We start from the raw sequence: 40,708 nt of genomic DNA on the forward strand, positions 1-40,708 counted from the left end.
AAGTCGGCTTGAAGCCCCCCGGCGCAGCTGACGCCCTGGGCTTAGCTCACATGGCGATGAGCGCACATGCAAGTCTGCGGCCCTGGGCGGTGAGGACATTGTACATGCGCGAGGCCGCGGCGGTGTCCATGTACTCCAGACCGATGCCGCCCTTCTGGAGCAGGTCCCGCAGCGGTCTTGGCGGCAGGCTGTTGACCGCGCCGGTCCCCAGAAGCAGGAACTCCACCTCTCGCGCCCCTGCGGCGAACACCGGATAGAGGGAGTCCGGGGTGGCCTCGGCCAGCTGGCGCACCGGCCACGGGGCGACCACATCGGAGACGATCAGCAGGGAGCCTGGACGCCAGACTCCGGACACGCGGAAGCCCCCGGGCCCGAAGCTGTCCAGGCTGGGTGCGTCCCGCGCCACGCGTCTAGGTGCGCACCGGCAGAGGCTCGGCCTCTTCCTCGCCCCGCTTGACGCCCCACAGCAAGATCACCGGAGCCGCCACATAGATGGAGGAATAGGTGCCGATCACCACGCCGAAGATCATGATCACCGAGAAGGCGAACAGGGTCGGGCCGCCGAAAATCGCCAGGCCCGTCAGGGCCAGGACCGCCGTCAGACCGGTGATGATGGTCCGCGACAGGGTCTCATTGATCGTCAGATCAATGACTTCGGCCAGCGGCATCTTCTTGAACTTGCGCAGGTTCTCCCGCAGGCGGTCGAACACCACGACGGTGTCGTTCATCGAATAGCCGATGATGGTCAGGATCGCTGCGATGGTGGTCAGCGAGAATTCCAGGTCGAACAGGGCGATGAAGCCGAAGGCCAGGATGACGTCGTGGAACAGGCCCACCACAGCCCCCACCCCGAACTGCAATTCGAAGCGGAACCAGATGTAGAGCATCATCAGGCCGATCGCGACGCCAAGCGCAAGCAGGCCGCTTTGGAAGAGCTCGCCTGACACCTTCGGGCCGACCACCTCGGTCTTGGCGAACACCACCTCGCCCAGGGCTCCGGTCAGGGCGGTCTTCACCTCGGCGATGGCCTGTTCGGAGCTTTCACCCTCGGGCGTCTGGAAGCGAACCAGGGCCGATGTGGGCGCGCCGAAGGCCTGAACCTGGACATCCCCCAGGTCCATATCGCCCAGTTCGCTTCGCACCGCGGCCAGGTCCACCGCCTTAGGCGCTGTGGAGATTTCCAGCAAGGTGCCGCCGGTGAAGTCGATGCCGCAGTTCAGACCGCCGCAGGGCGGGGTCAGCGGATAGAGGGCGAGAAACAGGGACGCCACGACCGCCAGCACTGAGGCGAGGCCGGCATACCTGGCGAAAGCCACGAACCGGAAGTTGGTCTTGACGGGCAGAATTTTGATCAGGGGCCACATGGTTCGCAACCTCAAACGATCGGCAGGGTCTTGGGCCGGGTCGCCCGGAACCACAGGGCCAGCAGGACCTGGGTGACGAGAACCGCGGTGAAGACCGAGGTGACGACGCCAATCGACAGCGTCCAGGCGAAGCCACGGACCGGGCCCGAGCCGAACTGGAACATGATCAGGGCGGCCAGGATGGTGGTGACGTTGGCGTCGATGATGCTGCTCATCGCCTTGGAGAAGCCGGCGTCCATGGCCGCTATAGCGGTTCGCCCGGCCCTGATCTCGTCGCGCATGCGCTCATAGATCAGCACATTGGCGTCGACGGCGACGGCGAGGGTCAAGATCAGGCCCGCAATGCCCGGCAGGGTCAGGGTCGCCTGGGTGAGCGACATGATGGCGAAGATCAGCAGGGCGTTGACCAGCAGGGCGACCACGGAGATGCCGCCGAACAGGCCGCCATAGGCCACGACCATGAAGACCAGAATGGTGACGAAGGCGATGCCGGTGGAAATCTGGCCCGCGCGCACGGCGTCGGCGCCGAGCTCGGCGCCCACAGTGCGCTGTTCTTCCACGGTCAGCGGCGCCGGCAGGGCGCCGGCCCGCAGCAGGACCGCCAGGTCGTTGGCGCTCTCAGGCGTGAAGCTGCCGCTGATCTGGCCACTGCCGCCGGTGATGGCGCCGCGGATAACCGGCGCGGAGATCACCTTGCCGTCCAGGACGATGGCGAACCGCTGGCCGATGTTCTGGGCGGTCGCCTCGCCGAAGCGACGGGCGCCGATGCTGTTGAAACGGAAATTGACCACCGCCTCGCCCGTCTGGGCGTCGAAGCCCTGGCTGGCGTCGGTCAGCATTTCGCCGGACACCAGGGCGCGGCGACGCACTACGACGAAGGGACTGAAGCCGTCCTCGCTGGGCAGCACTTCCGACCCTGGAGGCGCCCGGCCCTCGGCGGCGGCGGCCATGTCGGCGCCCTCGTCGACCATCTGGAAGGTCAGCTTGGCGGTCTGACCGATGACGTTCTTCAGCCGCTCAGGGTCGCTCTCGCCCGGGGCCTGGACGACAATCCGGTCAATGCCCTGGCGAATGATTGTGGGTTCGCGAGTGCCGAGTTCGTCGATCCGGCGGCGGATGATCTCGATGGACTGCTCGACGGCCTTGGCCGCCTCGGCGTTCATCGCCTCCTCGACAAAGGCGATGCGGATACCGGTCGCGCCATCATTTCGCACGGTGATGTCCCGCCCGCCGGTCGTGCCGGCCAACACCACGCCCAGGGTGTTGCGCAGGACCTGGACGGCGGCGTCGCGCTGCGCCGGGTCGGTGGTCCGAAGGGTGATCTCGCCGCCCTGCTGGCGCAGTTCGGAGAAGGCGATGCCCTCCCCGTTCAGGGTCACGCGGGTGTCTTCCAGCGTGTTGACCAGTCGCTCGGCGCGCAGGGCCTCGGTGTCCACCTCCAACAGGAGGTGGGAACCGCCCTGGAGGTCGAGACCCAGGTTCAGCTGCTGCCGCGGGAAGAAGCCTGGCATGGAATCCAGGGTCTGCTGCGACAGCATGTTCGGAACGGAGAACAGAACGCCGAAAATCGCCGCCACAACGACGGCGATAATCTTCCAGCGCGACAGGGTCATCATGAGGCGAGACCGCCCTTATATTGGCGCAGGATCAATCAGGACTTGGAGTCGTTAGCCGGCGCCGGCTCGCCCCGGACCCGGACCTCAGCGATCATGGTCCGGACGACCTTAACGGTCACGCCGGTGGCGATTTCAAGGCCGACTTCCTTGTCCTCGACCCGCACCACCTTGCCCAGCAGGCCGCTGGACAGGACGACGGAGTCGCCGCGCTTCAGTTCGGCGACCATCTGCTGGTGCGCCTTCATCCGGCGCTGCTGCGGACGGATCATCAGGAAGTAGAACAGCACCACCAGCAGGATCAGCGGCAGGAACTGAAGGATCATATCCATTGGGCCTGCCGCGGCGGCGGCGCCGGCGGTCTGGGCGTAGGCGGGGGTGGCGAACATGGCCTCTCCGGCAGTAGGGCAAGGACCGGTGCGTCGGCCCCTCTCTCAGGTCGGCGGAAGCTATGCGCTGGCGCCCCCTTTTGCAATGCGAGCCCGGAGGCTAAGCAGCCAATCCATGGATCAAGACCTGCGCCCGCTCCTCGTCCGCATCGCCGAAGCGCTGGAAAGGCTGGCGCCGCAGGCGCCCCCCCCCGCCGACTTCACCGGCGCCCGGCTGTTCCGCCACGACCCGGAGACCGGCGGTTTCCATCCCGCGCCAGACTATCCGCTGGGTCTGGACGCCCTCGTGGGCATCGAACGCCAGAAGGCCCGGTTCCTGGAGAACCTGCAGCGCTTCGCCTCAGGCCTGCCCGCCAACCACGTCCTGTTGTGGGGCGTGCGCGGCACGGGCAAGAGCTCCATCGCCAAGGCGGCCTTCATGGCGGTCGCCACCGCCCAGGAGGATCTCAAGCTGGTGGAGGTGGACCGCGATCAGGTCACTGCCCTGCCCGCCCTGTTTGACCTCTTGCGCGGCCGGGACGAGCGTTTCGTGGTCCTTTGCGACGACCTGTCGTTCGAGGAGGGCGCGGCCGCCGCCAAGGCCTTGAAGTCAGCGCTGGAGGGCGGCGTCTCTGGCCCGCCGGCCAATGCGCTGTTCGTCGCCACTTCGAACCGCCGCCACCTGATGCCGCGTGGCCACCAGGAAGACCGCGGCCTGATCGCCACCGCCGAGGACGCCGAGGAGGAGGTCAGCGTGTCGGATCGGTTTGGCCTGTGGATCGGCTTCCCGCCCATGGACCAGCCCACCTATCTGCAGGCCGTCCGCGCCTATGCCGAGCGCCACGGGCTGAGCGACCCGGACCTCGACCGCCACGCCCTGCAATGGGCGCAGTTGCGGGGCGCGCGCTCTGGCCGAGTAGCCTGGCAGTTCATCCGCGACCTGGCGGGAGCGCAGGGCAAGAGCCTGCCCCTCTAGCGAGGCAGGCTCCGCCGCAGCTTGCGAAGGCCCTACTGAGGCAGGACCAGCATCGGGTCGATGGGCCGGGCGCGATCCTGCGGGGTCGGGGCGAAACGGACCTCGAAGTGGAGTTGCGGCTCGCCCACCTCGCCCGTGGCGCCGGCCTGGCCGATCTGCTGACCCTGGGTGATCTTGTCCTGCATCTTCACGTCGATGCGGGCGAGATGGCCATAGGCCGTGACCCAGCCGTCAGCGTGCTTGATTAGCACCAGATTGCCGAACCCGGGAACCTGGTCGCCGGCATAGACCACGTCGCCAGCCGCCGAGGCGCGAACAGCCTCCCCTGACCGGGCGCGGATATTCACCCCGTCATTACGCTGGCCCGTGCCCTTGGGGCCGAAGGTCGACAGGATGTCTCCGCGCAGGGGCCAGATGAAACGGCCACGACCGAGCTGGGCGACCTGGGCGTCGGCCGGCGTGCGGGTGCTGGGGACGATAGGCGCGGGCGTCGTCGGCGCAGGGGCTGGCGTCGGCCGCGGCGCAGGCGCAGGCGCAGGCGTACGCGTAGGCGCAGGCGGCCGGGCGGCCGGCGGCGGGGTCGCCACAGGCGGAGCGGCCGGGACGGGCGCGCTTGGGGCCGGGGCCGCAGGCGCCGAACGGGTCACCGGCACCCGGACGGTGCTGGTCACTGGGCCGGTGTCGCGGAAGCCGTCGGGCAGCAGCAGCCGCTGGCCCGGACGGATCACATCGTTCAGCTCCATGTCATTGGCGTCGGCGATGGCCAGGCCATTGACGCTGAAGCGCCGGGCGATGGCGAACAGGGTGTCGCCGCTGGCCACCACATAGGCCTTGGTGGTGCTGGAGGGCCCTTTGAGAACCTGGCCCGGACGGATCACGTAGTTGGGGGCGGTCAGATTGTTGTCGGCGGCGAGCTGGTCGCGGGTCGTGGAGAGCTTGCGGGCGATGCCATAGACCGTGTCGCCGGCCTCAACCGTATAGGTCTGCGGCGGACCGTCAGCGTCCACCACCTGGCCCGTGGCTGTGGTGCGGGTGACGGTCTCGTATTCCTGGGCCGGCGGCGGGGGCGGCGGCGGATAGGAGTCGCCGGGGCGCGGCTGGGCCTGGGGCAAGGGTTCCAGCGGCCGCGATTCGATCGGGCTGGTGGGCCGGGCGCTGGGCGGCGGCGTCGTTTCCCCGGACGGCTGGGTCGCCGGCGGCGCCCCCTGCTGGTCGGGGCCCTGGCGAACCGGGAAGTTGGGCCGAACCTGCTCGACCCCCTCGCTCTGGTAGGTGGTACAGGCCGCCAGCACGCTGCCGGCAAGCAGGACCAGAGCCGTACGGGAAAGGAAGTGCGTCATGGCCGCTCCATGGGACAGGTTCTGACTCAGTCGGGGTCTTGAGGTTAACGGTGGGTTAAGGCCGACACCCAGGCCATCCCACAACAGGCGCAAAAGCGCGTCGCTCAGAGTTCCCGGGCGACGCCGTCAAGCAGGGGCACAAAGCGAACCTCGCCCAGATCTTCCACGACGAAACCGCCCTTTCCATCGCCGCAATAGCGTCTCAGGATCTGGACAGGGCCACGCCCGATGGGCGCGACCAGAATGCCGTTGGGCTTGAGCTGGGCCAACAGGGCCGCAGGCTCATCTGGGGCTGCAGCTGTGACCATAATGCGGTCGAAGGGCGCCTGCTCGGGCCATCCCAGGCCCCCGTCGCCAAACCGGGTGATGACATTGGTCAGGCCGAGCGCCTTGAACCGCGCCTCGGCCTCGGCCAGCAGGGTGCGGTAGCGCTCCACCGTATAGACCAGCCGAGCCATCCGCGAGAGGATCGCGGTCTGGTAGCCCGACCCCGTGCCGATCTCCAGCACCCTGGCCCGAGGCTCAATCTTTAGGGCCTGGGTCATCAGGCCCACGATGAAGGGCTGGCTGATGGTCTGGCCGCAGGCGATGGGCAGGGCCGAATCCTCGAAGGCCCGCTCCTGGAACAGGTCCGGCGTGAACATCTGCCGCGGGGTGGCTTCGAGCGCCTGCAACACCTTGGGGTCGCTGACGCCCTGCGAGCGGAGGGCCAGCACCAGGCGGGCCAGGCGGGTCTCGGGGCTGTCGTCAGGGACCTGCGCCATCTCAGGCCTTCGGAGGAGCGCCGCCCAGCACCCCACGCATCTTGAAGACGGTTTCGGCGTGGGTCAGGTCGATGTGCAGGGGCGTCACCGAGATCTTGCCCTGATAGATGGCCCGCAGGTCGGTGCCGTCTGCCGGCTCGGAGCGTTCCTGCCGGAAGCCCATCCAGTAGTAGTCCCGGCCCCGAAGATCGCTGCGGCGCTCGGCGTGACGGACCTGCACGTCGCGGAAACCCTGGCGGGTCACTTCCACCTCGGTGATCTCACTGATCGGCCGATTGGGGAAGTTGAGGTTCATAACCACGTCCTTGGGCCAGCCGATCTCCAGCAACCGCTTGATGATCCCCGGGGCGAAGACCTCGGCGGCCTCGAAGAAGGGTTCATGGGGCTTGGGCCCGCCGGTCTGGGAGAGCGCGATGGCCGGAACGCCCATCGCCATGCCCTCGATGGCGCCCGCCACCGTGCCGGACATGGTCACGTCCTCGGCGATATTGGCGCCGCGATTGACGCCCGACAGGACGAGGTCGGGCTTGGCACCCTTGATCAGCTCGCTCATGCCCAGCATCACGCAGTCGGTGGGCGTGCCGCTGACGGCGAAGCGCCGGTCATCCAGCTTCCGCACTCGAACTGGCTCCGACAGGGTCAGGGCCCGGGAGGCGCCGGACTGCTCGTATTCCGGAGCCACGATCCAGATGTCGTCCGACAGCTGCCGGGCGATCCGCTCAAGGGCCTCCAGACCCTCGGCATGGATGCCGTCGTCATTGGTCAGCAGAAGTCTCATGCGTCGCCGCCAATCCGGTTCAGCCCGCCCATATAGGGATGCAGGGCCTGGGGAATGGCGATGGCGCCGTTCTCGTCCTGATAGTTTTCCAGGATGGCCACCAGGGTGCGGCCGACCGCCAGGCCCGAGCCGTTCAGGGTGTGAACGATACGGGTCGCCTTCTCGCCGGCCGCCTTGGTCCGGGCATTCATGCGCCGCCCCTGGAAGTCGCCGCAGTTGGAGCAGGAGCTGATCTCGCGATAGCGCCCCTCCGACGGGATCCAGACCTCCAGGTCATAGGTCTTGCGGGCCGAGAAACCCATGTCGCCCGAACAGAGCAGCATGGTGCGGAAGGGCAGCTCCAGGGCCTTCAGCACGGCTTCTGCGCAACCCACCATCCGCTCGTGCTCCTCGTCCGACTGGTCGGGCGTGGTGATGGAGACCAGCTCCACCTTCTGGAACTGATGCTGACGAATCATGCCGCGGGTGTCGCGTCCCGATGCGCCGGCCTCGGACCGGAAGCAGTGGGTGAGCGCCGTCAGCCGCAGGGGCAGCTCTTCGGTGGGTGTGATCTGGTCGCGCACCAGGTTGGTCAGCGAAACCTCGGCGGTGGGGATCAGCCAGCGGCCGTCCTCGGTGTGGAACAGGTCCTCGGCGAACTTCGGTAGCTGTCCTGTCCCGAAAACCGCCTCGTCGCGCACCAGCAGGGGCGGCGAGACCTCTAGATAGCCATGCTCGCGGGTCTGCAGGTCGAGCATGAACTGGCCGAGCGCCCGTTCCAGCCGGGCGAGCTGGCCCTTCAGCACCACAAACCGCGACCCGCTCATGCGGGCGGCGGCTTCGAAGTCCATCAGGCCGAGCGTCTCGCCGAGATCCACATGATCCTTGGGTGAGGCGATGGCGAAGGGCTCACCCCAGCGGCGGACCTCCTGGTTATCGTTCTCGTCGGCGCCCGCGGGCACGTCGGCAGCCGGCAGGTTGGGCAGGCCCGCCAGCAGGTCGCGCAGGGCCTCGCCCGTCTCGCGCTCGATCGCCCCTTGGGTCTCCAGGACTCCTTTAAGCGTCTCGACCTCGGCCATCAGACGCGCGGCTTCGGCCTCGTCCTTGCGGCCCTTGGCCTGGCCGATCTGCTTGGACAGGTCGTTGCGGCGGCTCTGGGCCTTCTGCAGGGCGGTCTGGGCGGCCCTCAGGGTGGCGTCGAGGGCCAGGGCCTCGGCGGTGACTCCGGACCGGCCCTTCGCACTCCAGGCCTGCTCATAGAGGTCAGGATTGTCGCGAATGGCCTTGATGTCGTGCATGGGCGCGCCGGCGGTCTTTGGGGATTGAGCGGCCTTCTCTAGAGCGCGTCGGCCATGGGGCCAAGCCCCGCGCCGGGCCTGATCTCACCTCAAGGGATCATATCTCGCCTAGACGGGAATGACGTCCTTGCCCTGGGCCTCGTCGTCCCGCTGGCGGCGGCGCTCCATCAGCCGGACGCACCAGATGGAAATCTCGTAGAGCAGGATGATCGGGATGGCCAAGGACAGCTGGCTGATGGGGTCCGGGGGCGTGACGATGGCCGCCACGATGAAGACCCCGAGGATGGCGTAGCGCCGCCCGGTGCGCAGCATCTGCGCATTCACGATGCCGGTGAGCGCCAGCAGAGTCAGCACCACCGGGAGCTGGAAGCAGAGCCCGAAGGCCAGCAACAGGGTGGTGACCAGGGTCAGATAGTCCGAGACCTTGGGCAAAAGCTCCACGGTCACCGCGGCATCGCCAACGATCTGCTGGGACAGGGAGAACCACAGCACGAACGGCAGGATCATGTAGTAGACCAGCGCCGCGCCGAGCAGGAACAGCCCCGGCGCTGCGGCCAGGAACGGCAGGAAGGCCCGGCGTTCGCGCTTGTAGAGACCCGGCGCCACGAAGGCGTAGACCTGCCAGGCCAGGACCGGGAAGGTGACGATCACCGCCCCGAAGGCCGCCAGCTTCAACTTGGTGAAGAAGAACTCCAGCGGCGCGGTGAACACCAGCCGCAGCCCCTCCCCGCCCTCGGGGACCTCGCTGAGGCCGGCCATGGCCGACATCATGGAGAACGGGCCGTGGCCGCCGCCGGCGTTTTCGGCCGCCATCAGCCTTGCCGCCACCTCGAAGGGGTGCAGCAGGAAGATGTAGATCGGTTCGGAAAAGGCGAAGCAGAGGGCGAAGCCCGCCGCAAAACCGACGATGCAGATGATCAGGCGCTTGCGCAGCTCCACCAGGTGGTCGAGCAGTGGGGCGCGGGAGGATTCGATCTCCCGCTCGTCATCGTCCTCGATCGTGCTCACGCCTTGTCTCCGGCCGGCTTGGCGGCGGCCTTGGCCCGGCTCGCCCGGGGTTTGGGCGAGGCCGTCTCGGCGGCGGGTCCCGCGGCCTTGGAGGCGGCCCTGGCGCGCGGGGCCTTGGGCGCAGCCGGGGCCTCGGTCGGGCTGGCCGCGGGCTCGGCGGGCGTCGCCTTCGGCTCAGCCACGGGAGATGGCTCGGCCAGGGACTGGCTGCCGGCATAGGGCGAGCCCATCGGCGGGTGCATCTGGATGTCGCCCTGCGACAGGCCGGTTTCGATCTCGCGCATCACCGCCTGGGCGTCAGTCCGGCCCATCTCGTCGTCCAGCATCCGGCCGCTGCGCAGGGCCTCGACCTCCTTGCGCAGTTCGTCCAGCTCGGACTGGCGGCCCATCTCTTCGAAGCTGGCCCGGAACTCCGCGGCCATGCCCCGCAGGCGGGCGGTGAACTGGCCCAGCCGTCGCAGCAGCATCGGCAGGTCCTTGGGGCCCACCACCACCAGGGCGACAATGGCGATCAGCAGGAGTTCTCCTGCGCCGATATCGGGAAGCATGACGGTTCTGGCCTAGAGCGCGTTGGGCGAAGGGGTGAGCGGCTGGCGGTGGGACGCGCTCATCACCTGGAATCTAGAGCACGATGGTCGGAGCCGGTCGCGCCGGCCCCGCGCGCGATCAGCTGCGGACTTCGTCCTTTTCCCGTTCGGGGATGGTCTTGACCACCTCCGGCTTGGCCTCTTCGGCCTCTTCATTCTTCAGGCCGTCGCGGAAGGCGCGAATGCCCTTGGCCGCGTCGCCCATGACCGACGAAATCTTGCCGCGGCCCCCGAACAGGAGCGCGAAAACGACGAGAACGATCAGCCAATGCCAGATCGAGAACGAGCCCATAAGGCGAAACTCCTTTGTTGAGCGGCCGCTGGCGACCGCGTCGCCACCCCTCAATGTCAGATCAATATAACGAGTAAGCCCCCTAAGCGCCAAGGCGAGGGCCAAGGCTTTTGAACAGGTGGGCTCACTTTCCGGTCAGGAGCGCGGCGATTCCTCGTCGCCGCCCAGGAAATCGGTGTGGAATTCCGGCGCCTCGCCGGCCAGGTCCAGGGGATCTTCATCGTCGCGGACGGCGGTGGGATCGGGGACGGCGAAGTCTGGCGGCAGATCGAGGCTGAGCAGGCCCGCGGCCTTCATCTCCGCCATCCCGGGCAGGTCAGCCAGGCTCGCCAGGCCATAGTGCTCCAGGAAGGCCTCGGTGGTGCCGTAAGTGACCGGTCGGCCTGGCGTCCGTCTGCGCCCGCGCATGCGCACCAGTCCCAGCTCCAGCAGCACATCGAGCGTTCCCTTGCTGGCCTGCACCCCGCGCACCGCTTCGATCTCGGCCCGGGTCACCGGCTGATGATAGGCGATGATGGCCAGGGTCTCCTGAGCGGCCTTGGAGAGCCGCCGCGGCTCCGCCCGCTCCTCGGTCATCAGGTGGGCAAGATCGGCCGCAGTCTGGAAGCGCCAGCGGTCGGCCACGCAGGCCAGCTCCACGCCGCGCCCGGCATAGCGCGCCTTCAGCGCCATCAGGGCCGCCCCCACATCGGTCTGTGGCGGCAGGCGCTGCGCTAGATCGGCGGCGCTCAACGGGCCGGCGGCGGCGAACAGCAGGGCCTCGATGGCGCGCTCGGCAGCCTCGCTCATGGGGCGGCCTCCCCGTGGCGGGCCCGCAGATAGAGATCGGCGAAGGCTTCCAGCTGCCGCGCCTCAAGCGCGCCCTCCTTCACGAGCTCCAGGCTCGCCGAGAGGGTCGAGGCAAGATAGGAGGCCCGCGAAGGTCCCTCGCCTCCCCCGACGCGCAGGGGCGCGACCCCTGCCAGCGGCGTCCAGCGCTCCAGCTCAGGCAGCAGACCCCGCAGGCGTTCGCGGGCGGCCTCCAGGGGATAGGCCCGGGGCGGACGCGGCGCATAGCGGCGGCTTTCGTCCCGGCGTCGCTGGTCCAGATAGGCGTCCATCAGGCTGTAGAGGTCGCCCTCGATGCGCATGGAGGGGATGATGCGGATGGCCTCAGGGTCGCCCCGGCCGAACACCTCGCGGCCCAGCTGCGGCCGGTCCTTGAGCGCGTCTGCGGCCAGGCGCATGGCGTCCAGCTTGGCCAGGCGAAAGGCAAGTTGGGCGGCCATTTCCTCGGCCGGCGGCTCCTCGGCCTGAGGACGCTCGGGCTTGGGCAGCAGCAGGCGGGATTTCAGATAGGTCAGCCAGGCGGCCATGACGAGATAGTCCGCCGCCAGGGAGAACCGCAGGCGCCGCGCCTGATGGACGAAGGCCAGATACTGCTCGGCGAGCTTCAGCACCGACAGCTTGAGCAGATCCACCTTCTGGGTGCGGGCCAGGGCCAGGAGGACATGCAGCGGCCCCTCATAGCCGTCCACATCGATGATCAGGGCCTCGCCATCCTCGGCCGCCGTGGCCGCGGCCTCGAAGTCGAGATTGGGCTGGAAGCCTTGCCCGCTCATCAGCCGCCGTCGAAGGCCGATTGGAACCGGGCGCGGGCCTCGGCGAGGTCGATGGGCTCGGGCCGCTTGGCCAGCCGGGCGAGCGCGGCCTCGGCGCGGCGCCTAGCCTTGCCCGACAGCTTCCCGCAGGCGTCGGCGATCGGGGTCATCTCGGCCATGTCGCCATTGCAGTGGAGGACCACGTCGCAGCCGGCGGCCAGGGAGTCCTTGGTGCGGGCCTTGAAGTCGCCGGACAGGGCCTTCATCGACAGGTCATCGCTCATCAGCAGGCCCTGGAAGCCGATAGAGTCGCGGATGACGTGCTTGATCGCCTTGCGCGAGGTCGTCGCCGGGCGCTTGGGGTCGATGGCCGAATAGACCACGTGGGCGGTCATCGCCATGGGCATGTCCGACAGCACCCGGAACGGTGCGAAGTCCACAGCGTCCAGGTCTTCGAGCGTCGCGTCCACCACCGGCAGGTCCAGATGACTGTCGGCCATGGACCGGCCGTGGCCAGGGATATGCTTGATGATCGGCAAGACCCCGCCGGCGATCAGCCCCTCGGCCGCAGCCCGGCCCAGCAGGGCGACCTCCCCGGGCGTATCCCCATAGGCGCGGTCGCCGATGACGTCGTGGGCGCCGGCCTGGGGCACGTCCAGCACCGGCACGCAGTCGGCATTGATCCCCAGTTCAGCCAGATCATGGGCCATCAGCCGGGCGCCCAGACGGGTGATCTCCCGACGCAGGAGCGGGTCATTGCCTGGCAGCCGCCCATAGGCGCGGCCGGGGGGATAGACGGGCCAGTGCGGCGGCCCCAGGCGCTGCACCCGACCGCCCTCCTGATCGATCAGAACGGGTGCGTCGTCGCGGCCCACCGTGCCGCGCAGGGCGTCTACCAGGCGCCTGACCTGATCGGGGCTCTCCACATTGCGCTTGAAGAGGATGAAGCCCCACGGCTTCACGTCCGCGAAGAAGGCCGCCTCTTCGCGGGTCAGCTCCAGACCCGCGCAGCCGAGGATGCAGGCGCGGACGCTCACCGGACGAAACAGCTGCGGCCGGCCGCCTTCAGGCGGTCGCAATAGGCGCTCGCCTCGGCCCGGGACGAGAAGCCGGTGACATAGCCGCGATAGAGGGTCTTGCCGTTGCTCTCGACGGGCTCGACCCGCTTGCCCTTGCCGGCGGCGGAGTCCGGCAGGGCCCGCATGGCGTCGTTCCAGCCGGCGTCGGCCAAAGCCTCGGAGGAGAAGGCGCCCACCTGCACCATGGCGCCGCCGCTGGCCACGGCGGCCGGCGTCGGCGTCGAGGCCTTGGGTTCAGGCGCCTTGGCGACCGGCGCAGGCGCGGGGGCCTTGGCAGCTGGCGCCGGCGTCGGCGCAGGCTGGGCGGGCGGCGCGGGCTGGCTGGTCACCGGCGCCGTGGGCCGCAGCTGCGGCTCTGGGCGCGCCTGCGGTTCTTCGGGCGGGGGGACGAAGTTGGGTTGGGCCGGGGCAGGCGCGCCGTCCTCGGAGCGATAGATCTGCAGACCCGTGGCCGGATCGACGGGCTGATCTTCCGGCGCCGGCGCCGTCTTCATCTCGCCGACGGGGCTTCCCACGGTCTGGGGCGGATCGCCGGCCTCCCGGGCTCCGGAGCGATAGATCAGGACAATGGCCACCACCAGCACCACCAGGACGATGGCGCTGATCACCAGCATCATCGGCGCGGGGCGCGAGCCGCGCACCGGCTGGCGCGCGTCGAAGGACAGCGGCGCGTCGGTGGGAGGCGTGTAGGCGCCGCGATCATGGTCGGACATCGCGTAGGCTCCGCGGGCAAAAAGGTATCTGGTCCCGTCGCGAATCAGGCGGGACGTGGCGCCAGTCTATCGAAGGCGCACCGCCCATGCGGCCTTCAAAGCGGGCTAGTTCCAGACATCGAGATGGAAAAGCCGGCGATGCTCCTCGATGGCGTAACGGTCGGTCATGCCGGCGATGTAGTCGCACACCACCCGCGCCCGGCCGGCCTCTCCCCGGTCCTTGACCTGGGCGAACCACTCGGTCGGCAGGACGTCGGGCTCCTGCATGAACAAGCCGAACATCTCGGCCAGAATGCGGCGCGCCTGGCTGCGAGTCCGGTTGACCCGCCAGTGACGATACATCCGCTCCATCAGGAAGGCGCGCAGCTGGGCCAGATCCTCGACCATGTCCGGCGAGAAGGCCACCAGGGCGCCCGACATCATCCGCACGTCTTCAGGGCTGGTCAGCCCGTTGACCTCGGCCCGGCGGCGGGTCTCCGCCATGACGTCCCCGACCATGGCCCCGATCATGCGGCGCACGGCCTCCAGTCGGGTGATGCCGGCGTCGAGGCCGGGATGATCCTGATAGACCTGATGCAGGATCGGGCCGATCAGCGGCACGTCCAGCAGCTCCTTCAGATGGAACAGGCCCGCCTGCACCCCGTCGTCCACGTCGTGGTTGTTGTAGGCGATGTCGTCGGCGAGCGCCGCCACCTGGGCCTCGGCGGACGCCCAGGTCGACAGGCGCAGGCCATATTCGCCGTCGAACTCGGCGATGGCGCGCCAGGACGGACGATCCAGCTTCGAGGCCACCGGCCCATTGTGCTTGATCACCCCCTCCAGGGTCTCCCAGGTCAGGTTCAGGCCGTCCCAACCGGGGTAGCGGCGCTCCAGCTTGGTCACCACCCGGAAGGTCTGGACGTTGTGGTCGAAGCCCCCATAGGCCTCCATCAGCACCTGGAGTTCGTCCTCGCCGGCATGGCCAAACGGCGGATGGCCAAGGTCGTGGGCCAGCGCGATGGTCTCGGCGAGGTCGGCGTCCAGGCCCAGCGCTGCGGCCAGGGACCGGGCGATCTGCGCCACCTCCAGGGAATGGGTCAGGCGGGTGCGGAAGTGATCGCCCTCATGGGCCACGAAGACCTGGGTCTTTTCCTTCAGGCGCCGGAAGGCCGTGCAGTGGATGATGCGGTCCCGGTCCCGGGCAAACGGGGTGCGGGTGGCGCTTTCGGCCTCTGCGACCTTGCGCCCGAGGGAGGCTGTGGGATCTTCGGCATAGGCGACGCGGAGAGGCAGGGAGGCGGCCATTGAACCCTTCATTCGGACGAGCCCCTTGGTCGAGGCCGCATAAGTCCTCATATAGTCCAGGCCACAGGTTGATTTAACAGGCCATGACCACACGCGATCTCACCCTCTCCGCTTCGGCGGCCGAACGGCTCAAGGCGATCAGCCAGGCCCAGGGCAAGCCGATCATGCTCCGCATCGCCGTCGAGGGCGGTGGCTGCTCGGGATTCCAGTACCAGCTGAACCTGGTGGACGCGGCCGAGCCGGATGATCTGCGCATCGAGCGGGATGGCGCCGCGGCCCTGGTGGACGAGATGTCGCTCGTGATGCTGAAGGGCTCGGAAATCGACTTCGTCGACGAGCTGGTCGGCGCGGAGTTCAAGATCCGCAACCCCAACGCCAAATCCAGCTGCGGCTGCGGCGTCAGCTTCTCGATCTGAGGTCAGGCAGGCGCTTCAAGGCCCATTGAGCCGGACAGCCTGCCCCTCTAGCTTCGCGCTTCGCTAAGACCTGGAGACCGCGATGCGTCTGGCCACCTGGAACGTCAATTCCGTCAACGCCCGGCTGGAGACGGTGGTCCGCTGGTTTGAAGAGGCCGCCCCAGACGTCGCCTGCCTGCAGGAAATCAAGTGCGTCGAGGAGAAGTTTCCGGCCGAAGCCTTTGAACGGCTTGGCTATAATGTCGAGGTTCTCGGCCAGAAGACCTATAATGGCGTCGCCCTCCTGTCGAAGACCCCGCTGGAGGACGTGACCCGCGGCCTGCCCGGCGACGAGAGCGACGAGCAGGCCCGCTACATCGAAGCTGTCGTCTCTGGTCCGCGCCCGGTTCGGGTCGCCTCGATCTATCTGCCCAACGGCAATCCGGTGACCACCGAGAAGTTCGACTACAAGCTCGGATGGATGGCGCGTCTGCACCGCCACGCCCAGGGCCTGCTGGCGCTGGAAGAGCCCCTGGCCCTGATGGGCGACTACAATGTCATTCCCGAGCCCCGGGACGCGGAAAACCCCGAGAAGTGGCTCGACGACGCCCTCTTCCAGCCCCGCTCTCGCGAGGCCTTCCGGGCCCTGAAGTGGCTTGGTCTGTCCGACGCTTACATGCAGGCCGACGGGGCGCCCGGGGCCTACACCTTCTGGGACTATCAGGCCGGCGCCTGGCAGCGGAACCATGGCATCCGCATCGACCACGCCCTGCTGTCGCCCCAGGCCGCCGACCGGCTGCGCGGCTGCGAGATTCATCGGGATGTCCGCGGCTGGGAAAAGCCGTCGGACCATGTGCCGCTGGTGGTTGAACTCGACCTCTGAGCCGCTTTCCGGGCGCGACGAACAAGGGTAGATTTCCGCCTCATGGATGAGACGGCGCGACTGCTCCTTTGGCTGGCCCTGGCGGGCACGGCGGTGACCTTCGCCGGCAGCGCAGCCATCTGGTTCATGGACGAGGACCGCCGTATCCGGCGGGCCTTTCGCAATGTGCTGAAGCTGCCCGCCGACGCGGTGCTGATCGCCAATGGTCGGGGCGTGGGGTTCAACTTCGCCCGCAGCCTCGCCGCCGTCGCCTGGGACCAGGGCGCCTGGTGCCTGGTCTATCGCATCGACGAACTGGTGGGCGCCGAGCTGATCGTCGATGGCGAGGTGCGCGCCCGCGCCTATCGCGGCGAGGGCCGGCGGGCTCTGGAACGCACCACGCCCGGGAGCGGCCAGGTGACGCTCCGCTTCGTCTTCGACGACGCCCGCTATCCGGATTTTGAAGTCACCCTGTGGGCGCCCGGCGACGAGGCCAAACGCAACGCCCCCTCACCTGCCGAAGCCATCCAGGAAGCCAATCGCTGGATCGCCCGGGTCGAGGCCATCCTGCGTCGCGCCAGTCCGCCGCGACCGGCCGCTGCGCCGCCCCCCGCCCCCCCGCCACAGATGGTCGCCCGGCCAGAGCCGGCTCCGCGATCGCCGCAGCCGGAAACCGAGACGCCGCCGTGGGACGAGTCGCCGCCCGTACGCTCCCGATCGGCTGCCCCGCGCCGGGAAGGGCCGCGCACCCGCGACCTCTTCGAAGACGACGAGCCAGACGAAGCCTTCTCTTGACGCTGTAAATTTATCGCGGGATGGTCCGGCGGTTTTCGGGGGACGACCACATGATCCAGCTGACCGCCGCTGCAGCCTTCTTCGTCCTGATTCACCTGCTCATCTCCGGCACCCGGGTCCGCGACGCGCTGGTGAGCCGTATCGGCGAAGGCGCCTATATGGGGCTCTTCTCCCTCGCCTCCATCGCCGGCCTTGCCTGGATGATCATGGCCTATGGTCAGGTGCGCGGGGACGCCACCAACGATGTCTACTGGGGCGTGGGCGAGGCCACCCGACACATCCAGCTGCTGCTGCAGTTCATCGCCATCTTCTTTGTGGTCATCGGCCTGACCACGCCCAATCCGACCAGCGTCAAGCAGGAAGGCGTTCTGCAGCGTGACGACGCGGTGAAGGGCGTCCTTCGCATCACCCGCCACCCGTTTCTCTGGGGCGTGGCGATCTGGGCGATCGGCCACCTCATCGTCAATGGCGACCAGGCTGGCATGACCCTGTTCGGCACCCTGCTCGTGCTCGCCATCACCGGGACCACCAGTATCGACGCCAAGCGACGCCGGGTCCTGGGCGCGGCCTGGGAGCCCTTCGCCAGCCAGACCTCGAACATTCCCTTCGCCGCCATCCTGGCCGGTCGTCAGTCCCTGAGGCTGGGCGAGCTTGGTCTGTGGCGTCCGCTGGCGGCGATCATCGTCTACGCCGTCCTGCTGGTCGGCCACCCGCACCTGTTCGGCGTCGTCGCCCTGCCCTGAGGTCTTGTCCGGGCTGACCGCAGCGCCGATGATCGGGGGACTTCCAGTAAGAGGGACGCCCGTCATGCGAGGTCTTTGGCCCCTGCCCCTGATCGCCCTGCTCGTCGCCGGCGGCGCCCAGGCCCAGACGCTGCGGCTGCACAATCCAGCCGACGCCAATCGCGATGGGGTGGTCAGCGACGCCGAGCGGGCTGACTATGAAGCCCGAAAGGGCGGTCCCGCGCCCTGGGATCAGCCCAGTCCCTACGGCGTCAATGCGCCGCCGGCCGCCCCAGGGCCTGGGGTGACCTTCGCCCCGAACGAGCCGCCGTCAGGGGCGCCAGGGCCAGCGCGGCTGGAAGACCGGGCGGTGAAGGCCAGCGGCTTCGAGGAATACATCAACGCCGAGGCTGACAAGGGCCGCCGGCGAGACTGATCAGGCGACCGCCAGGGCGAAGTCGAGCGCCGCGGTGACGTGGGCCAGGGCCGAATCCACCACAGGCAGCCCTACCGAGTCGGGCTCCAGCAATAAGCCAAGCTCGGTGCAGCCGAAGATGACGCTGTCGGCGCCATCGGCCCGGCCCCGCTCGATCATGGCCATGACCGCCGTCCGAGACACCACATCGATCACCCCCTGGCACAGCTCGTCATAGATGATGGCGTGCAGTCGCTCGCGCGCGGCATCCCCCGGGATCATGGGCTGAAGCCCATAAGCCTCCAGGCGCTCGCGGTAGAAGCTCTCTTCCATGGTGAAGCGGGTGGCCAGCAACAGGGGTCGCTTCACCCCCTGCTCGACCAGGGCGCCGGCGGTGGCGTCGCCGATATGGATCAGGGGCACGGAGATGGCGGCGGCGACCTCATCCGCCACCAGATGCATGGTGTTGGCGCAGATCAGCACGGCTTCCGCTCCGGCCCGCTCCAGCACGTGGGCGGCCTGGGCCAGTTGCGCCCCGGCGCGGCCCCACTCGCCGGCCGCCTGCATCTGGGCGATGGGCGCGAAGTCCACCGACCACAGGAGAAGCTCGGCCGAATGCAGGCCGCCCAGCCGGGCGCGAACCCCCTGATTGAGCAGCTGATAGTAGGTGGTGGTGCTCTCGGCGCTCATGCCGCCGATCAGGCCCAGACGCCGCATGTCGCCTCGAAGTTCTTCAATCCCAGGGGCCCTGCCTATCCCTCGCCCAGGGAGTCGCCAAGGGCCGCGCGCCGCTTCAGGCGCCGCCCAACTCCAGAAGAGCCTGGGCCAGACGATCAACCTCGGCCGGGCGGGTGAACAGGCTGACCGTGGCCCGCACGCAGGACCCGCTGGCCAGGCCGTGCCGGGCGACGGTGAAGATGCCGAAGCGCTCCAGCAGCGCGCGTGCAAGGTCGGCGTTCTCCGCCGGGGTCATCCGGCCGGTCAGCCGAAAGGCCCCCAGCGCAGAGCCCAGGCGGTCATCGTCCGGCGTCAGGATCTGCACGCCTGGAACCCCGCGCAGGGGTTCGGTCCACCGGCGGCGAAGATAGGTCAGGCGTGCGGCCTTGGCCGACGTCCCGATGGCCTCGTGGAAGTTGAGCGCGTCCTCCATGGCCAGGTAGGCGGCCATGTTCGCGGTGCCTGTATGGACCCGCAGCCGCACGTCGCCGGCGGCGTAGTCGTCTGCGCCCATGAAGGGGTCGATATCCGGAATACGGGCCTTGGCGATGTAGAGGACACCGACCCCGATGGGGGCCCCGATCCATTTGTGGCCGTTCAGCCCGACGAAGTCCGCGCCGAGGTCACGCAGGTTGGTCCCCACCTGCCCCCAGGCGTGGGCGGAATCGAGTATGACATCCACGTTCCGCGCTCTGGCCAGGGCGGTGATCTGGGCCACCGGCAGATGCAGGCCATTGCGGTGGCTCACCTGGGTCAGCAACATCAGCCGCACCCGGGGATGGGCCTCCAGCGCCTGGGCATAGGCTTCCACCAGACCCGCTTCCGTGGCCGGCTCGGGCAGGCTGACCCGGATCAGATCCGCCCCGCGGCGATCCTTCAGCCAGGCCATGGCGCTTTGCATGGAGTCGTAGTCGAGATCGGCGATCAGCACCTGGTCGCCGGCCCTGAGCCGGTTGTAGCCGCCGATCAGGGCCTGCAAGGCCTCGGTGGCTCCGCGGGTGAAGGCGATCTCGTCTGGCTCCACGCCCAGATTGGCGGCCACCCGGGCGCGGATCCTAGCCAGGTCGCCCCCGTAGTCCCGGCGCGAATAGTAGGAGTTGCGGCGATTGACCATCGCCTGGTGGCGCTCATAGGCGGCCAGGACGGGCCGCGCCATGATCCCCCAGTTTCCGTTTTCCAGCTGGATGACGTCGTCGGCGAGATCGTACTGGGCGGCGATGCCGGCCCAGTACGTCTCGTCAGCGGCCATGACGATCCCCCCCGCAGGCGACGCGGCGGCCAAGGCCTGTGAACCTGCGCCCAGAGCCAGACCTGCGGCGACCACGCCCCGGCGGGTGAGTTTCGTCATGGCTGAACGCCCCTAGAAGCTGGTGTCGAGGCGCAGATAATACATCGCCCCATTGGTGTCGTAGGGCGAGTTCCGCGAGTAGACGAGCCCGCGGCTGGCCTGGAAGACCGCCTCATCCGGATAGGAGTCGAGGACGTTCTCCGCCCCGAGCCGGATGGAGACGTGCTCCGACGGGGCGTAGCTGAGCGCCAGGTCGAAGAAGGTCATCGCCCCGAAGTCCTGGAAGATATCGCCGGTGGCGTTGCCGGTGGAGTCCGTCCAGGAGCCGTAGTAGCGCATGCGGCCCAGGACCTCGAAGGGCCCGACGCCGTAGGTGGCCGAGGCGGTCGCATTGTGCTGTGGCCGGGATTCCTCGAACAGACGCTGCTGGGTCGGATTGGCGGCGATGGAGCCGGCCGTGACCTCGGTCTGATTGTAGTTGTAGGCCGCCGTCAGATTGAGCCGGCCAGGACCCAGGTCGCGGTCATAGGCGCCCACCACATCGACGCCGCGGGTGCGAGTGTCGAAGTCGTTGGCGAACCAGTTGATGCGGGTGAAGGCCGAGGCGCCAGGCACGCCGGCGGCCACCAGCTGGGCGCGAATGGCGGGGGTGACGGTGATCCCGGCCGAGGTCGAGAAGCGGTCGCTCACATCGATCTGATAGGCGTCGATGGAGCCGGAGAAGCCATAGTCCGTGCGCCAGGTCAGGCCCGCGGTGATGGTCTCGGAGGTTTCCGGCTCCAGGGGCTCTGCGCCCAGGAAGGCCGCCACCGGATTGGTCGGCGACAGGCGGCCCGAGGTGAAGAGCTGCAGGGTCACGGTGTCCAAGCCTTGCGAGGTGCTGGTGGAGTTCAGCTGGCCAGGCGTGGGCGCGCGGAAGCCGCTGGACCAGGCGCCGCGGACGGCGAGGTTGTCAGTGATGGCGTAGCGGCTGGCGATCTTGCCGTTCACCGTGTCGCCGAACTCCGAGAAGTCCTCGTAGCGAAGCGCGCCGCCGAGGCTCCAGGCCTCCGTCAGCTGGGCCTCAATGTCCACATAGGCGGCGTAGCTCTCCTGGTCCCACTCGCCGGCCTGGATGTCGCTGAAGCCCGGGAAGCCGTTGGAAGCCGGCGCCAGGCCAAAGGCCGCGCCAGGGCCCACGGCGTAGGACTCGGGATCGCCTGCGCGGATGGCGTAGGTCTCGACCCGACGCTCGGCGCCGAACGCGATGTTCAGCGGGGCGGCCAGGGCGGCCACGTCCATCCGATAGACGGCGTCGGCGTTCAGGTTGAACTCCGACTGCACCAGCCGGCCAAGATCGAAATCGGTGGGGCTATTGGGGCCGAGCGAAGCGTTGATGGTGTTGTTGAGGAAGAAGGCCGTGTCGTTGCGCCCGTAGGAGGCGCTCAGGTCCCAGGTGAAGTCGCCCGCCACGTCACGGAAGCCGGCCAGGGTCTGATAGTCCTTGGACTCGACGCCCTCGATCGGGGTGAAGCCGGCCGGATAGATGCTGCGCAGGTCAAAGCCCGGGAAGACGGTCGTCGTGCGATAGATGCCCGGATTGGTCGCCGGGTTGCGCCAGTTGATGTCGTTGACGCCCTCGGTCTCGGTATAGGTGACGAAGCCGTAGAGCTCGCCGGCCTCGCCGGTGTCGACCACCGTGTTCAGGCCGAGCGCCCGGGTCTCCAGGTCGGGATTGCCCCAACGCTGCACGGGATTGGGGACCTTCAGGGTCGGGTTGGCCGCCTGGAAATCGATGGCGTCCTGCCGCTGACGGGTGCGCGAGGTGGCCTCGGCGTCCGACCATTCGGCGGTCAGGTTGAAGTTGGCCGAACCGATCTCGACGCCGGCCTGCACGCCGGCGCGATAGGTAACGCCGTCGCCTTCGGCGAACTGGCCGGCCTGGGCGAAGCCACGCACGCCCGGCTGGTCATTGAGGATGACGTTGATCACGCCAGCGATGGCGTCGGAGCCGTACTGGGCCGAGGCGCCGTCCCGCAGCACCTCGATCCGCTTCACCGCATAGGAGGGGATCTGCGCCAGGTCAGCCGACTGGGCCCCGCGCGAGCCCAGGAAGGCCGAGCGGTGGAAGCGCTTGCCGTTCACCAGCACCAGGGTCTGGTCCGGCGACAGGCTGCGCAGGGTCGCCGGGCGAACGAACTGCAGGCCATCGGAGGTCGGCAGGCGCTGGACGATGAAGGACGGGATCTGCTGAGCAAGGTTCTCGCCCAGCTGGGCGGTGGCCGAGGCCTGGATCATCTCTTCCGACAGCACATCCACCGGCGCCAGGGTGGTGAACTGGGTGCGCCCGACCTCGCGGGTGCCGGTGACGATCAGCTCATCGACGGTGGCGCTGTCGTCCGCATGGGCCTGCCCGCCGAGGGCGCCGATTGCCATGGTGATTGCGACGGTGGCGTACAGTCTGCGCTTCAGACCCGAATAGTGCATTGTTTATCCCCGATTCCAGGTCGAGTGTTCTCGACGGCGCCGCTCTGGACCCGGGCGATGACAGCCCTGCGACGGGGGGATGAACTTTCGTAGGGTTGGAAGAACGGGGACAGGCGAACCTGTCCCCACAGATGTCTAGAGCGCCGCCTTCACGGCGCCGACAACCTCGGCGTCCATCGGGTCGGTGCGTGGTCCGAAGGCGCGGATCAGAGCGCCATCCTTGCCCACCAGGATCTTGTGGAAGTTCCAGGCCGGGTCGGCGGACTCCCCCAGCTCGGCCTTGGCCCACTGATAGAAGGGGTGGGCGCCCTCGCCCTTCACATCAGTCTTGGCGGTCAGCGGAAAGTCGACGCCATAGGTGGTGGCGCAGAAGGCCGCGATCTCGGCCTCGGTCCCCGGCTCCTGGCCGGCGAACTGATTTGAGGGGACGCCCAGCACCACCAGGCCCTGGTCGCGATAGTCGGCATAGAGCTTTTCCAGACCCTCATATTGCGGCGTCAGACCGCATTTCGAGGCGGTGTTGACCACCAGGACCACCTTGTCCCGGAACGTCGTCAGGGGCAGGTCGGCCCCATCAATGGCTTGAAAGGCGAAATCATATGCGTTGGTCATGGGGCGCTCCTGCAGGGCTGTTTCTGCAAGCTAGGGGCGGGGCGGCGGGCCTGAAACCCTAGCCTTGCAGAAACACGGTCGGGATGAGCAGAAAGCCGATGACGACCAGGATGACCGCGGGCCAGCGCCAGACCCCCATGCCGCGCCAGCTGACCGCCAGGGCTGGTCCCCATCCGGCCGCCCGCCGCTCGGCGCGCATCAGACGCAGGGCGTAGATGGCCACGCCGGAAACCGACAGGCCGGTGAGCGCCAGGCCAAAGACGAACCAGATGAGCTTGGTGGCGAGCCCACCCCAGGTCCCGAAATGCAGCGGGTCGGCGGCCTCCGAGATCCGCTGATGCAGGTTCAGGTCGCGACCATCATTGACCAGCAGGACCTGGCCGGTCTCCGCCTCGGTCCAGATGGCGTTGGCCCGAGACCTCACCAGGATCGCGTCGTCCTGACCGTGCAGGACGAAGGCGCCGGACTTTTCGGTCGGAAACAGGATGCGTTCGAGGCGCAGGTCCGGATTGGCGGCCTTCGCCGCCGCCACCGTATCCCCCAGGCGCTCAGCGAGGGCCAGGACGCTCCCGGAGGCCGGCTCGACCTTGGCCGACGGTGCGGGCGGCGCAGGAAAGGCCATCTCCTCGGCCATGTACCAGAGGCCGGTCAGGATCATCAGGAGCACGAACCAGAGGCTCCACAAGCCGGCCAGGCGGTGGAAGTCGCCCAGGGCTGTGCGGAGGTCGTTGAGGCGTATGGGCCTCAGAAAACCTCGCCACCATTTCTTGTAGACCACGAAGGAGGTGACGAGGCTGACCGCCAGCAGAAACGATAGGGACGTCACGATGGGCACGCCGATGGGGATCGGCATCATCAGGTGACGATGCATGTTGCGCAGGATGCGCTGGGCGCTGACCCAGTGTCCGGTTCCCTGGAACTCGCCGGTCGCTGGATGGGCGTAGACGAAGGACAGGCCCCCGTCGGGCGCCTCCAGGATGGCGGCGGCGGCGAACCAGGGGTCCACCGGGCCTTCCAGGCTGATGACCCGCCCCGCCCCGGCCTCGGTCGCCGCCGTCCTGGCGACGGCCGCCCAGTTCACCTCAGCGCCGACCGTGGCGGGATCGACCCGCATGGCCGGCCGCAGCAGCCAATCGATCTCATGGCTCAGGGTGGCAAGGGTACCGGTGAGCAGAATGAAGCTCAGCAGGATCGAGAATTTGAGCCCGGCCCACTGGTGGACCTCCCACCAGAGCCGAGCCGCCTTCTTCCGGGGCTTGGCCCGGCCCAGCCCCTTCCCCTCAGCGTCCAGGGCTACCATCGCCGGGAGAGTTCAAGGAAGACCGACCTGGGATCGCCCGGGAAGTGGCCGGTGCGGTCGATGAAGCCCGAGGCGGCGTAGACCTCGTCGGTCAGATTGTCGATCCGGACCAGGGCCCGCCAGGGGCCGCGGGTGTAGATGATCGAGGCGTCGAAGACGAGATAGGGCCGCACCTTCTGGTCGGACATGGAGCGGCGGACATCCACATAGTCGCCGCCCAGGGCCACGGCGAGGCCCAGGTCCGGGAACTGGTAGCGCGTCCAGAAGCCGACCGTGTGCTCCGGGGCGTTGGCGAAACGGTCGCCGACGCTGTTGGTGATGGCGGTGCGCCCATTGTCAGCAGTGATGCGGGTGTCGTTGTAGGCGTAGGAGGCCGTCAGCACCCAGTCGGCGGTGATGTCGGCGGCCAGATCGAACTCCGCCCCCTTGCTGGTGATTTCGCCGAAGGCCAGCAGGTCGTTGGTCCCGTCGCCCCCCACATCCCCGCGGGGATCGGCCTGGAGGATGTTGGTCCTGGTGATGTGATAGACCGCCGCCGAGCCCTGCAGCCGACCGCCCATCAGCTCGCTCTTCAGGCCCGCCTCGAACATCTCGCCCTCGGTGGGGGCGAAGGGACCGCCAGCCAGGGGCGTCTGGCTGCTGGCGCCCTGGGGCTCGAAGCTCTGCGCCCACTGGCCATAGATCGAGACATCGGGCCGTACGCGGTAGACGAGGCCCGCGCGCCAGGTCAGGGCGTCATCCTCGAAGGACGCCGCGCCCGATACGTCCTTGAAGCTGTCATAGCGGGCGCCCACGGTCCCGATCAGGTTTCCGACCGTCGCCTCATAGAGCAGGTAGCCGCCCGCCCGATCCGACTCGGTCAGCGAGAGGGTGTAGGCCGGAAGCCGATAGCTGCTGATGGGGGTCACCCCGTAGACAGGGTTGAAGAGGCTCAGCGGCGTCGGCGCGGTTGGGCTGACCGCCAGGGTTCCGTTGACGCCGCGGCTTTCGAAGGCGAGCTCATTGGTGAACCAGTCCGCGCCGGCCAGCAGGCGGCTCTCCACCCCCGCCAGGTCGAAGGCCCAGATCAGATTGGCGCCGGCCGACCAGTTGGACTGGTCGCGGATCTGGTCGCGGTACTGCCGCAGGGAGGTGTCGAAGACGCCATCGCCGTTGGTGTCCCGCAGGCCGAACGGCTCATGGTATTTCTGGGTCTCCAGTCCTTCGGTGTAACGGACCGCCGCATTCAGGGTCAGGGAGTCGCCGACTTGCGCCGCCCAGCTGGCCTGAACCACACTGGCTTCCAGCCGCAGGAAATCGCCCGGCTCGTTGTGGTTCCAGCGCCGGTCGGTGAGGAACTCCCCCAGATTGTTGGTCGGTACGCCCCGAAGGCGGTTGCCGGGCAGGTTCTGGTCATAGTGGGTCGCCTGGAGGTTCAGCTCGCCGAGCGGAAGCTCGATCTTCAGGCCGCCGTCCAGAATGAGGATTTCCGAGCGGGCGTTCACCCGCGGGGTGTTCTGTTCCTCGTAGAAGGCGCCCAGGCGCCCCGAGACGCCCTCCACCGGCAAGGCGCCGGTGACCTCGGCCGAAGCGCCGTAGCGCGCCTCAGTCCCCACCACCGCGGCGACGCGGGCGGAGAACGCCTCATCGGGCTTCTTGGTCACATAGTTGAACAGACCGCCCGGCGCGCCCGGGCCATAGAGCATGCCGGCCGGCCCTTTGAGGAACTCCACCCGCTCCACATTGAACAGCTGGGGCACCGAAAATCCGGCATAGGGGTCGCCGCGCAGGCCATCGAAGAAGATCTCCTCCTGACGGAACCCGCGGGCCGTGACCCCGGCATAGGAGAAGAAGCTGACGCCCGAAATGCTGCGATAGAGGTCCTGGGCGTCGCGGGCGCCCTGGTCGGCGATGAGCTCGGCGTTGATCACCTGGATCGCCTGGCTGGAGTCCAGCGGCGGCGTCGGCAGGCGGCCGGCCTGCGCCTCCTGGGTGCGGTAGAGCTGTTGGGCGCGGCCGGTGACGACCACTTCGCGCACCTCGGCGTCCTGAGCCTGAGCGCCCGAAGCCAGGGCGGTCAGGGCCGCCGAGATCATCAAAATGTGCCGCATCATATCCCCCATAACGGCCGCATTATGCGACCGCTTCGCAGTCGCATTGCTGCCTCAGGACTGAGGGGATTGGCAAGTCAATTGTTGCGACCGCGTCGCATTTTTAACGCAATCGGGGCGGCGGCCTCAGGCCACGGCGTCGAGCCCCTGCTCGACGGCCAGAGCTAGGTCGAGGGCGGCGATCGCCTCAGCGGCGGTGACGATAGGCCGTGGCGCCTCGCCGCGCACGGCGGCCAGGAAGGCCTCGATGCTGGCGCCCAGGGTGTCCTTGGCCGCCGGCGTTTCGGCGAAGTCGGCGTTGAGCGTAAAGCCGGTGGTATTGCGGAACTCGCGGGTCAGGAAGTCGATCTCCAGCTCGCCTGTGGGATAGACGAGCTTCATGGTCCGCCGCCGCGCCTCGGCGACCCGGGAGACGTCGAACAGGGCGGTGAAGCCGTCGTCGAAGGTCACCTCGCTGCGGGCTACGTCCCAGGACTCCGAGCGCAGGATCGCCCCCTCCCCCTCGGCGGTCACGGGATCAGCCTTCGACAGGGCCAGCGCCAGATCCAGGTCATGGATCATCAGGTCGAGCACCACGGACACATCCAGGCCGCGGTCCGAGGCCGTGCCGTGCCTCAGAGCCTCCAGCCGGAGGGGCTGGGCGGGAATGTCGAACAAACCCATGACCTGGAACAGGACCCGCTCCTGATGACCGCAGGCGACCACCAGGTTTCGCCGCGCGGCCTCCTGGGCCACCGCGTCGGCCTTGGCGACGTCTGTCGCGATCGGCTTTTCGATATAGACGGGTTTGCCCGCCTTCACCGCCGCCAGGGCCTGCTCGGCGTGCCAGGCGGCAGGCGAGGCGACGGTCACCACATCGACCGCCTCAAGAAACTCTTCCAGGGAGGCGAACGCCCGGCCGCCGAGCGGCATAGCCAGCGCCGCCGCCCGTTCAGGATGGGGGTCATAGACCGCCGCCAGATCGACGCCCGGCAGTCGCGCATACTGTCGCGCGTGATAGGCGCCGAAGACGCCGGCGCCGATGACGCCGCCTCGCAGGGACTCGCTCATATCACCTCCATGGGCCGGGGGCCGCCTAGCATGATCCGCCAGGCGTGCGCCACCATCCCAGGTCGGAGGCGACCGTCGATCTAGCGGGCGGTGAGCTCGGTCAGCACCGGCATGGGCTCGGCGTCCTGATACTTGAAGCTGACCCGCGAGCCCGGCTCCAGCGGGGCCTCGGCCAGGACGGTGGCATAGGCGCGGAACTCCTGACGCCCGGCGGCTTGACCGCCCTCCACACCCTCGTGGTCGATGGCCAGGGTGCGGCCATCAAGGCTGGCGATCACGCCGACGCCGCTCAGCTCAGGGCCAGTGGGAACCGCTTCCACCGCGCTGGCGTCCGCGCTCGCGCCCGAGGTTTCGGACGATTGTCCACAGGCGGCAAGCGCCAGGGTGGAGGCCAGGGCGGCGACGAACAGGACAGCTCTCATCGGGAATCTCCGGGGACGAACGAAAGCGCACCATAGCCATCTTGTGTGTCTTGTGAACGACATGCCATTGGCCGCGCCCGGCGGAGGGGTTACAAACGACGCTTCTCCCCCTTCCGTCCGGAGCCTTGCCGTGTCGCGCCTCTTCAGCGCCTACCTGATTGTTGACTGGAGCGCGGCGGCCAAGCCGGGCACGGGGACGGACTCCGTCTGGATCGGGGTGCTGAAGCGCGACGTGCGATTCCGCATGTCCTTTGAGTCCCATAATCCCGCCACCCGCGGTGAGGCCGAGAAGCTGCTGGGCGTGATCCTCGACGACCTGAAAAAGCGCGGGGAGCGGGCCTTGCTGGGCTTCGACTTTCCCCTGGGTTTCCCCCGGGGGTTCGCGGCAGGCCTCAACCTGACGGGCGATCCCCCCTGGCGGGCGGTCTGGGATCAGATCGACAAGATGGTCAAGGACAAGGCCGACAACACCAACAATCGTTTCGGCGTCGGTTCGGAGCTGAACCGGCGGCTGACCGGCGGCCCCTTCCCTTTCTGGGGCTGCCCGCCCAAGGACGCTCTGACCACCCTGCAGCCCAAGCGCACGCGGGCGCACGGCCCTGACGACCTGCCGGAATTCCGCCGCGCCGACGAGGCGGCCAAGGGCGCGGCCTCGATCTGGAAACTCTATTACAACGGCTCGGTCGGCGGTCAGGCCCTGCTGGGCATTCCGGCGGTGAAGCGCCTGAAGACCGCCCGGGGCGAGGCCCTGCGCGTCTGGCCGCTGGAGACGGGTTTTGGGGCCCTGAAGCCCGCCGATCTGGACGGCGTCGAAGTGGTGGTGGCCGAGGTCTATCCCTCGCTCCTGAAGATCAAGGCGCAGCCTGGCGAGGTGAAGGATCTGGTCCAGGTCCGCGAGACCGCCGAGCATTTCGCCAAGCTGGACGAGGCTGGAAAGCTCGCCGAGCTGTTCGCCGCGCCCAAGGGCCTGGACGAGGCCGCCCTGGCCGAGGCCGAGCGGGAAGAAGGCTGGATCCTCGGCGCCTGAGCCGCCGGCCCGCCTCCTCGTCAGCCTGCCTAGAGCGGATGCAGCGACAGCCGCCAGAAGCGCGCCGAGAGCAGGCCCACTGAGACCAGGCTGGCCAGGATCACCGCCCAGACGAGGCCGGTGACGCCCATCCCCATGGGCAGGGCGAGCCACCAGGCGAGCGGCATCATGATCACCACATAGCTGGTCAGGTGGGTGATGGTCGGCATCCACACGTCGCCCCGGGCCCGCAGGGCCTGGGCGATGACCACCTGCAGGCCGTCGGCCAGCAGGAACAGGCATGACAGGGCCAGGGCCGCGGCGGCCACGGCGATCACCTGCGGATCGGTGGTGTAGGCCGCGGCGATCCAGGGCGCGGCGGGCCAGATGATGAAGGACACGACGACCCCGAAGACGGCTGTGACGCCGAACCCGACCATGGCGGCGCGGATGACGCCGGCCCGGTCGCGACCGCCATAGGCGCTGCTGACCAGAACGGCGGTCGCTGCGGCCAGGCCCAGGGGCGCCATGAAGACCATGGAGATGACGTTGAGCACCACGGTCCAGGCCGCCAGGGCCAGGGTTCCGATCCAGCCGGCCACCACATTGAGCGAGGCGAAGGCCGCCACCTCGAAGAAGTTCGAGGCGCCGGCGCCATAGCCGATCTTGCGCTGCTCGGCCTCGGCCAGACGGTCGCGGGCCGGCTTGGCGAACACCCCCAGCTCGCGGGCCTCGGCCATGCGGGCGATGTAGACGAGCAGGCCCGCCACCAGGAAGGCCCGGGCGGCGAAGGTGGCCCAGGCGGCGCCCACCGCGCCCAGGGCCGGCAGGCCGAACAGCCCCGGGACCAGCAGCAGCAGGAACAGCAAGTTCACCACATTGGCGAGCCACATGATGATCATGGCCGGCCCTGGCCGCGACAGCCCCTCCAGCCAGAAACTGGCGGCGCACGCCACGACATAGGTCGGCAGGGAGAGGGCGAAGATGATCACCGGGCCGACGGACCCCGCCGCCAGGCTGGGCTCCAGCCCGATCCGCGACAGGCCCCAGGGCGCGACGGCGATGAGGACCAGCATGGAGGCGAGGCCGATCCAGGAGCCATAGACCAGGCCGCGACGGAGCACCGCGCCGCTCTCATGCCGGCGCCCCTCGCCCACGGCGCGGGCGGTCATCACCTGCACCCCGGTCAGCAGGCCGATGGCCATGGTCAGGATGACCGAGGTCGGCGCCCAGGCCATGGCGTGGAAGCCCAGCTCGACGGCCGAATAGCGCCCCACGACGATGGCGTCCATCAGACCCATGGTCATGATGCCCAGGCGCGCGAGCACCACCGGCCCCGACAGCCTTAGCAGTCGCCGCAGGTCCTGACGGACCAGCAGATGTCGCCCGGGCGTCGGGGAGGACTCCGGGCTTACAGGGCGGGTCATGGGATCACCAGCCAGACAGCGGCGCGGACAAGGTCCGTCGCCGGGAGAGGTTCGCCCGCCAGGCCTGACCTGACGGACCAAGGACGCTAGACCGCGACGCGGCGGGCCATGTCGATCCGGTCTTCCTTGAGCTTTTCAGCCACCAGGAAGGCCAGTTCCAGGGCCTGCTCGCCGTTCAACCGCGGGTCGCAGTGGGTATGGTAGCGGTCAGCCAGGTCGCCTTCAGTCAGGGCCCGGGCGCCGCCCAGGCATTCGGTGACGTTCTGGCCGGTCATCTCCAGATGCACGCCGCCGGGGTGCACGCCCTCGGCCTTGGCGATCTCCACGAAGGACTTCACCTCCGACAGGATGCGGTCGAAGGGCCGGGTCTTGTAGCCGTTGGCCGCGGTCAGGGTGTTGCCGTGCATCGGGTCGATGGCCCAGACCACATTGCGGCCGCCGGCCTTGGTGGCCTGCATCAGGCGCGGCAGGCGGTCGGCGATCTTGTCGTGACCAAAACGCCCATAGAGGGTCAGGCGGCCGGCCTCGTTCGCCGGGCTCAGCGCATCGATCAGGCGCAGCAGTTCATCCGGCTCCAGGGTCGGGCCGACCTTCACGCCGACGGGGTTCTTCACGCCACGGCAGAACTCCACATGGGCGCCGTCCAGCTGGCGGGTGCGCTCGCCGATCCACAGCAGGTGGGCCGAGGTGTCGTACCAGTCGCCCGAGGTGGAATCGACGCGGGTCATCGCCTCTTCGAAGCCCAGCAGCAGGGCCTCGTGGCAGGTGAAGAACTCCACTCGGTGCAGGTCGGGATGGCTGTCGGGGGTGACCCCGATGGCGGCCATGAAGGTCAGGGCTTCGCTGATCTTCTCCGACAGCTCGCGGTAACGGGCGCCCTGCGGGCTGTCATTGACGAAGCCGAGCGTCCAGCGGTGGATATTGTAGAGGTCGGCATAGCCGCCGCCGGCGAAGGCCCGCAGCAGGTTGAGCGTCGAGGACGACTGGGCGTAGGCCTTGAGCAGGCGTTCCGGGTCCGGCGCGCGGGCCTCGGGCGTGAACTCCATGCCGTTGATGTTGTCGCCGCGATAGGACGGCAGCTCTACGTCGCCGATCTTCTCTACGGCTGAGGAGCGCGGCTTGGCGAACTGGCCGGCCATGCGCCCGACCTTCACCACCGGCTTGCCGCCGGCGAAGGTCAGGACCACCGCCATCTGCAGGATCAGGCGGAAGGTGTCGCGGATGTTGTCGGCGTGGAACTCCTTGAAGCTCTCGGCGCAGTCACCGCCCTGCAACAGGAAGGCCCGGCCCTCGGCCACGTCCCCCAGCAGGGACTTCAGCCGCCGCGCCTCACCGGCGAACACCAGGGGCGGCATGCCGCGCAGGGTCTGCTCCACACGCTCCAGGGCGGCGGCGTCCGGATAATCGTCCGGAATGTGCTTGGCGGTCTTGGCGCGCCAGGAGGCCGGTTTCCAGTTGTCGCTCATCACTCTGAAGCTCCGCGTCGTCCCGAGGCTGTGGGGCCTTGCAATGACCCTGAGACGAAAGTGGGGCCTTCTACTCCGATATGGGGGGATAGGTCGATGCTCTGCGCGCGCTGGCGGGCTTGGCCAAGCGTGCGGCGACGGGCAGACGTTGGGCGGCGGCGGCCGAGACCACGGCCAGGGCCCCGAGCGCCAGCCACCACTCCTGCCAGACCCCGAAGCTGACCGCCGCGAAGGTGAGATAGCTCACAGCCGCCGCCGCGCCGGCCGCCGCGCCCAGGTCAGGATGACTGCGTTCCTGGCGATGAAAGATGGTGACCCAGAACACGGTGGCGGCGGCGGCGCCGATCACCCCCAGCTCCAGCCAAACCTGCAGGGCGGCGTCGTGCGGATGGAGGCGGATGCCGGGACCGAACATGCGGCTGGCGTCCAGGCCCCAGCCCTTGAGGGGCTTGTCGCTGATCCAGTCGACCGCATAGCTCCAGTAGTCCATGCGCATGCTCCAGGAGAGGCTGACCCTGTCCTGCAGCGCCCCATAGATCCCCTGCGCCCGCAGCGTCCAGAGGATCAGCGGCGTGGCGAGGAAGAAGAAGCCGGCGCCGGCGCCGAGCACCCGAGGCGCGATCACCGGCCAGCGATAGACGGCCGCGCCCGCCAGACTGGCGCCGGCCAGGGCGATCAGGGGGGCGTCGGCGTTCAGACCGACGCCGCCGGCCACGACGCCAGCGGCCATCAGCACCGCCAGCTGCCACCAGCCGAGCCGGAGGGCGGCCAGTGCCGCAGGCCCCCAGAGCACCGCCAGAACGAACACCCCTTGAGCGACATTGCGCACGGCAAGGTCTGGGCGGATCGGATCGCCGATCGCCTGCCGCAGCGCCTGATAGACGGCGGCGCCGGTCACCGCCTCGATGATGAGCATCACCGAAAGGCCGGACATGCCCCACATGAAGACAACCATGGCCAGGCGAAGGCCCTGAGCCTCGGCCCGGCGCACAGCACTAAAGGCCGCCCAGTAGAGGACCGCCTGGCAGGCCAGCTTCACCGCATTGGAGCTCCAGAGCGCCTCGGGCTCATAGGGACTCCACAGCATCGAGCCCGCCGCCCAGATCACCAGGACAAGGAGGGCGAGCGCGGCCGGGCGGTCAGCCTCGCGCACTTCCAATCCAGGCAGGGTCAGCAGACCGACGATGCTCAGCAGAACGGCGAAGGCCAGCGGCCCCACCCACCCCAGGGGACCCGCCAGGCCCGCGCCGAAGATCAGCACCCAGGCGCACCAGCGGGCGAAGCCCGCACCACCGATGAAAGACGTCGTCGTCACGCCACCGGGCCCAGATCCTGCGGCATATACTTCTCGCGCATGGTCACCAGCTCTTCGGCCAGGGTGGGATGCACCGCGCAGGTGGAGTCCCACTGGGCCTTGGTCACGCCCATCTTCAGGGCGATGGCGGCCATCTGGATAATCTCCGGACCATCCGGCGCAACCACATGGCAGCCGAGCAGCTTCTGGCTCTTGGCGTCCACCACCAGCTTGATCAGGGCCCGCTCCTCCCCGCCGGAGAAGGTGTGCTTCATGGCCCGGAACCTGGACAGATAGACATCCACCTGACCGTGGACGTGGCGGGCCTCGGCCTCGGTCAGGCCCACCGAGCCGATGGCCGGCTGGGAGAAGACCGCCGAGGCGACCATCTCGTGGTCGAAGGTGGTCGGGTTGTCATAGAATTCCGTCTGGGCGAAGGCCGCGCCCTCGCGGATCGCCACCGGGGTCAGGTTGATGCGGTTGGTGACGTCGCCCACCGCCCAGACGGACTCCACATTGGTGCGGGAATAGTCGTCCACCACGATGGCCCCGTCGTTCACCGCCACACCGGCGGCCTCCAGGCCCAGGCCCTCCACATAGGGCTCGCGGCCCAGGGCGAAGAGGACGAGATCGGCCTCGATGGCGGCGCCGCTGGACAGGTGGCTGACCAGCCCGTCCTCGGTCTTCTCCACCCGCTCATGCTGGCAGCCGAGCAGGACATTGATCCCCTTGCGGGTCATTTCTTCGGCCAGATGCGCGCGGACGTGGTCGTCGAAGCCACGCAGGATGTTGGGGCCCCGGTGAACCAGGGTCACATCCACCCCAAGGCCCTTGAAGATGCAGGCGAACTCCACGGCGATATAGCCGCCGCCGGCGATCACCATCCGCTTGGGCAGCTCGGCGATGTGGAAGGCCTCGTCTGAGGTGATGACATGCTCGATCCCCGGCAGGTCCTTGGGAACCCACGGCCGGCCGCCGGTGGCGATCAGGATCCTGCCCGCCGTGACCGTCTTGTCCTTGCCGACCAGCTCGACGGTGTGGGCGTCCACCAGCCGGGCCTTGGCGTGGACCAGCTCAGCGCCGGCGTTCTGCAGGTTGGTGACATAGATCCCCGACAGCCGAGCGATCTCCTTGTCCTTCTCCGCCAGAAAGCTGGGCCAGTCGAAGCGCGGGGCCTCGCCAAAACTCCAGCCATAGGCCTCAGCGGTCTTGAAATGTCCGGCATACTCCGAGGCGTAGACCATGAACTTCTTGGGCACACAGCCGCGGATGACGCAGGTGCCGCCCACCCGGTCCTCCTCGGCGACGGCCACCTTGGCGCCGCTCATGGCGGCCAGTCTCGCAGCGCGCACACCGCCGGAGCCGGCGCCGATGACGAACAGGTCGTAGTCGTACTGGGCCACGCTCAGGTCACTCCACGTCTAGGGTTCGAGGGTGACGACGCCCTGGGGCGTCCCCACCAGGGCCAGATCGGCCAGGTCCAGGAAAAGGCCGTGATCGACCACGCCGGTGACGCTCTTCAGCGCATCGGCCAGGGCCGCGGGGTCCTCGATACGACCACAGGCGGCGTCATAGATAAGGTTGCCCCCGTCTGTTCGCACCGGCGCGCCGTCCTTCACCCGCAGGCGCGGGGCGACGCCGAGCTCGCATTCCGACAGGGCGTCGCAGATGCGCAGGGCGGTGGTTTCATGGGCGAAGGCGACCACCTCGATGGGCAGGGGGAACTTGCCGAGCATCGGCACGCGCTTGGCCGCGTCAGCGATGACCACGCAGCGGCGCGAGGCCTCCCAAACCAGTTTTTCGCGCAGCAGGGCCGCGCCGCCACCCTTGATCAGGGAAAGGGCTGGGCCGATCTCGTCGGCGCCGTCCACGGTGAGGTCGATGGACTTCACGGGGCCAAGTTCGGTGAGCTTCAGCCCCAGACTCTCGGCCAGTTCGGCCGTGGCCACAGAGGTGGAGATACAGGTCACATCCAAGCGCCGGGCGGCCAGGGCCTTGACGAACCAGGCCGCGGTCGAGCCGGTGCCCAGGCCCACCACCATGCCGGCCTCGACCATCTCTGCGGCGGCCTCGCCGGCGGCCTTCTTCCGGGCGTCTGCGTCCATCTGGATTCCGTGTCTCGGTCGCCGGGGGCGGCGGAAGGCTCCGTTCTAGGCGCCCTGGGCCGGGAAGGCCACGCCCAGGGCCCTAACCGATCAGCGCTTTTTCGGTCGGGCGGCCTTGGCGGCGCGGAAGCGGGCGGCCCAGCCGGGCTTTTCCGTCTGGCCGCCGCGCTCCAGGGCCAGGGCGTCAGGGGCGACATCGCGGGTGATCACCGAACCTGAGCCCGTATAGGCGCCGGCCCCGATGCGCACGGGCGCCACGAGGGCGGTGTTGGAGCCGATGAAGGCGCCCTCCCCCACATGGGTCTCGAACTTGTCGAAGCCGTCATAGTTACAGAAGATCGTGCCGGCCCCGATATTGGCCCCGGCGCCCACCGTGCCATCTCCCAGATAGGCGAGATGGTTGGCCTTGGCGCCCTCGCCGACCACGACCTTCTTCACCTCGACGAAATTGCCGATATGGGCCCGCGCGCCGATCTGCGCGCCTGGCCGCAGGCGGGCATAGGGTCCGACCAGAGCCCCCTCGCCGACCTGGGCGCCCTCCAGGTGGCTGAAGGCGCGGATCACGGCGCCGGCCGCCACCCGGACGCCCGGGGCGAAGACCACGAAGGGCTCCACCGTGGCCCCGGGCGCAATCTCGGTATCCCAGGAAAAGTGCACGGTTTCGGGGGCGGGCATAGCCACCCCCTCGCTCAGGAAATGATGGCGTCGCCGCTGCTGAAAGATGGCCTCGGCCGCCGACAGCTGGGCCTGAGAATCTGCGCCCATCACCGCGCTCTCGGGGGCGAAGACGGCGCGCACCTGGATCTCGTCGGAGACGGCGATGGCCACCACCTCGGTCAGATAGTACTCGCCCTTGACGTTGGCGTTGCCCACCCGGGCCAGCCAGCCGAGCAGCTGCGCCCGATCGGCCGCCATCATGCCGGAGTAGCAGGCCTTGACGTGCCGCTCTTCTTCGCTGGCGTCTCGCGCCTCGACGATGCGCAGGACGTGGCCGTCGGCCCCGCGGATCAGCCGGCCATAGAGGGCCGCATCGGCCGGCTCGAAGCCCAGCAAGGCCAGGCCCACCCCCTGCGCGCGCAGGGCGAACAGCGGCTCCAAGTCCTTGCCCTCCAGAAGCGGACAGTCGGCGTTGGTCACCAGCACCTCGCCGTCGAAGTCGGCCAGGGCCTCAGCTGCGGCCAGCACGGCATGGCCGGTGCCCAGCGGCGGGTCCTGCACGGCGACGGCGCCCTCCCCCAGCCGCGCGACCACGGCGGCGCGCACCTCCGGGCTGTGGGTCCCGACCACCACGACCACCCGGTCGCACCCGGCCGCCTGGACCGCATCGATGGCCCGGTCGAGCATGGTGCGGCCGCCAACCTTGTGCATCACCTTGGGCGTAGGCGACTTCATCCGCGTGCCCTGGCCCGCGGCGAGGATGACGGCGGCGCGGGGTCTGGCGCTGGAGGTCATGGGGCAGGTCCTTGGCGAGTCGACGGCGTTGCAATCATGGGGCGTTTAGCCGAAACGGCGACAGGTTTCGACGTCAGGAGACGAACAGTCATGGCCGCCCCCCTCGATCTGACGGCCCTGGCCGGCGCGACGCTGGCCTTTGACCTGGACGGCACCCTGGTGGACACCGCCCCCGACCTCGTCGGCACGCTGAATGTCATCCTGCAGGAGGAGGGCCATGCCCCCCTGCCGCTCGGCGAGGCGCGGCCCTTCATCGGCAAGGGCGCCCGCTGGCTCTTGCAGCGCGGCTTCACCGAGGCCGGCCATCCCATCGCCGACGAGGCCATGGGGAGCCTCTTCGAGCGGTTCATCGCGCGCTACAACGCCCATATCGCCGATGAGAGCGTCCCCTTCCCCGGCATGGTCGAAACGCTGGAGACCCTGCGCGGCGCCGGCGCCCGGCTGGTGGTCTGCACCAACAAGCGCACCGACCTCTCCACCAACCTGCTGGACGCCCTGAACCTGTCATCCCTGTTCGAAGCCATTGTCGGGGCCGACGCCGCGCCGGCCCAGAAGCCTGACCGCCGTCACCTGGAGACCGCCATCGCCCGGGCCGGCGGGCGCCTCGACCGCGCCGTCATGATCGGCGACGCCGCCCCCGACGCCGGCGCGGCCCGGGCGGCCGGCGTGCCCCTGGTGCTGGTCAGCTTTGGCTATACCGAGGTTCCGGTGGCCGAGCTCGGCGCCGACATCCTCATCGACCACTACGCCGACCTGCCCGACGCCTGTTTGCAGCTACTGGCGGCTTGCCCCCGGCCAAACGAGACGTTATAGGGCCGTCCCTTCCGATGGATGCGTAGCTCAGCGGGAGAGCACCTCGTTCACACCGAGGGGGTCACAGGTTCAATCCCTGTCGCATCCACCATTCCTTTCAGCGGGTTAGAGATTTCTCCCCGCGGCGCTGGCCCGCTTTGTGGCCGACAAGCCGAGACCAGGACGCCCGCCAACCCGAACTGAGTGGGTCGGCGCTTTGGTTTGCGCCGCGTTCACCACTCCGAATGATCTGGCGCCTATGGCTGAACTGCAGTTCTCCAGTGTGGTCAGTCCGGGCTCATGAGCCTCTTGCGAACGAACTCAAACCGGTCGGTGCGCAGTCTGCTTAGTCTGCAGTCTGGCGCCTCGACGGCGCGCGCCCTGAATCTGACCGCGACCTGGCGCAAGCACCAACGCGAGCCTGGCTATATCGAGAACGCCTTCTTCCGAAGCCCGGTGCTCAATCGCGCCATCATCCTGAAACACCGCCTGCGGGCCGACGAGGTCGAACTGCTCGGCTCCTACCGGACGACGGCGACGAAGGTGATCCTGCCCCTCGATCCCTCTGACCTGCGGGTGGGGGCGCGGTCCTTCTTCATCTACCAGACCGGCTACCGGTCGTTGCTGGCGGAGGTCGCTACCGGCGACCTGACCGCTGACCGGCGGGATGAAACCCTGCTGCACATCCTCGATGGCCTGCCCTCCCTGGACCCGTTCCTGATGCGGGAGCGGTTGCGGCAGGAGGAATTCACCCCGGACCGGTGCTATTTCAACCTGTCAGAGGCCGATTCCGCCCAGATGTTCGAGTTCGTCCGCCGGGAACTTCGCCCCCTGGTCGGCATGAGTTTCGATGATGTGGACGTCCGCATGTTCGAGAAGACCGACAAGCTCGCCCACAAGATCATGGCCAACGCCGCGGATGCGGAGCTGGAGCCCCTGCGCCGGGGGCTCAACATGGAGAAGGCCGCCTTCGAGGAGGGCATCTTCTGCTGGAAGGGCTTCATCTACTACAAGTGGACCCTCAACAAGCTGCTGCCACAGGTGCGCCCGGTCTCCGAGGAGATCGCCGGCATCAAGCCCAGCGACAAGCCGACCATGGAAGACAAGATCTACATGGATGCGGCCAGAGAGCGGCTGGCCCAGTCCATCGACGATGCGGTCGTCACGGTCCGCAACACGCTGAAGGTCTATGACAAGGCCTATCGGGACCTGACCCACAACGGTAAACCCGCAGCGTTCCGAGAGTTTCTGATGAAGGCGCCCAGCCTCTTCTACGAACTCGGGGAGCGCCTGGGCAGCGTCGATCACATCGTCAGCTTCTGGCGATACAGGTTTCCGGCCGACGTCCGCCCCAAGGTCTTGACCGAAGACTTGTTCGACATCCTGGCCGATTTCGAGGCGAGCCTCAGCTTCGAACCTCACTACCACTTCCCACGCTAGAGCATTTTCCGATAAGTGTGACGCGGTTATCTGATCAAAAATGTTCTAACTTTATGATTTATAGCCCTTAGTTGCAGCCGCAGGCTGGCTTGAGGGGGCGCGCGATGGGGGATGAGGTGGCCGGGGCCTGGACCGACGATGACCTTCGGCCGCTCCCATCGCCTCACCGGGAGGACGCCGATCAGGCCCTCGCCTCGGCCCTGGAAAGCGCGCGCGATCGCCTTCTGGACCGGTCCCTGCGCAACCGGTTGATCAACACCCCCCTGGGCTCCGCCACCGCCCGTCAGGTGCGGATTTCCGGACGCCGGTCTGACGACGTGTTCCGGACGCTCAGCGCCGGGCGAGTCATGACCTTCGCCGCCGGCGCTGAGGCCTCAGCTGCAGAGCCTTCGCTCGACATCGGCGAACGCCCCTCTCGTGAGGGTCGCTTGCCCACCTCCATGACCGCCGACGCCCTCCAGAAGCGCCTGCTGAGCCTCTATTATGAAGGCCAGACCCTGGAGGAGGAACAGGGGGTCAATGTGCTGTTCCTGGCCCTGGGCTTCCTGGAGTGGCGGGAGACCCGCGCGGCAGACACTCCCCGCTACGCGCCGCTGATCCTACTGCCGGTGGACCTCGCCCGTGACGGGGCCAAGGACCGTTTCAAGCTGGAGCTTCGTCCCGACGATCTGATCGCCAATGTCAGTCTGCAGGCCTGGCTGAAGGACAATTTTGGCCTCGCCCTGCCCGACCTGCCTGATGACGAGGACTGGACGCCATCCGACTACGCCGCCCAGGTCGCCGCGGCCATCGGTGAACGGCCCGGCTGGAGGGTCCGTGGCGACGACATCTTGCTGGGCTTTTTCTCCTTCGCCAAGTTCCTGCTCTGGCGGGATCTGGACCCGGCCAACTGGCCAGGGTCAGGCCAGCTCACAGGACATCCGATCCTGCGCCAGGTCCTGCTGCGCGATGATCAGGAGGTGGAGGACACGCCGCTGATCGGGGACGACGGGCGGATCGACGAGGCCTTCCCTCTTGCCGAGCTGATCCACATCACCGACGCCGACAGCTCCCAGGCCATCGCCATTCAGGAGGCCATGGCCGGCAAGAACCTGGTCATTCAGGGCCCGCCCGGGACCGGCAAGTCGCAGACCATCACCAACATCATCGCCGGCGCCGTGCACCGGGGCCGCAGCGTCCTATTCGTCGCCGAGAAGATGGCCGCCCTGGAGGTGGTGCATCAGCGGCTGGTGGACCGGGGCCTGGCGCCCCTGTGCCTGGAGCTGCACAGCCGCAAGGCGGCCAAGACCCAGGTTCTGGACCAGCTCAGGCGCTCCAGGGACGCGACCATGCCGGCGGGCGGGGGAACGGGGATCCTCGACCTCCTGTCGGCGAGCCAAGGTCAGTTGCGCGCCCATTCGGACCGCCTCCACCGGCGGGGCGGCGCCGGGCTTTCGGCCTTCGACCTGATCGGCGCCATGAGCCTGCTGCAAAGCCAGGGCGCGCCGTCCCCGGGGTTCGAACTGCCCGAAGCTGCCGACTGGGGAGCCGATACTTTGGAGGCGGCGCGAGCCCGGGCGGAACGTCTCG

40 protein-coding genes and 1 tRNA gene are annotated in these 40,708 nt (G+C 68.3%); 11 read left to right on the top strand and 30 right to left on the bottom strand.

From position 1 onward, the window contains the following. Positions 1-46: 46 nt before the first annotated feature. Genes Q8N19_RS10455 through yajC form a run of 4 tightly spaced genes read right to left on the bottom strand, consistent with a single transcriptional unit; the run spans position 47 to position 3,309 of the window. Positions 47-406 carry an Mth938-like domain-containing protein gene (locus Q8N19_RS10455; RefSeq protein ID WP_305590391.1) on the bottom strand — a complete coding sequence of 120 codons (360 nt, stop codon included), beginning with the start codon at positions 404-406 and terminating at the stop codon, positions 47-49. Positions 407-410: 4 nt separating this feature from the next. Then, positions 411-1,364, bottom strand: coding sequence for a protein translocase subunit SecF (gene secF, locus Q8N19_RS10460; protein WP_305590393.1), 954 nt, complete (start codon positions 1,362-1,364; stop codon positions 411-413). Between the two features lie 11 nt (positions 1,365-1,375). After that, positions 1,376-2,980 (bottom strand): protein translocase subunit SecD, encoded by a 1,605-nt coding sequence (gene secD / locus Q8N19_RS10465; RefSeq protein ID WP_305590395.1) that lies wholly within the window; start codon positions 2,978-2,980, stop codon positions 1,376-1,378. A gap of 35 nt (positions 2,981-3,015) precedes the next feature. Further along, the gene (yajC, locus tag Q8N19_RS10470) at positions 3,016-3,309 is read right to left on the bottom strand and encodes a preprotein translocase subunit YajC (protein ID WP_305590462.1); all 294 of its coding nucleotides are present in this window, start codon (positions 3,307-3,309) and stop codon (positions 3,016-3,018) included. Positions 3,310-3,481: 172 nt separating this feature from the next. On the opposite strand from yajC, the gene Q8N19_RS10475 reads away from it, so the two are divergent. Further along, complete coding sequence (locus Q8N19_RS10475) at positions 3,482-4,321, top strand: ATP-binding protein (RefSeq protein ID WP_305590397.1); 840 nt, start codon at positions 3,482-3,484, stop codon at positions 4,319-4,321. 32 nt (positions 4,322-4,353) lie between these two features. On the opposite strand, the gene Q8N19_RS10480 is transcribed toward Q8N19_RS10475, so the two are convergent. The 12 genes from Q8N19_RS10480 to Q8N19_RS10535 all read right to left on the bottom strand — a co-directional run bounded on the left by Q8N19_RS10480 (position 4,354) and on the right by Q8N19_RS10535 (position 15,023). Continuing rightward, positions 4,354-5,661, bottom strand: a complete 1,308-nt coding sequence (locus Q8N19_RS10480) for a peptidoglycan DD-metalloendopeptidase family protein (protein ID WP_305590398.1) — start codon at positions 5,659-5,661, stop codon at positions 4,354-4,356. A 104-nt stretch (positions 5,662-5,765) separates the two neighbouring features. Beyond that, positions 5,766-6,425, bottom strand: coding sequence for a protein-L-isoaspartate(D-aspartate) O-methyltransferase (locus Q8N19_RS10485; RefSeq protein WP_305590400.1), 660 nt, complete (start codon positions 6,423-6,425; stop codon positions 5,766-5,768). A 1-nt stretch (position 6,426) separates the two neighbouring features. After that, positions 6,427-7,203: a 5'/3'-nucleotidase SurE gene (gene surE / locus Q8N19_RS10490; RefSeq protein ID WP_305590402.1), complete on the bottom strand. Its 777-nt coding sequence runs from the start codon at positions 7,201-7,203 to the stop codon at positions 6,427-6,429. Continuing rightward, positions 7,200-8,480, bottom strand: a complete 1,281-nt coding sequence (gene serS / locus Q8N19_RS10495) for a serine--tRNA ligase (RefSeq protein ID WP_305590404.1) — start codon at positions 8,478-8,480, stop codon at positions 7,200-7,202. Before serS ends, surE begins: the two co-directional genes overlap by 4 nt. A 108-nt stretch (positions 8,481-8,588) precedes the next feature. After that, on the bottom strand, positions 8,589-9,488 hold the full coding sequence (tatC, locus tag Q8N19_RS10500; RefSeq protein WP_305590405.1) for a twin-arginine translocase subunit TatC: 900 nt from the start codon (positions 9,486-9,488) through the stop codon (positions 8,589-8,591). Continuing rightward, positions 9,485-10,036 carry a Sec-independent protein translocase protein TatB gene (tatB, locus tag Q8N19_RS10505; protein WP_305590407.1) on the bottom strand — a complete coding sequence of 184 codons (552 nt, stop codon included), beginning with the start codon at positions 10,034-10,036 and terminating at the stop codon, positions 9,485-9,487. Before tatB ends, tatC begins: the two co-directional genes overlap by 4 nt. 118 nt (positions 10,037-10,154) lie before the next feature. Continuing rightward, positions 10,155-10,367, bottom strand: a complete 213-nt coding sequence (locus tag Q8N19_RS10510; protein ID WP_305590465.1) for a twin-arginine translocase TatA/TatE family subunit — start codon at positions 10,365-10,367, stop codon at positions 10,155-10,157. Between the two features lie 135 nt (positions 10,368-10,502). After that, positions 10,503-11,156: an SMC-Scp complex subunit ScpB gene (scpB, locus tag Q8N19_RS10515; protein WP_305590409.1), complete on the bottom strand. Its 654-nt coding sequence runs from the start codon at positions 11,154-11,156 to the stop codon at positions 10,503-10,505. Next, positions 11,153-11,968 (bottom strand): ScpA family protein, encoded by an 816-nt coding sequence (locus Q8N19_RS10520; RefSeq protein ID WP_305590411.1) that lies wholly within the window; start codon positions 11,966-11,968, stop codon positions 11,153-11,155. The genes scpB and Q8N19_RS10520 overlap by 4 nt, the downstream gene beginning before the upstream one ends. Further along, positions 11,968-12,996 carry a beta-N-acetylhexosaminidase gene (nagZ, locus tag Q8N19_RS10525; protein WP_305590466.1) on the bottom strand — a complete coding sequence of 343 codons (1,029 nt, stop codon included), beginning with the start codon at positions 12,994-12,996 and terminating at the stop codon, positions 11,968-11,970. The genes Q8N19_RS10520 and nagZ overlap by 1 nt, the downstream gene beginning before the upstream one ends. Next, positions 12,981-13,739, bottom strand: a complete 759-nt coding sequence (locus Q8N19_RS10530; protein WP_305590413.1) for an SPOR domain-containing protein — start codon at positions 13,737-13,739, stop codon at positions 12,981-12,983. Before Q8N19_RS10530 ends, nagZ begins: the two co-directional genes overlap by 16 nt. A gap of 105 nt (positions 13,740-13,844) precedes the next feature. Continuing rightward, positions 13,845-15,023, bottom strand: a complete 1,179-nt coding sequence (locus tag Q8N19_RS10535; protein ID WP_305590415.1) for a deoxyguanosinetriphosphate triphosphohydrolase — start codon at positions 15,021-15,023, stop codon at positions 13,845-13,847. Positions 15,024-15,106: 83 nt separating this feature from the next. Between Q8N19_RS10535 and erpA the strand changes: the two genes are divergently transcribed. The 5 genes from erpA (at position 15,107) to Q8N19_RS10560 (ending at position 18,233) form a co-directional block, all read left to right on the top strand. Beyond that, positions 15,107-15,439 carry an iron-sulfur cluster insertion protein ErpA gene (gene erpA / locus Q8N19_RS10540; RefSeq protein ID WP_305590417.1) on the top strand — a complete coding sequence of 111 codons (333 nt, stop codon included), beginning with the start codon at positions 15,107-15,109 and terminating at the stop codon, positions 15,437-15,439. Positions 15,440-15,521: 82 nt separating this feature from the next. Then, positions 15,522-16,301 (top strand): exodeoxyribonuclease III, encoded by a 780-nt coding sequence (gene xth, locus Q8N19_RS10545; protein WP_305590420.1) that lies wholly within the window; start codon positions 15,522-15,524, stop codon positions 16,299-16,301. 42 nt (positions 16,302-16,343) lie between these two features. Continuing rightward, positions 16,344-17,075 (top strand): hypothetical protein, encoded by a 732-nt coding sequence (locus Q8N19_RS10550; RefSeq protein ID WP_305590422.1) that lies wholly within the window; start codon positions 16,344-16,346, stop codon positions 17,073-17,075. Positions 17,076-17,125: 50 nt separating this feature from the next. Further along, positions 17,126-17,818 (top strand): NnrU family protein, encoded by a 693-nt coding sequence (locus tag Q8N19_RS10555; RefSeq protein ID WP_305590424.1) that lies wholly within the window; start codon positions 17,126-17,128, stop codon positions 17,816-17,818. A 64-nt stretch (positions 17,819-17,882) separates the two neighbouring features. Further along, positions 17,883-18,233, top strand: coding sequence for a hypothetical protein (locus tag Q8N19_RS10560; RefSeq protein ID WP_305590425.1), 351 nt, complete (start codon positions 17,883-17,885; stop codon positions 18,231-18,233). Here the strand turns inward: Q8N19_RS10560 and Q8N19_RS10565 are convergent, their stop codons facing one another. The 8 genes from Q8N19_RS10565 to Q8N19_RS10600 form a co-directional block, all read right to left on the bottom strand. Beyond that, complete coding sequence (locus Q8N19_RS10565) at positions 18,234-18,929, bottom strand: aspartate/glutamate racemase family protein (RefSeq protein WP_305590426.1); 696 nt, start codon at positions 18,927-18,929, stop codon at positions 18,234-18,236. Positions 18,930-19,005: 76 nt separating this feature from the next. After that, on the bottom strand, positions 19,006-20,277 hold the full coding sequence (locus Q8N19_RS10570; protein WP_305590427.1) for an aminotransferase class V-fold PLP-dependent enzyme: 1,272 nt from the start codon (positions 20,275-20,277) through the stop codon (positions 19,006-19,008). Positions 20,278-20,289: 12 nt separating this feature from the next. Further along, positions 20,290-22,683, bottom strand: coding sequence for a TonB-dependent siderophore receptor (locus Q8N19_RS10575; protein ID WP_305590429.1), 2,394 nt, complete (start codon positions 22,681-22,683; stop codon positions 20,290-20,292). 135 nt (positions 22,684-22,818) lie between these two features. Further along, on the bottom strand, positions 22,819-23,295 hold the full coding sequence (locus tag Q8N19_RS10580) for a glutathione peroxidase (protein WP_305590431.1): 477 nt from the start codon (positions 23,293-23,295) through the stop codon (positions 22,819-22,821). 58 nt (positions 23,296-23,353) lie between these two features. Then, positions 23,354-24,595, bottom strand: coding sequence for a PepSY domain-containing protein (locus tag Q8N19_RS10585; protein ID WP_305590433.1), 1,242 nt, complete (start codon positions 24,593-24,595; stop codon positions 23,354-23,356). Then, positions 24,589-26,685: a TonB-dependent siderophore receptor gene (locus Q8N19_RS10590; RefSeq protein WP_305590435.1), complete on the bottom strand. Its 2,097-nt coding sequence runs from the start codon at positions 26,683-26,685 to the stop codon at positions 24,589-24,591. The genes Q8N19_RS10585 and Q8N19_RS10590 overlap by 7 nt, the downstream gene beginning before the upstream one ends. A 126-nt stretch (positions 26,686-26,811) precedes the next feature. Then, a complete protein-coding gene (locus tag Q8N19_RS10595; RefSeq protein ID WP_305590437.1) occupies positions 26,812-27,735 on the bottom strand; it encodes a Gfo/Idh/MocA family protein in 924 nt (307 codons plus the stop codon). A gap of 80 nt (positions 27,736-27,815) precedes the next feature. Beyond that, positions 27,816-28,157: a copper-binding protein gene (locus Q8N19_RS10600; protein ID WP_305590440.1), complete on the bottom strand. Its 342-nt coding sequence runs from the start codon at positions 28,155-28,157 to the stop codon at positions 27,816-27,818. 130 nt (positions 28,158-28,287) lie between these two features. Here Q8N19_RS10600 and Q8N19_RS10605 point away from each other — a divergent pair, with 130 nt between their 5' ends. Beyond that, the gene (locus Q8N19_RS10605; RefSeq protein WP_305590442.1) at positions 28,288-29,184 is read left to right on the top strand and encodes a cobalamin biosynthesis protein CbiG; all 897 of its coding nucleotides are present in this window, start codon (positions 28,288-28,290) and stop codon (positions 29,182-29,184) included. A 29-nt stretch (positions 29,185-29,213) separates the two neighbouring features. On the opposite strand, the gene Q8N19_RS10610 is transcribed toward Q8N19_RS10605, so the two are convergent. From Q8N19_RS10610 to glmU, 6 genes are all read right to left on the bottom strand, one after another. After that, complete coding sequence (locus tag Q8N19_RS10610; protein WP_305590444.1) at positions 29,214-30,590, bottom strand: MATE family efflux transporter; 1,377 nt, start codon at positions 30,588-30,590, stop codon at positions 29,214-29,216. A gap of 86 nt (positions 30,591-30,676) precedes the next feature. After that, positions 30,677-32,056, bottom strand: a complete 1,380-nt coding sequence (locus Q8N19_RS10615; protein WP_305590446.1) for a class II 3-deoxy-7-phosphoheptulonate synthase — start codon at positions 32,054-32,056, stop codon at positions 30,677-30,679. 70 nt (positions 32,057-32,126) lie between these two features. Further along, positions 32,127-33,371 carry an O-antigen ligase family protein gene (locus Q8N19_RS10620; RefSeq protein ID WP_305590448.1) on the bottom strand — a complete coding sequence of 415 codons (1,245 nt, stop codon included), beginning with the start codon at positions 33,369-33,371 and terminating at the stop codon, positions 32,127-32,129. After that, positions 33,368-34,753, bottom strand: a complete 1,386-nt coding sequence (gene gor / locus Q8N19_RS10625) for a glutathione-disulfide reductase (RefSeq protein WP_305590450.1) — start codon at positions 34,751-34,753, stop codon at positions 33,368-33,370. The genes Q8N19_RS10620 and gor overlap by 4 nt, the downstream gene beginning before the upstream one ends. Positions 34,754-34,771: 18 nt before the next feature. Next, positions 34,772-35,455, bottom strand: a complete 684-nt coding sequence (gene rpiA / locus Q8N19_RS10630; protein WP_305590452.1) for a ribose-5-phosphate isomerase RpiA — start codon at positions 35,453-35,455, stop codon at positions 34,772-34,774. Positions 35,456-35,545: 90 nt separating this feature from the next. Beyond that, on the bottom strand, positions 35,546-36,907 hold the full coding sequence (gene glmU, locus Q8N19_RS10635; protein WP_305590454.1) for a bifunctional UDP-N-acetylglucosamine diphosphorylase/glucosamine-1-phosphate N-acetyltransferase GlmU: 1,362 nt from the start codon (positions 36,905-36,907) through the stop codon (positions 35,546-35,548). 90 nt (positions 36,908-36,997) lie between these two features. Between glmU and Q8N19_RS10640 the strand changes: the two genes are divergently transcribed. From Q8N19_RS10640 to Q8N19_RS10655, 4 genes are all read left to right on the top strand, one after another. Then, positions 36,998-37,720: an HAD-IA family hydrolase gene (locus Q8N19_RS10640; protein ID WP_305590456.1), complete on the top strand. Its 723-nt coding sequence runs from the start codon at positions 36,998-37,000 to the stop codon at positions 37,718-37,720. 16 nt (positions 37,721-37,736) lie between these two features. After that, positions 37,737-37,811, top strand: a tRNA-Val gene (locus tag Q8N19_RS10645). A gap of 221 nt (positions 37,812-38,032) precedes the next feature. Next, a complete protein-coding gene (locus Q8N19_RS10650; RefSeq protein WP_305590458.1) occupies positions 38,033-39,139 on the top strand; it encodes a hypothetical protein in 1,107 nt (368 codons plus the stop codon). 104 nt (positions 39,140-39,243) lie between these two features. Further along, positions 39,244-40,708: DUF4011 domain-containing protein (locus Q8N19_RS10655; protein WP_305590461.1), on the top strand; the 1,465-nt coding region annotated here is incomplete at its 3' end.

The organism is Phenylobacterium sp., assembly GCF_030693405.1.
Classification (GTDB): Bacteria; Pseudomonadota; Alphaproteobacteria; order Caulobacterales; family Caulobacteraceae; genus Phenylobacterium.

What these genes read in the sequence shown, in the direction of transcription:
- secF (WP_305590393.1), bottom strand. Translation starts at nt 1,364, where the DNA reads ATGTGGCCCCTGATCAAAATTCTGCCCGTCAAGACCAACTTCCGGTTC.
- secD (WP_305590395.1), bottom strand. Translation starts at nt 2,980, where the DNA reads ATGATGACCCTGTCGCGCTGGAAGATTATCGCCGTCGTTGTGGCGGCG.
- yajC (WP_305590462.1), bottom strand. Translation starts at nt 3,309, where the DNA reads ATGGATATGATCCTTCAGTTCCTGCCGCTGATCCTGCTGGTGGTGCTG.
- Q8N19_RS10475 (WP_305590397.1), top strand. Translation starts at nt 3,482, where the DNA reads ATGGATCAAGACCTGCGCCCGCTCCTCGTCCGCATCGCCGAAGCGCTG.
- Q8N19_RS10480 (WP_305590398.1), bottom strand. Translation starts at nt 5,661, where the DNA reads ATGACGCACTTCCTTTCCCGTACGGCTCTGGTCCTGCTTGCCGGCAGC.
- Q8N19_RS10485 (WP_305590400.1), bottom strand. Translation starts at nt 6,425, where the DNA reads ATGGCGCAGGTCCCTGACGACAGCCCCGAGACCCGCCTGGCCCGCCTG.
- surE (WP_305590402.1), bottom strand. Translation starts at nt 7,203, where the DNA reads ATGAGACTTCTGCTGACCAATGACGACGGCATCCATGCCGAGGGTCTG.
- serS (WP_305590404.1), bottom strand. Translation starts at nt 8,480, where the DNA reads ATGCACGACATCAAGGCCATTCGCGACAATCCTGACCTCTATGAGCAG.
- tatB (WP_305590407.1), bottom strand. Translation starts at nt 10,036, where the DNA reads ATGCTTCCCGATATCGGCGCAGGAGAACTCCTGCTGATCGCCATTGTC.
- Q8N19_RS10510 (WP_305590465.1), bottom strand. Translation starts at nt 10,367, where the DNA reads ATGGGCTCGTTCTCGATCTGGCATTGGCTGATCGTTCTCGTCGTTTTC.
- scpB (WP_305590409.1), bottom strand. Translation starts at nt 11,156, where the DNA reads ATGAGCGAGGCTGCCGAGCGCGCCATCGAGGCCCTGCTGTTCGCCGCC.
- Q8N19_RS10520 (WP_305590411.1), bottom strand. Translation starts at nt 11,968, where the DNA reads ATGAGCGGGCAAGGCTTCCAGCCCAATCTCGACTTCGAGGCCGCGGCC.
- Q8N19_RS10530 (WP_305590413.1), bottom strand. Translation starts at nt 13,739, where the DNA reads ATGTCCGACCATGATCGCGGCGCCTACACGCCTCCCACCGACGCGCCG.
- Q8N19_RS10535 (WP_305590415.1), bottom strand. Translation starts at nt 15,023, where the DNA reads ATGGCCGCCTCCCTGCCTCTCCGCGTCGCCTATGCCGAAGATCCCACA.
- erpA (WP_305590417.1), top strand. Translation starts at nt 15,107, where the DNA reads ATGACCACACGCGATCTCACCCTCTCCGCTTCGGCGGCCGAACGGCTC.
- xth (WP_305590420.1), top strand. Translation starts at nt 15,522, where the DNA reads ATGCGTCTGGCCACCTGGAACGTCAATTCCGTCAACGCCCGGCTGGAG.
- Q8N19_RS10550 (WP_305590422.1), top strand. Translation starts at nt 16,344, where the DNA reads ATGGATGAGACGGCGCGACTGCTCCTTTGGCTGGCCCTGGCGGGCACG.
- Q8N19_RS10555 (WP_305590424.1), top strand. Translation starts at nt 17,126, where the DNA reads ATGATCCAGCTGACCGCCGCTGCAGCCTTCTTCGTCCTGATTCACCTG.
- Q8N19_RS10560 (WP_305590425.1), top strand. Translation starts at nt 17,883, where the DNA reads ATGCGAGGTCTTTGGCCCCTGCCCCTGATCGCCCTGCTCGTCGCCGGC.
- Q8N19_RS10565 (WP_305590426.1), bottom strand. Translation starts at nt 18,929, where the DNA reads ATGCGGCGTCTGGGCCTGATCGGCGGCATGAGCGCCGAGAGCACCACC.
- Q8N19_RS10570 (WP_305590427.1), bottom strand. Translation starts at nt 20,277, where the DNA reads ATGACGAAACTCACCCGCCGGGGCGTGGTCGCCGCAGGTCTGGCTCTG.
- Q8N19_RS10575 (WP_305590429.1), bottom strand. Translation starts at nt 22,683, where the DNA reads ATGCACTATTCGGGTCTGAAGCGCAGACTGTACGCCACCGTCGCAATC.
- Q8N19_RS10580 (WP_305590431.1), bottom strand. Translation starts at nt 23,295, where the DNA reads ATGACCAACGCATATGATTTCGCCTTTCAAGCCATTGATGGGGCCGAC.
- Q8N19_RS10585 (WP_305590433.1), bottom strand. Translation starts at nt 24,595, where the DNA reads ATGGTAGCCCTGGACGCTGAGGGGAAGGGGCTGGGCCGGGCCAAGCCC.
- Q8N19_RS10590 (WP_305590435.1), bottom strand. Translation starts at nt 26,685, where the DNA reads ATGCGGCACATTTTGATGATCTCGGCGGCCCTGACCGCCCTGGCTTCG.
- Q8N19_RS10595 (WP_305590437.1), bottom strand. Translation starts at nt 27,735, where the DNA reads ATGAGCGAGTCCCTGCGAGGCGGCGTCATCGGCGCCGGCGTCTTCGGC.
- Q8N19_RS10600 (WP_305590440.1), bottom strand. Translation starts at nt 28,157, where the DNA reads ATGAGAGCTGTCCTGTTCGTCGCCGCCCTGGCCTCCACCCTGGCGCTT.
- Q8N19_RS10610 (WP_305590444.1), bottom strand. Translation starts at nt 30,590, where the DNA reads ATGACCCGCCCTGTAAGCCCGGAGTCCTCCCCGACGCCCGGGCGACAT.
- Q8N19_RS10615 (WP_305590446.1), bottom strand. Translation starts at nt 32,056, where the DNA reads ATGAGCGACAACTGGAAACCGGCCTCCTGGCGCGCCAAGACCGCCAAG.
- rpiA (WP_305590452.1), bottom strand. Translation starts at nt 35,455, where the DNA reads ATGGACGCAGACGCCCGGAAGAAGGCCGCCGGCGAGGCCGCCGCAGAG.
- glmU (WP_305590454.1), bottom strand. Translation starts at nt 36,907, where the DNA reads ATGACCTCCAGCGCCAGACCCCGCGCCGCCGTCATCCTCGCCGCGGGC.
- Q8N19_RS10640 (WP_305590456.1), top strand. Translation starts at nt 36,998, where the DNA reads ATGGCCGCCCCCCTCGATCTGACGGCCCTGGCCGGCGCGACGCTGGCC.